At 52.7% G+C, this 43881-nt stretch carries 32 protein-coding genes, 1 tRNA gene, 1 pseudogene and 1 riboswitch; of the genes and pseudogenes, 20 read left to right on the forward strand and 14 right to left on the reverse strand.

Annotated features, from left to right (window positions below; translation table 11 throughout):
• Together G497_RS0108265 and G497_RS0108275 are read right to left on the reverse strand one after the other, a co-directional pair.
• Positions 1-878, reverse strand: a pseudogene (locus G497_RS0108265) (hypothetical protein); the annotation flags it as partial.
• A 271-nt stretch (positions 879-1149) separates the two neighbouring features.
• Positions 1150-2490: a TolC family outer membrane protein gene (locus tag G497_RS0108275; protein ID WP_027187798.1), complete on the reverse strand. Its 1341-nt coding sequence runs from the start codon at positions 2488-2490 to the stop codon at positions 1150-1152.
• Between the two features lie 716 nt (positions 2491-3206).
• Between G497_RS0108275 and G497_RS17365 the strand changes: the two genes are divergently transcribed.
• From G497_RS17365 to cobJ, 10 genes are all read left to right on the forward strand, one after another.
• Positions 3207-5330: a type I secretion system permease/ATPase gene (locus tag G497_RS17365; RefSeq protein WP_156908009.1), complete on the forward strand. Its 2124-nt coding sequence runs from the start codon at positions 3207-3209 to the stop codon at positions 5328-5330.
• An 82-nt stretch (positions 5331-5412) separates the two neighbouring features.
• On the forward strand, positions 5413-6714 hold the full coding sequence (locus tag G497_RS0108285) for an HlyD family type I secretion periplasmic adaptor subunit (protein ID WP_169726986.1): 1302 nt from the start codon (positions 5413-5415) through the stop codon (positions 6712-6714).
• 169 nt (positions 6715-6883) lie between these two features.
• Positions 6884-8215: an HlyD family type I secretion periplasmic adaptor subunit gene (locus tag G497_RS0108290; protein ID WP_027187800.1), complete on the forward strand. Its 1332-nt coding sequence runs from the start codon at positions 6884-6886 to the stop codon at positions 8213-8215.
• Positions 8216-8474: 259 nt separating this feature from the next.
• On the forward strand, positions 8475-9317 hold the full coding sequence (locus G497_RS17370) for a transglutaminase-like cysteine peptidase (protein WP_169726987.1): 843 nt from the start codon (positions 8475-8477) through the stop codon (positions 9315-9317).
• A 77-nt stretch (positions 9318-9394) separates the two neighbouring features.
• Positions 9395-11470 carry an HD domain-containing phosphohydrolase gene (locus tag G497_RS17375; RefSeq protein ID WP_051257971.1) on the forward strand — a complete coding sequence of 692 codons (2076 nt, stop codon included), beginning with the start codon at positions 9395-9397 and terminating at the stop codon, positions 11468-11470.
• Between the two features lie 173 nt (positions 11471-11643).
• Complete coding sequence (tpx, locus tag G497_RS0108305; protein WP_027187801.1) at positions 11644-12153, forward strand: thiol peroxidase; 510 nt, start codon at positions 11644-11646, stop codon at positions 12151-12153.
• 74 nt (positions 12154-12227) lie between these two features.
• Complete coding sequence (gene ahbB / locus G497_RS0108310; protein WP_027187802.1) at positions 12228-12713, forward strand: siroheme decarboxylase subunit beta; 486 nt, start codon at positions 12228-12230, stop codon at positions 12711-12713.
• Between the two features lie 144 nt (positions 12714-12857).
• Positions 12858-14126 carry a glutamate-1-semialdehyde 2,1-aminomutase gene (hemL, locus tag G497_RS0108315; RefSeq protein WP_027187803.1) on the forward strand — a complete coding sequence of 423 codons (1269 nt, stop codon included), beginning with the start codon at positions 12858-12860 and terminating at the stop codon, positions 14124-14126.
• 227 nt (positions 14127-14353) lie between these two features.
• Entirely contained in the window at positions 14354-15604 is a 1251-nt protein-coding gene (locus tag G497_RS17380) for a cobalt-precorrin 5A hydrolase (protein WP_084516135.1), read from the forward strand.
• Between the two features lie 109 nt (positions 15605-15713).
• Positions 15714-16541, forward strand: a complete 828-nt coding sequence (gene cobJ, locus G497_RS0108325) for a precorrin-3B C(17)-methyltransferase (RefSeq protein ID WP_034637254.1) — start codon at positions 15714-15716, stop codon at positions 16539-16541.
• 368 nt (positions 16542-16909) lie between these two features.
• On the opposite strand, the gene G497_RS0108330 is transcribed toward cobJ, so the two are convergent.
• Positions 16910-18067, reverse strand: a complete 1158-nt coding sequence (locus G497_RS0108330) for an OmpP1/FadL family transporter (protein WP_027187805.1) — start codon at positions 18065-18067, stop codon at positions 16910-16912.
• Between the two features lie 329 nt (positions 18068-18396).
• A complete protein-coding gene (locus G497_RS19155; protein ID WP_051257974.1) occupies positions 18397-19380 on the reverse strand; it encodes an ATP-binding protein in 984 nt (327 codons plus the stop codon).
• Positions 19381-19606: 226 nt separating this feature from the next.
• A riboswitch (cobalamin riboswitch) is annotated at positions 19607-19802 on the forward strand.
• Between the two features lie 146 nt (positions 19803-19948).
• Here G497_RS19155 and G497_RS17390 point away from each other — a divergent pair.
• The 5 genes from G497_RS17390 (at position 19949) to G497_RS17410 (ending at position 27080) form a co-directional block, all read left to right on the forward strand.
• On the forward strand, positions 19949-20869 hold the full coding sequence (locus G497_RS17390) for a sirohydrochlorin cobaltochelatase (RefSeq protein WP_051257975.1): 921 nt from the start codon (positions 19949-19951) through the stop codon (positions 20867-20869).
• A complete protein-coding gene (locus tag G497_RS20730; RefSeq protein WP_169726988.1) occupies positions 20869-22953 on the forward strand; it encodes an iron chelate uptake ABC transporter family permease subunit in 2085 nt (694 codons plus the stop codon). The genes G497_RS17390 and G497_RS20730 overlap by 1 nt, the downstream gene beginning before the upstream one ends.
• A gap of 16 nt (positions 22954-22969) precedes the next feature.
• On the forward strand, positions 22970-23965 hold the full coding sequence (locus G497_RS17400) for an ABC transporter substrate-binding protein (RefSeq protein WP_051257976.1): 996 nt from the start codon (positions 22970-22972) through the stop codon (positions 23963-23965).
• 389 nt (positions 23966-24354) lie between these two features.
• Positions 24355-25101: a precorrin-2 C(20)-methyltransferase gene (gene cobI, locus G497_RS17405; protein WP_034637257.1), complete on the forward strand. Its 747-nt coding sequence runs from the start codon at positions 24355-24357 to the stop codon at positions 25099-25101.
• A gap of 299 nt (positions 25102-25400) precedes the next feature.
• Positions 25401-27080, forward strand: coding sequence for a sensor histidine kinase (locus tag G497_RS17410; RefSeq protein WP_051257977.1), 1680 nt, complete (start codon positions 25401-25403; stop codon positions 27078-27080).
• 427 nt (positions 27081-27507) lie between these two features.
• On the opposite strand, the gene bamA is transcribed toward G497_RS17410, so the two are convergent.
• From bamA to lysS, 4 genes are all read right to left on the reverse strand, one after another.
• Positions 27508-30225: an outer membrane protein assembly factor BamA gene (bamA, locus tag G497_RS0108370; RefSeq protein ID WP_034637259.1), complete on the reverse strand. Its 2718-nt coding sequence runs from the start codon at positions 30223-30225 to the stop codon at positions 27508-27510.
• Positions 30209-30931 (reverse strand): ABC transporter ATP-binding protein, encoded by a 723-nt coding sequence (locus G497_RS0108375; protein WP_051257981.1) that lies wholly within the window; start codon positions 30929-30931, stop codon positions 30209-30211. The genes bamA and G497_RS0108375 overlap by 17 nt, the downstream gene beginning before the upstream one ends.
• Before the next feature lie 5 nt (positions 30932-30936).
• Positions 30937-32166 carry an ABC transporter permease gene (locus G497_RS0108380; RefSeq protein ID WP_027187808.1) on the reverse strand — a complete coding sequence of 410 codons (1230 nt, stop codon included), beginning with the start codon at positions 32164-32166 and terminating at the stop codon, positions 30937-30939.
• A 134-nt stretch (positions 32167-32300) separates the two neighbouring features.
• Positions 32301-33800, reverse strand: coding sequence for a lysine--tRNA ligase (gene lysS, locus G497_RS0108385; protein ID WP_034637275.1), 1500 nt, complete (start codon positions 33798-33800; stop codon positions 32301-32303).
• Positions 33801-34272: 472 nt separating this feature from the next.
• Between lysS and G497_RS0108395 the strand changes: the two genes are divergently transcribed.
• The 5 genes from G497_RS0108395 to G497_RS20125 all read left to right on the forward strand — a co-directional run bounded on the left by G497_RS0108395 (position 34273) and on the right by G497_RS20125 (position 36449).
• Positions 34273-34348, forward strand: a tRNA-Asn gene (locus tag G497_RS0108395).
• A 131-nt stretch (positions 34349-34479) separates the two neighbouring features.
• A complete protein-coding gene (locus tag G497_RS0108400; protein WP_027187810.1) occupies positions 34480-35484 on the forward strand; it encodes a tyrosine-type recombinase/integrase in 1005 nt (334 codons plus the stop codon).
• A gap of 26 nt (positions 35485-35510) precedes the next feature.
• Entirely contained in the window at positions 35511-35768 is a 258-nt protein-coding gene (locus tag G497_RS0108405) for a hypothetical protein (protein ID WP_027187811.1), read from the forward strand.
• Between the two features lie 184 nt (positions 35769-35952).
• The gene (locus tag G497_RS0108410; protein WP_027187812.1) at positions 35953-36135 is read left to right on the forward strand and encodes a hypothetical protein; all 183 of its coding nucleotides are present in this window, start codon (positions 35953-35955) and stop codon (positions 36133-36135) included.
• Positions 36136-36146: 11 nt separating this feature from the next.
• Positions 36147-36449, forward strand: a complete 303-nt coding sequence (locus G497_RS20125; RefSeq protein WP_156908007.1) for a hypothetical protein — start codon at positions 36147-36149, stop codon at positions 36447-36449.
• 21 nt (positions 36450-36470) lie between these two features.
• Here G497_RS20125 and G497_RS0108415 read toward each other — a convergent pair whose 3' ends face one another.
• The 6 genes from G497_RS0108415 to G497_RS17420 form a co-directional block, all read right to left on the reverse strand.
• Positions 36471-37235: an ImmA/IrrE family metallo-endopeptidase gene (locus tag G497_RS0108415; RefSeq protein ID WP_211228753.1), complete on the reverse strand. Its 765-nt coding sequence runs from the start codon at positions 37233-37235 to the stop codon at positions 36471-36473.
• 9 nt (positions 37236-37244) lie between these two features.
• Positions 37245-38903, reverse strand: a complete 1659-nt coding sequence (locus G497_RS19160; RefSeq protein WP_027187814.1) for a restriction endonuclease subunit S — start codon at positions 38901-38903, stop codon at positions 37245-37247.
• Positions 38903-40372, reverse strand: coding sequence for a type I restriction-modification system subunit M (locus G497_RS0108425; protein WP_027187815.1), 1470 nt, complete (start codon positions 40370-40372; stop codon positions 38903-38905). Before G497_RS0108425 ends, G497_RS19160 begins: the two co-directional genes overlap by 1 nt.
• A gap of 18 nt (positions 40373-40390) precedes the next feature.
• Complete coding sequence (gene hsdR, locus G497_RS0108430; RefSeq protein WP_027187816.1) at positions 40391-42742, reverse strand: EcoAI/FtnUII family type I restriction enzme subunit R; 2352 nt, start codon at positions 42740-42742, stop codon at positions 40391-40393.
• Positions 42743-42918: 176 nt separating this feature from the next.
• The gene (locus G497_RS0108435; protein ID WP_027187817.1) at positions 42919-43272 is read right to left on the reverse strand and encodes a hypothetical protein; all 354 of its coding nucleotides are present in this window, start codon (positions 43270-43272) and stop codon (positions 42919-42921) included.
• A 3-nt stretch (positions 43273-43275) separates the two neighbouring features.
• The gene (locus G497_RS17420; protein ID WP_051257978.1) at positions 43276-43815 is read right to left on the reverse strand and encodes a hypothetical protein; all 540 of its coding nucleotides are present in this window, start codon (positions 43813-43815) and stop codon (positions 43276-43278) included.
• Positions 43816-43881: the final 66 nt, after the last annotated feature.

Genomic DNA, 43881 nt, shown 5'->3' on the forward strand with positions numbered 1-43881 from the left:
TCGGCCTGGGCTGCTTGCGCTGCCTGGGCGGCGGCAGCTTCTGCCACGGCCTTTTCCAGCTCGGCTATGCGCTCGGCCTGGGCAGTAGATTGCTCTTGCAACTGCACCAAAGCCGCAACCTCAGGGCCAGCCACAGGAGCCAGTTCTGGCGCTTGTTGTGTGGGTGCCGCAAGAGCAGCCGGGGCCACTGGTGCCACAGATGGAGGTGTGGGGGGAGCGTCTGCCAACATGGTATCCAACATGGCATCAAGCTTGCGTATATGGTCATCGTCCATAGCGTCAGAGCCAAAATCCGGTGCGGCTTCTTCGGCAATGGACAGGGCTGCACCATCGTGCGCATCCGCAGCCACAGAAGAAGCAGGCGATGCCGAAACGGCCATTTCACCCAGCAGGCTCTCAAATTCATCATCCAGAGGAACCGCCGGGGCACTCGACTCCACAGGAGCACCCTTAGCAGTGGCTGTTTTTGCCGCAGGGGCAGGCCCACCGCCCAGCAGTTCGTTAAGCAAGGAATCGGCATCCAAGGCATCAGAGTCGGCTGATTCTACCGGGCCAGCATCAAGGCGTACCCCAAGCGTATCAGCATCCACATCCGCTTCTGCCACCTGTGCGGCCTGGGCCTTGGCCCCGGCTCCAGCCTTGGGCGGGGCATTATTCTCTGCCCCCAAGGACTTCAGCAGGCTGTCGAGGTCATCCATCCCAGGCATTTGCAATTCTTCGTGCGGGTCCACCACATGGTCTTCCGGAGTGGGGTCAGGAAAAGGGGCAAACTCTGGGTCATCAGCATTTGCCTGCAACTGCGCCTCACCTTTACCAGGTGCCACTACGTCAAGCAGGTCAATGACATCCTCGTCATCAAAAGTATCAGTATTAGACATATCCATAACCTTTACCATGCAGTGTGCCTGCACGTGTGGAATGTATGAAAGATGCAACAAGACCGTGAGGGGAAATGGTATATGACTATATCCCGGCATTCCCACTTCTGGCAAGTGCGCAGCGTACCTTGCAAAATAAACACGCCAGCCTACAAAACCCCTGAACTGGAAAGAAAAAGTCGCCCCTGGCACAGCCAAGGGCGACTTTTTCTACCAAACAAACACACTGTGCCGGTGCTGTATGGTTAATACTCTCATAGCCGCTTAAAACCTATTTTGTTTTAATGGCCAGGGCGGAACGGTTCAGGCCGAAAGATTCCAGGAACGCTCCACCAAGTGTCATCAGGCGCAGCTTGGCAGCGGTTACGTTCTGCTGGGCAGTAACGAACTGGATAGAGGAGCTGAACAATTCGTTTTCAGAGTCAAGCACGTCCAACAAGGAGCGCTGCCCAACGTTGAACTGTTCCAGGTACATATCGCGGGTTTTGGTGCTGTACTGCACAGCATTGGCAAAGTGGCGAGCTTGTTCCTGGGCGGAAAGCATTTGGCTCCAGGTGCTGGCAACTTCATTGCTCAGGCTGTCGCGCAGGGCAGCAAGTTCCTGCTTGGACTGACGGGCACGGGCTTTGCTGCCGCGAACGTTGTACCAGTCATAACCACCGTTAAACAGGTTCCAGTTGGCACGAAGCATCACAGCAGTACCCCATGCATCGTCGGTGGAACTTTCCACACGCCAGCGGTAGCTTGGGCCAGCTTCAAGGAAAATTTGCGGATAGAAAGACGCTTTATCCAGTTCGGCCTGTGAATCGGCAGAGCTTACGTCGGACTGTAATGCCTTGATTTTCAGGTTGCCAGCCATGGAACGGGCAAGAGCAGATTCAAGGCTGGGCAATGCTTCGCCAGGGGCAGTAGGTTCTGCCACTTCAGCAGGGGCTTTGCCGGTAAGGCGCTGGTAATTGGCCATGGCCACTTCCAGGGCAGAACGGCTTTCAGCCAGAGAGGCCTGCGTTCTGGCAAGGCGGCTTTCAATTTGTGTTACATCTGCCATGGTGGAAGCACCGGAAACCTGGCGCTCTTTCTGGGAACCAAGAATACGCTGGTGGTTGCGCACGTTCAGTTCGGCAAGGGCTACAATGCGGCGCTGGCGATACACTTCAATGTGTGCCAGGGCAGCATCAAGGCCCAAAGCTTCTGCGTTGTCATAAAGACGCTGCTTGGCAGATTCAAGACGGCTTTCCCCAATGTTTACCCGGTTCCAGGTAGCCATGCCATCCCAAATGGTCTGGCTTATGGTCAGGCCAGCTTCACTACGACCGTAGAAAGTGCCGGCGCGGCCATCCGTGCGGGAAGAACGGTCATGCCAGTCATCTACACCGTACCCACCACGTGCATCCACACGGGGGAACCAGCCACTTCTGGCACGCTTCAGGTCATGCTCAGCAGCTTGCCGGTATTCCTGAAAAGCCTTGATGTTTGGGTTATACCCCAAAGTTGAAGAAATAGTGTCTTTGAGGGTAATGGCAGAACCCGCAGCAAAAGAAACAGAAGGCTCAAAAGCTGTCACAGCAAAAAGTGCAAGTGCAGCAGCCCAGTGCAAAGAAAGTGACTTCATAGGAAACTCCTCATAATCGAGCATCTCGACATTTTATTGGCGCAAAAGCGTCGTGCTTTCACTTTTGCAAAATGCTTGCCAAAGTGCATTGCTCAACAACTTTTAATTCAATTCTTGAGGAATATAAACAAGTATGCGTACAAATGCAACATAAATACTTGCTTCACTCTGAAGCTTCTTGCCAAAAATGTAACCACGACCTACTATAATGATAGAAATTTTGCTAAACTTCAAACAAATGACAGAATAAACACTTGGCTAAGTTTTTGAAGTGCGGTACAAGAAGAGGTCTAAATAGGAATGTCCATACTATTATTTCCCTACAATTGACTGTTCAGCCACATATAGCATAGGGCGTCAATAAACTGCCGCATCCCGAGGATAACACGGTGACAACCTCTTCCCACAACACCGAAGCAACCACCCCGGAAACTTCCCCCACAAATGAAGCTGCCAGCACACAGGCCGCGCCTGCTCCTTCTGCCCAAACAGCCACGCAAGCTCCTGCACAGCCACCTGTGCAAAGCCCTTATGCTGCCCTTGGCGCACCCAGTAGCCCCAACGCTACCAGTGCCCCCGGCGGGCAAGGTGCCCCAGCAGCCCAGGGGCCCAGCCCCCTTTCCCAGGCGGAAATAGAACAGCTTAAGCGTCAAAACTCTGCCACACCCGACCCTTCGGATGTGGACTACGACCCACCGCTTATCCAGTGCCTTTCCATGCTGTTTACCCTGCACGGCACGCCTGTTTCCACGCGGTTGCTTAGTGCGGGGCTCCCCAAGTCTTCTGGCCCCCTGCACCCCTCGGCCTGCATTCGGGCTGCAAAAGCAGCGGGCATGCGGGCAAGAACAGTGTACCGCCCGTCTTTCAGCCAAATTTCTACCCTTACCCTGCCGTGTATATTATTGTTGCAAGGCGACAAAGCATGCGTGCTGACCAAGCTGGAAGAAGAAACCGCTGAGGTGCTTTTTCCTGAAACAGGCATGGAACGGCGCACTGTTTCGCGTGAATCGCTGGAACAGGAATACCTTGGGTATGCCATTTATGCCAAGCCAGAGCCAAAGCTGGACAAACGGGCCAGCGAAATTCGTCTGCTGGACCACAAGCGCTGGTTTTGGGGCACCCTTGCCCACTTTCTGCCCATTTACTCCCACGTTTTCGGGGCAAGTATTCTGGTAAACTTGCTGGCCATTGCCGGCCCGCTGTTCACCATGAACGTTTACGACAGGGTTGTGCCCAACAGTGCCACAGACACGCTGTGGATGCTGGCCATTGGCGTGTGCATTGCCTATATTTTTGACTTTATACTGAAAAACCTGCGCAGCTACTTTGTGGACGTGGCAGGCCGCAACGCCGACATTATTCTGGCCAGCCGACTGATGCAGCAACTGCTTTCTATGCGCCTGGATGTGAAGCCAGACTCCACAGGGTCACTGGCCAACAACCTGCGTGAATTTGAATCGTTACGGGACTTTTTCGGTTCAACAACCCTTATGGCCATTGTGGACTTGCCCTTCCTGTTCCTGTTCATCGGGCTGGTCTTTCTTATTGGTGGCCCCATAGGCTTTATTCCCCTGCTTGCAGTACCCATAGTGGTCCTTACCGGTGTCTTTTTGCAGTTTCCGCTGCAAGCGGTTACCGAAAAGGGCTTCAAAGAGAACATGCAGAAAAACGCCCTGCTGGTGGAAATTATTAACGGCCTTGAAACCATTAAAACCACCATGGCCGAAGGGCGCATTCAACACGCATGGGAGCGGGTTGTGGGCATGAGCGCAAGCTCCAACAGCCAGTCCAAGCGCGTATCCAACTTTACCATTACCCTGACCATAGCCGTTACCCAACTGGTAAGCGTGTTTATTATTGTCTGGGGTGTGTACCTTATTTCTGAAAACAAGCTTTCCATGGGTGGCCTGATTGCTTGTAACATGCTGGCAGGCCGCGCCATGGCCCCCCTTTCCCAAATTGCCTCCATGCTTTCACGCCTGCAGCAGTCACGCATGGCGCTAAAATCGCTTGACCTGCTCATGAACCTGGAAACAGAGAAGCCGGAAAGCGGAAACTTTGTGGACTTTGGCTACCTGGAGCACTCCATTACCTTTGAGGACGTGTCCTTCAAGTACCCAGGTTCTGAACGCTTTGCCATGGAAAAGGTCAGCATCCATATTCGCCCCGGCGAAAAGGTGGGCATTATCGGCCGCATGGGCTCTGGCAAAAGTACCTTTGGCCGCCTTTGCCTGGGGCTGTTCCAGCCTGCGGATGGAGCCGTTAAAGTGGGCGGCGTTGATATTCGCCAACTGGATATGGTCGATGTGCGCTCACGCTGCGGGTATGTTTCCCAAGACAACTACCTGTTCTACGGCACAGTGCGGGAAAATATTTCCTTTGGCGCCATCAATGCAGACGACCGCATGATTCTGCGGGCAGCCAACATAGCCGGTGTTACCGACTTCATTCGCGCCCACCCGGCAGGCTTTGGTATGCCGGTGGGTGAACGCGGCATGTCCCTTTCTGGCGGGCAGCGGCAGTCTGTTGCCATTTCCCGTGCACTGTTGAATGACCCGGACATTCTTATTCTGGACGAACCCAGCAGTAACATGGATAACAGCTCTGAACTGGCACTGAAGCAGCGCCTTGCAGCCACCATGGGGAACAAAACACTGCTGCTGGTAACCCACCGCCTGAGCATGCTTGACCTTGTGGACCGCCTGGTGGTTATGGACGCGGGACGCATTGTGGCAGATGGCCCGAAAAATGCTGTACTGAACGCCCTGCGCAATGAGCAGTTGCGCACCGCCGCAGCCGCAAAAACAGGCGGGCAACCAGCCGTGGGCCAGAAAGCATAGGCAAACCATTATGAACGCAATCAAGAAGTTCCTTCATATTTTTAGCAAGGAAAACAACAGAGATCTGCAAGACATGGAATTCATGTCTACAGTTGATGCGGCGCGTACCTACAAAGGCTCGCCCGTTGCCTATTTCCTTTCCGTGGGGTTGGTGCTCTTATTTATTGCCGTTCTGATAGCGTCAATGTTCAGCACCCGCGACGAAGTAACCCAGGGGCAAGGGCAAATCATTCCCTCCCAGGGTGTGCAGCCTGTACAAAGCGAAGATGGCGGCATCATCAAAGAAATTCTGGTAAGCGAAAACGAACTGGTGGAAAAAGGCACGTTGCTGGCCACCATTTCCAACATACGGGCTGTGGGCGAGTTCCAGGAACTGACCCAGAAAAAAGTGGAATACGAGTTCGCCTTGCAGCGCCTTCGGGCAGAGCAAGACGGCAAAGACCTTGAGTTTACAGAAGAACAGCGTGCCCAGTTCCCTGATGTTGTGTACGACCAGGAAATGCTGTTTAAAACCCGCAGGGCCCAGTTTGACGGGGAAGGCAAGCAACTTGCCTCTGCCCTGGAACAGCGCAAGCTGGAACTGGCTGAAAGTTACCAGCGCAGGGAACAGTATGAAAAAAAGTTACTTCTGCTGAAAAAACAGGAAGCCAGCATTTTGCCCCTGGTGCAAAGTAAAAGCTATTCCCAGGTGGAATACCTGACTTTGAAGCAGCGTATTGTCACCATGGAAAGCGATTTAAAAAGCTTGGCCGTGAATATTGCCCGCACCATCAGCGCTGTGGATGAAGCCCAAAATGCGCTGAACAACCGCGAATCTGAGCGGCTTGCCTCCATAGCCAAAGACATTAACGACTTTCACCAGGAACTGAACAGCATTACTGAACGCCTGAAGGCTGGCACAGACATTGTGCAGCGTTCGGAGCTGCGTTCCGTAGTGCACGGCGTGGTGAAACGTATTCTTTTGAAAGAAGAAGCCGTGGTTCGGCCAGCAGAACTGCTTATGGAAATTGTGCCCACTGACGACACCCTGGAGGTGGAAGCCAAATTCCGCCCTGCCCACCGTGGCTTTCTTGCAGTGGGGCAAAACGCCACCGTCAAAGTTTCAGCCTACGATTCCGCCGTGTATGGCACCCTTTCCGCTACCGTGGCTTCCATCAGCCCGGATACCATTGAAGACAACAAAGGTGAGGCCTGGTATGTTGTGCGCCTGCGCACCAGCAGCACCCGCCTGCCCCACCTGGATAAAAACCTGGACATAAAAGTAGGCATGACAGTGACTGTTGATGTCCTTTCTGGCGAAAAAAGCATCTTTTCTTACCTTGTGAAGCCGTTGTTCAAGTCCCGCCAGCAAGGCAAGGCCATTGGCTCCAAGACCACCGAATAAATGGTTTCCAGGAGTTAAGTACACGCCTGCTTTGGCGCTTAACAGCGCAAGTGAATTGCGCTTACGCCTGCACAGTGGGTAAATGCGTATGCATTTACCAGAGCATTTTCAAAATAAAATGCTCTCAAGCCAGAACACATACCTCTTTTTGAAGGGAACAGGATACCGCATGAGCGTTTTTTGGGAAAAATCAAGCGACCCACTGAACATGACATTCATGGGAGATGTTGACGCTGCCATGCACCGGCGCGGGCACCCCTTGGCGTTTACATTGAGCATTGTGGTTGTTATGTTTTTTGTGTTAACCTATATTTGGGCCAACTTTACCATGATTGAAGATGTGGTGCGCGGCAACGGCAAGGTCATTCCTGCGGCTGGCGTGCGCGACATTCAAAGCGATAAGGGCGGCACTATTTCTGAACTGCGTGTGCATGAAGGCGATATGGTAGAAGCCAACCAGGTGGTAGCTGTGGTGGCAAACGTGGGTGACGTAAGCGCCCTGCGTGAACTGCAACAGCGCGTATCAGAACTGGAATTTGCCTTGTTGCGCCTGAAGGCTGAAGCCGAAGGCATTCCACTGGAATTTCCTGCGGAAAGAATGGCAGAATTCCCCCAGGTAGCGCAAAACCAATTGCATATTTTCACCAGTAACGAGCAGCGCTTCCAAGGGGAAGATAACCAATTACGGGCTCAAATTGAGCAGCGCCGCCAGGAAGTGGCAGCCGCACTGCAAGACAAGGTGCGTTTTCAGGGCAGCCTGGAAATTCTGCGTAGCGAAGAAGCAACAGTGCGCCCACTGGTGGGGCGTTCTTACTCACAAATTCAGTACCTCGATTTACAAGAACGCATTGTTTCCATTGAAGGGGAACTGGCCGGAGCAGAACAAACCATTGCCAGGGCGCAAAGTGCCGCCGTTGCAGCGGAAGACCGCCTGAACACCCGGGAAGCTGAACGCCAGGCCGCTATTGCCCTGGAACGCAACAAAAGCCGCATGGAACTGGATGCTTTGAAACTGCGGGTACACACCTGGACAGAACAAGTGAGCCGGGCAGAATTACGCTCTCCTGTGAATGGTTCAGTGAAAGCCATTAATGTAAAAGAAGGCAGCGTTGCCCGCCCGGCCGATATTTTGATGCAAATCATTGCCTCAGATGACGTGCTGGAAATTGAGGCCAAATTTGCCCCGGCAGACAGAGGCTTTCTGTATATTTCCCAAAAGGGCATGGCCAAGTTTTCCAGCTATGATGCCAACATTTATGGTGGCTTGCCTGCCAAGGTTACTCGCATTTCAGACGACACAATTCCAGACAAACGCGGCGACCCATGGTATGAAGTGCGTCTTGTAACATCGCGCAAAAGTATTAAGTACCAAGGCAAGGAATTGCCCATTATGCCCGGCATGACAGTAAGCATTGACCTGTTAACGGACAAACGCTCTGTACTGGACAGGATACTTGGCCCATTGCGCCGCGCCCAGGACAATGCCATGACAGAACACTAGTGCGTGTTTACATGAGGCCTGCCTTAAAGATAACTGGCACTTGTAAAAACACGTACCACGGTCCCCTTCAATAACCCTTGCCCGGCTGCGGCTGTGAAGAATTTTTTACAGAAGCGTCAGGCGCATACCCTCCATTTTCTTGCCTGGTACCCTTGCCACCACCGCACGTATGAAAACAGCCGCGCCTGCAAACATCCCAGCACACGCCATTTGCGAGCTCCCTTGTCCTGTGAAAGGGCTTTTGCTGCATGCATGCCTGTTGTTATTCTTCTCCGTGCTGGGCATGGCCCCTGGCAATGTATGGGCTGCCAACTTGAGCCTGGAAAACCACCAGGACATTCTGGGCCTGGACCAAGAAACTCCGGATACCCCCGTAGCCAAAAAGCCCCGTACTCCGGCTTCTGCCGTGGGCGACAAAGCGGGTGAAGGTATGGTCCCCCCCCAGGTGGAAGAAGAAGTTGAAGAAACTACACCTGCCTCAGAGCCAGACCCGAAAGCCGAAGCACCTGCCGACAAGCCAAAGCCAATACACCTTTTTGGGCATGTGGAATTTCGTGGGCCACTCAAGAACATTCCTAAATGGGAACGGGTGCTGAAAGAAGAGCAAAAGGCCCCTTCCTACGGCGCAGGCAACAGCACAGGTATGCCGGAAGAAGTGCGCAAGCGCTGGTTGCCCATGCGGGAAAAGCTTATGGGCCAACCCTTAATGGATCAACTCAAAGCCGTTAACAACTTTTTTAACCAATGGCCTTACAAAAATGACATCGCCAATTGGGGGCTTGAAGACTATTGGGCTACGCCCAAAGAGTTTTTCAAGAAGTCTGGTGACTGTGAAGATTATGCCATTGCCAAATACTATGCATTGCGCGACCTTGGCGTTCCAACCCACAAAATGCGTATTGTGGCGGTTATGGAAACCATCAGGGGCATAGGCCATGCTGTGCTAGTTGTTTTTGTTGATGATAAAGCGTATGTTCTGGATAGCCTTTCCAACTTGCTTTTGCAGCATAGCAGACTTACCAACTACGCGCCAAAATTTTCAGTCAATGAAGAGTTTCGCTGGGTGCATGTAAAACCAGTGCAGCAACCAAAGAAAAAGTAGCGGGGAAGTGGGAAGCCAGCCATGCACGCAACGCCACAAGCCGTACCAAAAAGAATACCAACAGTTTGGAGAAACACATGAGCGGGTTAACAAAACTCAAGGCCATGGAAGCACGGTCTGCCACAGGAAGGGGAAAGCAACTGCTGCTTTTTGGTGTGTTTATTACTCTGGTACTTATAGGCGTTGTCTTTTTTGCCGCCTTCCAGAATGCACGCTCCACGCGCATTGCCCTTGAAGAAGATGTGCGAAGCCGCCAGCAAAGCCAGGTGGAAAGCCGCACCTTTGCCATGAACAGCTGGATTAACCAGACAGTGGACCAAGCCAAACACTTTGCCAATTCAGAGCTTATTCAGTTGTTTGCCTCTGAAGTGGACAAAATGGACAACATTCCGCTGCTGTTCGACACCAGCAAAAGCGACTCGGCGGATGACGACGACCAGCCCTCTTCCCGCCTGCCGCTTATGCGCACCCAGCTTGTGGAATTTGCCTCTTACCGCAACTTCGAATCTGGGCGCATTGTGAACAGCAAGGGCGAGGTATACTTAAGTACGGAAACAGGCCTGCCCCCACTGAATGAAACCCAAATGGCCCTGGTAAAAAAAGTGGTCAGCACGGGCAAGGTCACATTTGGGCCGATAACCAAAAACAGAAACGGTCTTTCCCTGGAAATGTACCTGCCTGTGTTCCCGCCCATGTATGAAGAACAAGGCGGAAAGCCAGCTTCTATCATCATTTTTTCCCAAATTATCGGCCCGGTGCTGAACAGCTTCCTGCAACAGGACATGACAGAAAAAGACCGCTGGTTCAGCCTTGTGCAGCGCTCAGGCAATGGCTACCAAACCATAATGCTGGAAGGGCTGCAAATTAAGCCGGTGACCAACCTTGGCGAATTGGACGCAAACCTTGTGTTTACCATGCGCCAGAGCAGCATTTCAGAGGAACTTGTCTATTCTTCCGGCATGCGCCTTTCCTCCATTGACTGGTGGGTAGTGGCTGAAGAAAAAGCCAGCCGCATAACCCATGCCTCACAGGAACATGCGCGCACTGTCTATATACTGGCAGGCCTCGTTTCCCTGGCCCTGGTACTCATGATAAGCGCTACATGGTGGTGGCTTATCGGGCGGGAACAAGGCAACATTAACGCCCAGTTTAAAGAGCTGCTGGTAGTTATTGAAAACCAGAAAAAGCTCCTTGACGGCATTAACAACACCATGGACGACCCCATTTCCTTTACGGATTCCAAAGGGGTGTACCGTTATGTAAACAAGGCCTTCGCCCAGGTGGTGGGGCGTGAAGAAGACGATGTGAACGGGCTGGATACCGCAGCAGTGCTTGGCTTTGATACTGCAAAACGCCTGAACCTTTCAGACCAGCACGTGCTTATGACCGGCGAGCCAACACAGGTACAAGACGTGCTGTGGCTGCAATCCAAGCGCTATATCTTCCAAATTACCAAAAGCCCCATGCGCGACTCACAAACACGCACACCGCAAGGGGTGGTTTCCGTTTACCGCGACATAACCCAGCTTGTGGAAACACAGGAAAAAAGCCGCCGCGTAGTGCAGCAAACCATTGACGCGCTGGTAGGCACCATTGAACAGGCAGACCCCTTCCTTGGTGGGCACTCACGTATTATGGGCAGCATAGCCAGCCTGATGGCCCGCCAGTTGCGCCTGCCAGACCCCAACGTTGCCACCATTGAAGCAGCCGCCAACCTTTCCCAAATCGGAAAAATGTTTGTCCCGCGGGAAATTTTGCTGAAGCCGGGCATGCTGACCCCAGAAGAAAAAGCAGAAATGGAACTGCATGTGGAACATTCCCGCCAGGTATTGAAAAACATTGAATTTGAGTTGCCTGTGGTGGATGCCATTTACCAGCTCAATGAACGCCTTGATGGAAAAGGCTACCCTCAAAAATTGCAGGCTGACCAAATTTCCATTGATGCACGGGTACTGGCAGTGGCCAACGCCTTTGCCGCCATGGCCCGCCCGCGTGCCTACCGCCCTGCCCTGCCAGTGCATGAAGTACTGGGCATTCTTGAAAGCCAGAAAGGAGCCTACGACCAGGAAGTTGTGGCGGCTCTTACCGCTGTGCTGGAAACCCCGGCAGGCCAAAAGGTTGTGGAACAGGCTGCTTTGACCAAGGCCGTTTAAGATGTAAGGGAAACGCTTCCTGCTTCAAAAAATGGTCATACACAGAACCTGTGTCCCAGGCCTTTCCAAACTTCATAACTGAGCGTTTCCAAATTGACATTTATGCAGGCCTCGTTTAATATTGAGAATCATTCTTAATACTAACGGCTTCTGCCCGAAAATACGGAGAAATTATGAGCAACACTACTGTTACCTTTCTTGGCAACCCTTTGCACCTGTGCGGCACGCCGCTGAAAAAAGGGGACAAGGCTCCCAACTTTACCGTGCTCAGCAACGACTTGGCCCCTAAAACCCTTGAAGACTACAAGGGCAAGGTTGTGCTCATTTCTGTTGTGCCTTCCCTGGACACCGGCGTGTGCGACACCCAAACCCGCCGCTTTAACCAGGAAGCTTCTGCCCTGGGTGAAAACGTAGCCATTCTCACTATTTCCTGCGACCTGCCCTTTGCCCAGAAACGCTGGTGCGGGGCTGCCGGGGTAGACCGCGTGGCAACCCTTTCCGACCACAAAGACCTGAGCTTTGGCAAAGCCTATGGCGTAGCCATTAACGAATTGCGCCTCCTTAGCCGCTCTATTTTTGTAGTTGATAAAAATGGCGTCATTGTGCATGCTGAAGTTGTGCCCGAGGTGACCCATGAGGTGAATTTTGACGCAGCCCTGGCTGCCGCAAAAGCCGCCCTGTAATCCTTGTTTGTGTGCATTCACTCCCCCCTTTACCCAAGTGGTGGAGGGGGTTTTTTATATCCCAAGGAGGCCCCATGCAAGCAGCAGAACGCCAGTGGACAAACAAAGAACGCGCCATTTTACGTATTGTGCAGAAAAATATTCCTGAATCACTCACCCCGTTTGCAGATATTGCCGCCCAAACCGGCGCAACGGAAGAAGAAGTGCTGCACCTTTTGCGTTCAATGCAGCAGGAAGGGTCCATCCGCCGTTTCGGGGCCAGCATCAAACACCAAAAGGCGGGCTTTACCCACAATGCCATGGTGGCCTGGAAAGTGCCCCACGATATAGTGGACGCCATTGGAGCGGAGGCAGCCAAGCACCCCCTCATTTCCCACTGCTATTTTCGCCCCTCTTCCGCACAAGACTGGCCCTATGAATTTTTTACCATGATACACGGCCGCACCCCGGAAGAGTATTTACAAGTAGTGGAAGAACTGCGCGCCAGCACCCCGTTAAAGGAATATGCTGTGCTGGAAAGTTTGAAGGAGATGAAAAAAACCTCCATGGTCTACTTTTAAGGAAACGCTGAACATTTCCCAAAAACTATGTAAGCCATTGTTCGTTTTGAAACACCGTGGTTTTCATAATAACAGCAATGGCCTTACCTAGTCGCCTTATCCATAGTTGCCCCCGCCCAACGAAGCCAAATCGAAGGAACACACATGAGCCACTCATCTACCTTGTTTGCAGAAGCTTCCACCATTATCCCTGGCGGCGTTAACAGCCCTGTGCGGGCTTGCGCCAGCGTTCACTGCGAGCCCCTGTTCATTGCCAAAGGGCAAGGGGCCTACGTTACCTGTGCAGATGGCAACACATATATTGATTACGTACAGTCCTGGGGCCCCATGATTTTAGGCCACGCCCACCCCAAAGTAAGCGCAGCCTTGCACCATGCGGTAGATAACGGCACAAGCTTTGGTGCCCCTTGTGAAGCGGAAGTGACCCTGGCCAAAGCCGTGCTTGCTGCCATGCCCGGTATGGACATGGTGCGCATGGTAAACTCCGGCACGGAAGCCACCATGAGCGCCCTGCGTCTGGCCCGTGGTGTCACCAAACGCAACAAGTTTGTAAAATTTGAAGGCTGCTACCACGGCCATGCCGATTCCTTCCTGGCAGCGGCAGGTTCCGGCGTTGCTACCCTTTCTATTCCCGGCACACCGGGTGTGCCGGACAACGTGGTGGCAGACACCCTGCTGGCCCCTTACAACGACCTTGAGGCCGTTAAAGCCCTGTTTGCCGCCCATGGCAAAGACATTGCCGCAGTTTTTGTAGAACCAGCCGCAGCCAATATGGGCCTTGTGCTGCCTCTGCCCGGCTTCCTGGAAGGGCTGCGTGCCCTATGCGACACCCACGGCAGTTTGCTTGTGTTTGATGAAGTCATTACAGGGTTCCGGGCTGCCCTTGGTGGCGCCCAGCAGCGTTTTGGTATTACCCCAGACCTGACCACCATGGGCAAAATAATTGGCGGCGGCCTGCCCGTGGGGGCCTATGCCGGTAAACGCCAGTACATGAGCCACATAGCCCCCAGCGGTGGTGTCTATCAAGCAGGCACACTTTCCGGTAACCCCCTGGCCATGGCTGCGGGCATTGCCACCCTGCAAGAATTGAATAAGGCAGATTACACTGCCCTGGAACACAAGGTAGAAGGCCTGTGCCAAGAGCTGGAAAACATATTTGCCAGCAAAAACATGCCCGTTACCATTACCCGCCTCGCCAGCATGTTCACCATTTTCTTTGGGCAAGGCCCCATCCACAACTTTGGCGATGCCAAAAAATGCAGCACTGAACGCTACGCCCGCTTCTTCAAGCACATGCGGGCACAGGGCATTTACCTGGCTCCCTCCGCCTTTGAAACGGCCATGGTTTCCTTTGTGCACAGCGATGACGATTTCAAAAAAACCCTCGTCGCCGCAGCTTCTTTTACTGAATAGAGACTATTGCAACGTTGAACTTGCTCTCGTTACCAGGGGAGGCTCTGCCTCCCCTGCCCCCTCCGCCAAGGGCATAATGCCCTTGGCTCCCTACATACACGTTTCGCGAAAAGCTCAACGTAAATGGGGGTCAAGGGGCGTCACGTCCCTTGCAGGGGGTATGGGGGACAGCGTCCCCCAAGTAACTTTCATAATTTCTCCAATCGCTCAAAGTTCTCAACTATTATATGCCCAAGCACACTCCCCCAACACACGCGCCAGCCCCTACGGCAAGCAGCATTCCCTTTCCGCGTAGCGCTGTGTATGCCCTTACGCCCCAGGGAGCACTGTTGGCCCTACGCATTGCCCGCATTACCGGGGCCACGCCGTATTTGGCAGAAAGCCTGAAACCTGTGGCCCAAGCGGCTTCTGTTGGGACAGGGACAGCAAGTAGAAACACAATACCCCCCTTCCTTCATGCCCTGCCGGGGGAACAGCCCGCCCCACCCCATTATTTTTCTGCCTTCAAGGCGTGTTTGCAGGAAACGTTCAGCCAGTTTCGCTGCCATATTATTATTGGGGCCACGGGCATTGCCGTGCGCTGCCTTGCACCCCTTATCCAGTCAAAAACTAAAGACCCTGCTGTACTGGTGCTGGACCAAAACGCCCGCCATGTTATCAGCCTGCTTTCAGGCCATCTGGGCCGGGCAAACCAGTATGCCTGCCAACTGGCAAGCCACCTGGGGGCAGAGCCGGTTATTACCACCGCCACAGATGTGGCCGGGGTGCCTGCCATTGACGTACTGGCAGACATGGCAGGTATGTTTATTCCTCACACGGAGCGCCTGCGCTACCCCAATGCCGCTCTGGTAGCGGGCACCCCTGTGGGCCTGTTCGACCCGCACAGCCTGCTCCTTTCCCCGGAAAGCGATAACAACCACCATTTTTCGCCCCTGTGGCACAACACACTGCCATTTCCCTTATGCCCCGCCAGGGAAGAAGCCCACATGCTGCACCAATGGGCCAGCATGACCACTCACACCTGTGTGGCAGTAACCCCGGCCCGCACACCCCTGCCTGCCCCACACCTTGTGTTATGCCCGCGCATGATTTATGCCGGGGTGGGGTGCACGCGGGGCACTTCCATGCAGCGCATTGTGGGTGCCATTGCCCTGGCCTGCCACAAGGCAGGTATTTTGCCGCAAAGCCTTGCAGGCCTCGCCAGCCTTACAGCAAAGCACGACGAACAAGGCCTTTTGCAAGCGGCCAAAGCCTTGGGCCTGCCCCTGCAATTTTTTGATGCCCCCACCCTGGCCAACCGCCCTGGGCCTTCCTTTTCCCCCAAGGCACAGGAACGCTTTGGCGTGCCAGGGGTAAGCGAGGCCGCAGCCCTGGCAGCCGCAGGGGAACACAGCCTGCTGGTGCTGCCCAAAACCGTCTTTTTTGGCGTTACTGTTGCTCTGGCAGCCCCGGCCACAGGGCAATGCAGGGAACGCTGAGGAGAGGTCTTTGCGCATTGAATTTTCTTAGGGGACGCTGTCCCCCAATACATATCCATACCATAGTAAAGAGCCATGCCCACGGGCGAATGAACACCATAAGGTTATTATGAATACACACACTCCCGCCGCACAACGGCCAGCCCACCTAACTGTTATTGGCCTTGGCCCCGGCAGCCCGGCCCTGCTTACCCCGCAAGCCCTGCATGCCCTTACCCAGTGCCAGGTGCTGGTGGGCTACAATGCCTATGTTGCCCTGGTTGACCCTGCCGTGCAGGCAGGCAAAGAAATTATTGCCACAGGCATGATGGGTGAGGTGGAACGGGCCAAGGCCGCCATTGCCGCAGCTTACAGTGGCAGAGATACCGTGGTGGTGTGTTCCGGCGACCCCGGCATTTACGCCCTTGCCGGGCTGGTGCTGGAACTGCTGGAAGCGGAAGCCCCTGCCAAAACAAACATAGAGTTCAACGTGGTGCCTGGGGTACCTGCGGTGTGCGCTGCCGCAGCCCTGCTGGGTGCCCCCCTTATGCACGACTTTGCCTGCATCAGCCTTTCCGACCTGCTCACCCCCATTGCTACCATTGAAAAACGCTTACATGCCGCCTTTGCTGCGGATTTTGTCACGGTGCTGTATAACCCGCGTTCCAAGCGCCGGCAGTCGCACCTGCCCACAGCCCTTGCCATTGCAGGGCAACACCTGCCCACCAGCACACCGGTAGGCATAGCCCGCATGGTGGCCCGGCCGGAACAGGAAGTGCGCATTGAGCCATTGGGCGCTGTGGACATTGAAGCCATTGATATGTTCAGCCTGCTCATTGTTGGCAACAGCCAAACACGCATTGTGCCAGGCACCGGGGCCACCCCCCTGGCCTGGGGCAACGGGGCACGCATGCTTACTCCGCGAGGGTATAAGGAAAAGTACGCCGCAAAAATGTAACGGAAAGACTCAGTCGACTTCTTTCGCTCATGCGGCAGGGAATATGCTTCGGTGGCGTAGCCACCTTCGCCCCGCCTTGTCGCTCCACGGCTCGCTACGCTCGCGACTGCCGTCGGCTTTAGGGTACGGGTGGCAGAACAAGAAAAAGGGAGCAAAGCCATGACGGCCTTGCTCCCTTTTTTCATTAATAGCTCTAAAAGCATTCTATAAATAGTAGGGAAACACTAATTACGTGTTTCTTTAAGGAAACGCTCAGTTTTTCGTTTGGCAAGGCACGAGCTTTTTTTGAAGTAGGAGTGGACTCTTCCGTCCTCGACTACTTCAAAAAAAGTGATGTAACGCAGCCAAACGGAAAAATCAGCGTTTCCTTAAAATTTGATGCTATACATAAGCTGGGAAGTCGTCTGCGAATGGGAAACAGTGCCCGTGAAAGGTGCACCGTTGCTTACTTCCACTTTGGGGGCATACCCAAAGCTGGCATCCACAGAATGATTTTCATTAAAGCGGTAGCCAAAACCAGTGGTGTAGTGGTTGCGGATAATGGCCGGGAACAGGGGCACAACGTTATCTTGAATTGGGTTGTTGGCAAAGTTTACCCCCCCGCGCAAGGTGAGCTGGGGAAGAATATCCCAAGCCACCCCAAGGGCCAACACGTCCTGGTCTTTCCAGTTCTGCTTCAAGGGCATGGCTATGTTGCCTTGGCTTACGTGCAGTGTTTTCATGGCATCAGACCAGAAAATGCGGGTATAGTCGGCTGTGAGCATCACATTTTCAAAGGGTTTCACAGCAAAACCAGCACTCCAGGAGGCAGGCATGTTCAGGTTTTTCACTCGTGCGCCATCGCCTGTCAGGTCGCTCAGTTCCCCTTTGAACTGGTAGGCGGAACCAAAGGTAACGCGCTCATGCAGCTTGTAGGTAATGCCCAGCTTGCCGGAAACACCCCAGCCGGAAGTGGCCCCGGTAAAGTCGGAACCATCACGAAAATCAAAAATACGCATACCGTACTGGGGGTCTGTCATGACCAAATCCATGTCGGCCTTAATATATTCCAGGGTACCACCCACGGTAAGCTTGTCGGAAATGTTATAGGCAATGGGTAATAATACTTTACCCACCACCAACTGGGAATACATGCCTGCATCGGGATAATCTGTTCCCATACCACCAAGGGCATAGGCCCCAATGCCATAGGCCCAGTCGCCCTGGCGGCGCACATAGCCAACAGCAGGCATCACAAAGCTCCGGGAGTCTGAACGCTCGCTCATGCCTTGGCCCATGTCCCAGCGTACATTGGGCCGCAACATGCCCACGGCAATATCAATGCGGTTGCCTTCCGGTGCAAGGCCAAGGGTGGCGGGGTTGTTGGTCATGGCTGCGGCCCCGTTATCAAAGGCCATGGAAGTACCACCCATGGCATGGCTTACCGGGCCATACCCTTCAAGCAACAAACCATTGGTGGCAAAAGCCGTGCCGGCAGCGCCGCACACCAGCAGTGCAGAAAGAACAATACTTTTTATAACTCGCATAGTAAGCCCCTTTACGTACAAAATTTGCGATACACAAAAAAACATGCCTGTGGCCCTGCCCACACCCCAAGGCAAAAGCAGAAAATACCATGTAAAAATGTGCACAGCACAACACCATGCCATACTTTTTGCTCATGTCAATAGCATTCCCCCTGGAAATGGGTGGTATTGCCACATACAACATACATACAATAGTATACATCAACAATACGCCAATGTGCACACCAAAAAACACAAAACCACCCATAGCAAGGGGTTTCCTTACTTGAGTGGTTTTGCGGTACATAAATGCAGAGAATACTTCCGCACGTATTTTTATAATCAAATACCTATTCAGGAATAGTAACCACTTCCAGGATATTCGCCTGCACGGCAATGCCGCTGTCTTCAAGCGCCTCGGTGCAGGCATGCACCAGCGCCTGGCAGCAGGGTACTTCCATACGGGCCACAGCCACACTACGGGGGCGAGCAGTACGGAACAGCTCAGTCAGCGCTTCATGCAGGGCATCTTTCCCTTCCAGTTTGGGGCAACCAATAAGCAGTACTTCCCCTTGTTTTTGCCGCTCATGCAGCCACGGGGCCACAGCCATGGCGCAGTCTGCCGCCACCAGCACAGCAGCTCCTTGCAGCCAGGAAGCTTCCGCAGGAGCAAGGCGCACCTTAACAGGCCAGCGGTTAAAGGCAGGGCGTTTGCCCGGCATGGCAGCCGCAAGCCCCGGGCGCACGGCCATGGACTGCGGGAACTTGCTTACCAATACCTTGCCAATGCCGCCGCAACACTCGGAACCATCTGCATGTTTGTGGTGCTTGTCTTTGCCGCCGCAGCATTCATGGTGCCCGTGCTTGCCTTTATGTTTATCATGATGTTCTTCGTGGTGCTTGTCCTTGCCACCGCAACACTCAGAACCGTCGGCATGCTTATGGTGCTTGTCCTTGCCACCGCAACACTCGGAACCGTCGGCATGCTTATGATGCTTGTCAACAGGTAGGTCATGGTGACCATATTGTTTATGCGTAGCACGCGCATAGTCCTGCCCAACGTCTTCACCCACGCGAGTTTGCATAATAGCCTGCTTATTTTCACGCGCGGCTACTGCATCATAGTCTTCCACTTTCCGCTGGGAAAGCGTCAACGCCCCAGTGGGGCACCTGCCAATGCATTTGCCAAGGCCGTCGCAAAAAATATCAGAAACAACATGGGCTTTGCCATTAGCAATAGCCAAGGCACCGCCAGGGCATTTCAACACGCACTTGCCACAACCAATGCACAGCTCTTTATTCACAGAAATTACAGTTCTCAGCTTCTTTTCCATATAAATTCCTTATATACAGTGCCGTAGCACAGGTTAATTACAAAATGAATAGCCGTGAGCATAAAGGAGAAAGTGCCTTGTGCGGCACTGTGGGCTATACCACTATTGTACAAGTAAGCCTTGCCTGTAAAAAAGCAACACCCCCTCATACAGGGTTTTCCCGCTGGGGAGCAGTGTTTTCCTTGACGCACCCTACCCCTGCCGCTATACTCCCCCTTGAATTCAGGAGTCCTCTGCCACCAGAGGTTCACCAGGCTCTTGCCGGGTGAAAGGGAATCTCGTGAAAAACGAGAGCGGACCCGCCGCCGTAATCTTTTTGGCCATGCAAGCCAAGCGCATTTCACACATGCCACTGGGTAACCGGGAAGGCGGAATGCGTGTATAAAGAAAGCCGGAAGACCTGCCTGAACTGGACACCACCGCGTGCAACGGGGCCTTTTGCCACGCGGAACCAGAAAAAGGAATAATACGGGAACCTTTTTACGTTTTGGCGTAGAAAGGTTCTTTTCTTTTTTCTTCACCGGCCCCGCACGCCGGGCGCAGCGCCGCCCGCAACCGGGAGTTGTTTATGCACCGTTTTCACACCATGGGCAGAAAGTTTTTCCTGTTCACTGTTGTGTCTTTTTTCATTCTTTTTTGCCTGCCCCTTATGGCACCCAAGGCAGGGCAAGCCACCCCACCCAAAGCCCCCAAAACAGCGCTGGTACTGGCCTATTTTGGCTCTACCATGACAGAAGAGGCAAACCCCGTGGCCCTTATCCAGGAAAGCATTGCCAGAAAGCATCCTGAAGTGCCTGTGCTGGTTGCCTTTACTTCTGCCCATGTGACCAGAGTACTGCAACAGCGCGGGCAAGACGCAAAAATGCTGCCAGAAGTGCTGGCTGCCCTCTCCACCCAGGGGGTTACCCATGTGGCAGTGCAGTCGCTGCACATTACCCCTGGCCTGGAATTTGAAAGCATGGGCACCATTGCCCAGCGTTTTGCCAACTTGCCCAAGGGCATACAGCGCATAAGCATTGGTGCCCCCCTGCTGGGTGCGGAAGAAGATGTAGCCCCGGTAGCCGCCGCCCTGCTTGCCAGCCTGCCCCCCCAACGCACCCCGCAAGAAGCGGCTGTATTTGTGGGCCATGGGGCCGCCGGGCCTGGGGGGCTGGCCTACCCTGCCCTGCAAGCAGCACTTTGGACAGAATCCCCTCTTACTTTTGTGGGCACTCTTGAAGGGGCCTCCACTTCTTCCCCAAAAACCATTATTGCGGCACTGAAGGCCAAAAAAGTGACCACTGTGTGGCTGGCCCCCCTGCTGGGCACCGTGGGTGACCATGCCCGCAACGACATTTTCGGCTCCGGGGCTGAAAGCTGGGCAACGCAACTAACGGCTGCCGGGTTTACCGTGCGGCCCCACACCGTGGGCCTGTTTGCCCTGCCGCAAGTTGCCACGCGCTTTACCAGCCATGCCACTGCCGCGTTACAGGCGCTGGAAAATCAGTAATGCCCCAGCCTGAAGCCCACAACACTTCGTGCCCCGGCCTGCACCTTATAACCAACCGCCTGTTTATTTGGGGGGGCCTTGCCGCCCTTGTGCTGTTTTCCCTTATGGCTGCCCCGGCCTTTGGCCCTTTGCACCTGCCCTTGCACGCTGTGGGGAATGCACTGTGGCATGGCTTGGGGGAAGCGTTGGGGCACACCCTTGCTTTAGGCAGCCTTGCCAGCATAGGCACCATGCCCGACGGTACCCAAGTAGCCCTGCCCCCGGAAGCTGTCATGCAAGTGGTGTGGCAATTGCGCCTGCCACGGGTACTGCTGGCCTTTGCCGCCGGGGCTGGGCTGGCCCTTGCTGGCACGGCATTTCAAGGCATATTGCGTAACCCCCTGGCAGACCCCTTTACCCTTGGGGTTTCCAGCGGGGCGGCATTTGGGGCAGCCCTGGCCATCAGCCTGGGGCTGGCAGCCTTTGCCGGGGGGTTTGGCATTGCCCTGTTTGCCCTGGCCGGGGCAGGTGCGGCCCTGGCCACAGTGCTTGGGGTAAGCCGTCAGGCCGGGGGCCTTACGCGTGAAACCCTGGTGCTGGCCGGGGTTGTGGTTTCCGCTTTTCTTGCCGCCCTTATTTCCCTGGTAAAGGCCCTGGACGAATCTTCCGTAACAGGCATTGTATTTTGGATTATGGGCAGCTTTCAGGGCCGGGGCTGGGGGGAACTGCACCTGGCCCTGCCCCTTGTCACGTTGGGGGGGCTTTGCCTGCTGGCCCTGTACCGTGAACTGGACCTGCTTTCCCTGGGGGACACAGCCGCCGCCACCCTGGGCCTGGCCCCTGTGCCCACCCGCCTTGCCTTGCTGTTGGCGGCAAGCACCGTGGCTGCGGCGTGTGTAGCTGTTTCCGGCATTATCGGCTTTGTAGGGCTGGTAGTGCCCCACATGGCCCGTAGCATTACCGGGGCCGGGCACCGCGCCCTGCTCCCCTTAAGTGCCGGGCTGGGGGGCGTTCTGCTTGTGTGGTCAGACGTGCTGGCCCGCACCGTGCTGCCCGGTGGGGTTGAACTGCCCGTGGGGGTAGTAACTGCCATGCTAGGGGGGCCTTTTTTTTGCTACCTGCTGGCCCGCAAAAACAAAAACGCAGCCCGCCCCTTACTGCCACAGGCCCAGCCCACGCAACCCCCTGCCCTATCCCCTGGCCTGCTCCCTGCTTCAAAGGATTCTGCCACACCCACAGCTCCTTCTACCCGTGAAACAAGACGTAACAGCACTTCACCCCCTCTGCTTCAGGCAAGCAACCTCACCGTCTACTACAAGAGTACCGCGCAGCACATAAATAGCCCCCCTGCCGTGCAAGAGCTCAGCCTAGCTATCTTTCCCGGTGAGTTCGTGGGGGTACTTGGTCCCAATGGCAGTGGCAAAAGCACTCTGCTTGGCTGCTGCACCGGGCTGGTGCCTGCCCGGCAGGGCACGGTGTGCCTTGGGAAAACGCCCGTACACGCCCTTTCGGCCCGCAGCCGGGCACAGCGTGTGGCCTTTATGCCCCAACGGGTGGCAAGCCTGCCCATGCTAACGGCCTTCGCCTTTGCCCGCATGGGGCGCTATGCCCACACCCCATTTTTAGGGGGTTACACCAGCCGCGACAACCACGTGGTGTGGCGCAGCCTTGCCGCAGCAGGGGCCCAGCACCTTGGGCAGCGCTTTATCAGCCACCTTTCCGGCGGCGAATTACAAAGGGTACTGCTTGCCCGCGCCCTGGCCCAAGAAGCTCCCTTGCTGTTGCTGGATGAAGTAACCGCAGGCCTGGACCCTGCCTGCCAGGTAACCATGATGCACATGCTGGCCCAGCGTGTGCACCAACACCAGTTGGGGGTAGTGGCAGCCCTGCACGACATTAACCTTGCCGCCAGCTATTGCACCCGCCTCATTTTTTTACAAAAGGGCCATATAGTAGCACAAGGCACCGTGCAGGAAGTGTTTACCCAGGCTGTGCTGGAACAGGTGTACGAAACCCCCATAACCCTTATCACCCACCCGGCAACCGGGGCACCCCAAGCCTTGCTTACTGCCCCCACCCATACGCCAAAACTACCGCATGAATAACGATTATTTTCCATCCATGCCCAAAATCACTCCCTGGAATAGCCAGTGCAAACTCAGGTTTGGCAACGCTATAGCCCTTATCTTTACCCTGCTTCTGGCCTGTGGTGGAACCATACTCCCAGCCAGTGCCGCAGAAGAAATCACACCGCCACCTCCAGTGCTGCCCGTGTCCCCCTATACCATTCAGGACGACGCCGGAAATACAGTAACCCTGGCAGCCCCGGCCACCCGCATTGTACCCATGTACGCGGCGTTCAGCCAAATGCTTGTGCACATAGGGAAAGGGGCCACCATTGCCGCCCGCACCAATAACGACGATGCCGCCCCGCAAAGCGCCCCGGTTATTGGCACCCACATGCGCCCCAACCTTGAGGTTGCCGTGGCCCTGGCCCCAGACATGGTACTTATTCCCCTGGGCAGGGAAGAAGCAGACCAGGCTGCCCTGCACATGGAGCGCCTTGGCTTTGCCGTGGCGCGCTTCCGGCTGGATTCCTTTGAGGCCATGTTTTCCTGCATACAGCGCCTTGGGATTCTTACCGGGGCCCAAGCAGAAGCACAACAGCGCATTGCCGCCCTGCGCCAGCGCCTTGATGCAGTGGCAGCCCGCTGGCAAGAGGCAGGCCACAAGCCCAGCGTTTTTTTTGAAATACGCTACCCCAACCTGCTGGGGGCCGGGGCCGGGGGCATGCTGCATGATGTGCTTACCCATGCCGGGGGACGCAATGTGCTGGAAGCCCATACCCAAGCCATGGCCCGGGTGAATGAAGAAACCCTGCCCGCCCTTGACCCGGATGTGTATGTAATGCAGCAAGGCCCCATGAACAAGGCCGCCCTGCCCCCCACCCAGCGCCCGCACTTCCAAACGCTGCGGGCTGTGGCCACCGGACGCTGGCTTGCTGTGCCGGAACACCTTTTTTCTCGCCCCAGTCCCCAAAGTGTGGACGCCGTGGAAGCCCTGCACCAGTTTTTATACCCACAACTGCCCCCCCTGCCTGGCAGGGTTACACCCTAATACAACGCTGATTTATTTCGTTTGGCGGCGTTACTTCACTTTTTTAAGCAGAAGAAACTCTTCCTTTCAGGGCTGTTCCCCTAAAGCCGACGGCAGTCGCGAGCGTAGCGAGCCGTGGAGCGATGCGGCGGGGCGAAGGTGGCTATGCCGCCAAAGCATCCAACCCGCCGTAAGAGCGGAAGAAAATAGACGGCAGTCGCGAGCGTAGCGAGCCGTGGAGCGATGCGGCGGGGCGAAGGCGGCTATGCCGCCAAAGCATCCAACCCGCCGTAAGAGCGAAAATAGGAATATTTGCACTGTAGCACACTCTCATGTACAAATGCGTTCGGCGTGCCCTGGCACCCACTCAACCCCGCCGCAACACGGCATAACCGTAAGGCTTTTTCCCCATGAATCATGCTTCCCCCGCCCCTGGCGTACTCTATGGCATTGGCGTTGGCCCGGGCGACCCAGACCTTATTACCCTGCGGGCAATACGTGCCCTGCAACGAGCTGATATTATTCTTGCTGCGGCCTCTTCACGCAATGAACATTCCATTGCCCATGGCATTGCCGCCCAGCACCTTTCCCCCCATGCACAAGTACTGCGCCTGAACTTTCCCATGACACGCAACCAAACCGAGCTGGAACAAGCCTGGGAAGAAAACGCCGCCATAACCGCCACCCATTTGCGCCAAGGCAAAAACGCTGTGTTCCTGACCCTTGGCGACCCCCTGATATACAGCACCTTTGGCTACCTGCTGCGCACCCTGCAAGCCACTGCCCCAGAATTGCAGGTGGAAGTGATTCCCGGCATTACCTCCTACCAGGCAGCCGCAGCAAAAAGCCTGACGGTGCTGTGTGAAGGCAGCGAAACACTGCTGCTGGCCCCTGGCATTAACGATGGAGCTGCCCTGGAAAACGCCCTGCACCATGCTGATAGCGCCGTGATTCTTAAAACCTACCGCAACGCACAGGCCATTTATACGGCCCTGAGAAACACAGGCCGTGCGGAAACGGCTGTGTTTGCCTCGCGCCTTGGGCTGGAGGGCGAACACATTGCGGTGGGGCTGGATAACGCCCCGGCAACGCCCACCTACCTTTCCCTTATGCTCAGCCCGGCAATACGCCCACATGCCGGAGAGCCGGAAGACTAAAGCCAACCTGTATGCTTTGTGTTGAGTTTTTAGAAAGGTTGACCAACACGGGATGTTATCTCCATAGCACAAGGAAAGGCGATATTTTTTGTGTTTGACTAGACCTGTCTACAAGGTACTCAGCGTACTTTTATTGGCAAGGCCTGTTGCTTGTAGAACTTCCATTTGCCATGTATAGGAAAACCACGAGCGATGGTTCCTTTATGAGCGTCCATTGCCAAAGGGGACATGCTCTCAAAGACATTTGAGGCACACCGTGTTCATAAAGGGACCCACCTTTCACATGAAACAGGGGAACCATGACCAGTAGTCAAAACTATCGGCGCTTGCGTGCCAGCATTCTTGGCATGACCTTATGCTTTGCCCTGGTACCCATGCTACTGGTGGGCATACTCATTCCCAATCAATTTACCAGTTTATACCACGAAAAAACCATTCGCGAGGTTGAAAACGTTGCCCAGGCCAAGGCCCGCAGCATTGATGTTTTTTTTGAAGAGCGCATTGCCCAGCTCAATTACCTGGCAAGCTTCTATAACTATGAAGAACTCACCAGGGAAGGCAAACTGGCTGAAGTGCTGCGGGTGTTGCAGCACTATTCCCAGTCTTACGTTGACCTTGGTGTGATAGACATGGACGGCACCCATGTGGCCTATGCCGGGGCCTATGCTGTGCGCCATGCGAACTACAAAAACGAATTGTGGTTTCAGGCTGTGCAGCGACACGGTGTGTATGTAAGCGATGTCTTCATGGGTTTTCGCCAGTTTCCGCACATTAGTATTGCCATAATGCGCCATGAAGGGGACCGCTCCTGGATTCTGCGCGCCACCATCGATTCTGAAGTGTTCAATTCCATTGTGCAGGCAAGCAAGCTAAGTGCTCAGGGCGATGCCTTTGTTATTAATGCCGACAACATTCTGCAAACCAATTCCCGCATGGCAGGTGCCCTAATGACCAAGGCAAACCTTGGTATGCCTGCCCACAAGGAGCTTTCTTTCCGCGGCACACTGGGTAACAAAGAAATGCTGTTTGCCAAAATCCCCCTGGTGCATGCCCAATGGTCCCTTGTAGTGGCGGAAGACCCTTCAGAACACCTAACCCTGTTGTGGCGCACCCGCTTTTTTGCTGCCATTGGCATTCTTCTTGGCATGCTGGCCCTGGGCTTTAGCACATGGTTCATTACCCGCATGCTGGTGAGCAGGCTGGAGGCGGCTGACAAGGAAAAAGCCACCCTCAATGCCTCGCTCCTGCAAACCGGCAAAATGGCGGCCCTGGGGAAAATGGCTGCCGGGGTTGCCCATGAAATTAACAACCCCCTTATGCTGATTCGTGAAACAGCCGGGTGGATTAAAGACCTGATGGAAGACGAAAAGCCGGAAAACATGGTGCATTACAACGACATCACCACTTCCGCAGGGAAAATTGAACAGCATGTGGACAGGGCCAAGGACGTTACCCACAGGCTGCTTGGCTTTGCCCGCAGCGTAAACCCCAACCCGGAAAGCATGCTGCTGAACCCCATGGTGGAACAGGCTATTGGCTTTTTGCAGAATGAGGCCAGCCATAGAAGCATTCTCATTCAACAGGTGCTGGCAAGCCCTAGCCCGCGCGTGCTGGTGGATGTGGGACAACTGCAACAGGTGGTGTTGAACCTGGTGGACAATGCCCTTGATGCCATTGGACACGACGGCACAGTGACGGTGGTTACGGCAATTGAAGACAATAATGCCGTCATCCGCGTACAAGATACAGGCCCTGGCCTGCCAGAAGGCCGGGTGGAACACCTGTTTGACCCCTTCTTCACCACAAAAGCACCGGGTGAAGGCACTGGGCTTGGCCTTTCCATTTGCTTCTCCATTATGGAAAAACTGGGGGGCAGCATAACCTGCCACAACAGGCCGGAGGGCGGGGCAGAATTTATTCTCCAATTACCAATCCACGGGCAGGCTGGCCCCATGGCCGGGCCATGTAACCACCAATAGGTGCCCCAGCAAGCCTAGTACTGATTCCCTTTGAAAGTATACATTAGAGCATTTTACCTTTGAAAAGTTGTCTTCATTTTCCGTAATACACATGGGCAACTCAACATAACTCAAGGTGATAATAGAATAAAACAACATGCTTCGCGAGTGTCCGCTACGCGTCCACAGAACATTTCAAATGTACTGCGGTAGCATGTTCTTAGGGAAGTTCTGCCTCCCAAGCCCACTACCCCATAGGAATGATTCCGCTTACCCCCACAGAGCGTGTACTTTTCCACAAAGCAGGAAAGTAAACGCTCTGTGGTTCCCTTTCTGCAATGCTTTCAATTGGCCATAGGGTTAGCATTCCAACCGCAACCCATTCCATACAAAACGGGGTGGAAGCCAATGGCTTCCACCCCGTTGTTATGCTAAGCGGGATGATGGTCTAGAAGAAACGGCCCATGGAGAATTCAAAGCGACCGCTGTCGCGTTTGCCGTTACGGTTGTCATCCATAGGAATACCGTAGGCAAAGCGCAGGTCACCCATAGGGGAGCGCCAACGAAGTTCAGCACCGTATGACCGTTTGATTTCGTCAGACCAGTTGTAGTCGTGGTCCTTATCAACGTTAAAGCCCACGTCAAAGAACGGTACCAAGTTCAGGCCGAATTCATTGCTGAATGTCCAGATGTATTCAAAGTTGGCAAAGGCCATTCTGGTACCACCAATGCGGTCGCCTGTTTCTGGGTCACGCGGAACGATGGAACGGCTGTCGTAACCACGAACAGATTCCATGCCACCCATCCAGAAGCGTTCAAACACAGGTACTTCGTCGGAGCCGTTGGTGAATATGGCAGAGCCCTTCACGCGGCCATGCAGCACGTGGTTACGCATCAGTTCGTAGTAGGTTTGGTGTTCGGCAGTAACGGTAATGAAGTCGTCATCGCCTGCAATAATGCCACCGCCGTATTCCACACCAAGCTTGTCAATGTTCCCGGTAGTGGGGCGCAACTGGTCTGTGGTGTCGCGCACCACACGGGTAAACAGTACGCTGCTTATGCGGTCGCCAGTGGCGTAGTCGCGGATAAGCTTGGAAGCATCATCTTCTACATCGTACAGCTTGTAGAAGTCTGCGCGGTAGCCCCAACCAAGAGAGGTGTATTCACCCAGGGGGTAAGCGAAGCGCAAAACGCCACCAGTGGTACGCTTGCGGTAATCAATATAGTCGTCACGCCAGTGGTAAATGTCGGTACCCACAGAAAGGGGTGTGTCGTTCCAGCGCGGGTTGGTGAAGGAGAAGGTCAGCGCATCGCGGCGGCCAGAAGTGGCAGCCTGCAAAGAAACCTGATAGCCTTTGCCCCACAGGTTGTTTTCCATGATTGTACCGGTTACGCCAACTTTAGAGAAGGTGGAGTAGCCAATACCAGCCATGAGTGCGCCAGTGGGACGCTCTTTCACTTTTACTTTCAAATCGGCTTCGTCAGGAGATTCAGTAGCCACAAGCTCTGTTTCCACAGTTTCGAAGTAGCCCAGTTTATTCAGGCGCTCAGTACTGCGGCGAAGCTTTCTGGCATCAAACTGCTGGCCGTCTGTCACGCGCATTTCACGCAGAATAACGTTGTCACGTGTTTTAGTGTTGCCTTCAACGGTAACACGGCGCACATGAATTTTTTGCTTCTTCAAAACGTTGTAGGCAATGTCAACCGTGTTCCCCTGTTTGGTGGGGGTTGGGTTCACTTCAGCATAGGCATAGCCGTAATCGCCGTAATAATCGGAGATTTTACGGGCATCTTCCTGCATAACAGCCAGGTTGAAGTAATCGCCTTTGGCTGCCAGTTTGTGCAGCTCGGTCATAGACTTCAACTGGTCTTCCGGGGCAATGAGGTCGCCATCAAAGGTAACTTTGCCCAAAGTGTAGCGCTGGCCTTCCGTAACGGGGAAGGTAATGTAAATGCCGTCTGTTTTATATTCAATATTCGGGGCACCTACAGTTACGTCCATAAAGCCACGGTTCATGTAGTAGTTGGCAATGGCAGAGGTGTCGCGCTCAATAAGTTCTTCTTTCAGCACGCCAGTGCCTGTAATCCAGGAAATCATGCCGCGTTCGCTCAGCAGCATTTCGTCGCGTACATCGCTTTCTTTCAGTTGGGAAACGCCCGTAAGCTTCACACCCCGAATGTACATTTCTTTGCCTTCATTGACCTGGAAGACAACTGCGGCACTTTCACCGCTGGCGCGGGTGTGGGTTTGTGAAGTAACGCTGGCCTGGAAAAAGCCTTTTTTGCGGTACATTTCCATTATTTTCTGGATGTCTTCAGCAATGAGCTTGTCGTTGACAATGGCACCGGCTTTGGACCCCAGCGCAGCAAGAATATCTTCTTCGCTGACTTCGCTGGAACCTTCAACGCTTACGCTGTCAATGCGGGGTTTTTCCACCACAGTGTACACAAGCACAGGGCCTTGGGGGCGGTTTTCAATTTCAACGCGTACGTCGCTGAAGTACCCCAGCTCCCACACGCGCTTCACTTCTGCGTCAATGGCAGAAGAATCAATGGCGTCGCCTTTTTTGGTGTTAATGCGCATCAGCACCACTTCGGGGTCAAGCACACGGGTACCGCGCACTTCAACACCAGCAAGGGAACCTTTGCGGGCAAACACGTTGGAAAGGCGGGAAGAAAGTTCGTCGGCCGCAGGGTTCAGGCTTGTGCTGATGCCGTGCTTTTCCACATAAACGGGCCGGGGCTTTTCATTCCCGGTGGCGCTTACAAGGCGGGCATCCACGCTTAATGTGTCGCCCAATTGGCTAATGTTGCCGTAAACACCATGGGTTGCTCCGGCAGCACGGGCAAGCTTACGCACGGTTTCCGTATCCAGCGTGGTCACCTTGTGCTCTTGCAGAAGACGCATCATGGTAGCTGGGGAAACAGTTTGTATGCCGCGGCTGTTCAGTTGCTCGGCAAGGGTTACAGGCAGCTCATCAGCGGCCTTGGTCAGGGATGAACCCTCGTTAATCTGGAAAGGAAGCACCAGAAAAACAGGAGCCCCGCCACCCTGTGCGGTTCTTTCTGCGGCAATTACCACAGAAGACAACAGGAACACCCCGCAAAACGCCAGTAGCGCCAGCAGGGGCATGAGGCTGTGTAACCGGTCAGCGCGTTTGATCATACAAGTCTCCGGACTTAAGTTCTAAACATCTACCCATTTGTGCAGCAAGCTCCATGTTGTGGGTTACCACAACCATAGCCATTTTGTGCCGCTGGTTCAATTCCAGCAAAAGATCAATTATCTTTTGGCCTGTAGTCGCATCAAGATTACCTGTGGGTTCATCCGCAAGCAACACCTTGGGCCCATTCAAAACTGCGCGGGCAATAGCAGCACGCTGCCGTTCCCCGCCGGAAAGCAAGGTAACATTATAGTTTGCCCGGTGGGTAAGCCCCACCTGTTCAAGCAATGCACCCGCTTTTTCATACGCCTGGCGGCGTGGCACGCCCCCAACAAGGGCAGGCATTGCTACGTTTTCAAGCGTGGTAAACTCTGGCAGCATATAATGGTACTGAAAAACAAAACCGATGTCCCTGTTTCGCAGCAGAGCTTTTTCCCCTGCGGAAAGGGCGGCAATGTCTATACCCTCAAAATATATCGTGCCCTGATTAGCATTAGCAAGAGTTCCCAGCAGATGCAAGAGGGAAGATTTGCCTGAGCCGGAAGCCCCCACGATGGCAAGGGTTTCCTGCTGCTCAATTTGCATGGTAATGTCTTGTAATACTTGTATTCTTTCACCAGCGGTTTCATAACTGTGGGTCAAAGAAATAATTTTATACAGCGGGGCCTGCCCGCCTTCTTGTGGGCCTTGGCATGGTTGTTGTGGCATTTCCATTATTCGCCCCTCAATGCGCTGACAGGTTCAAGGGAGGCGGCCTGGCGTGCCGGGTAAATGGTTGCCAGGAAGCTCAGCAAAAAGCCCCCAACCCCTGTGGCCACCAGGTCTGGCCATTGCAACAGCACAGGCACATAGTCTAGCGAATACACGCCAGGGGGCAATTTAATAAACTGATACTTGGTAATAAGGAAGCAGGTGAACAGCCCCAATACAAACCCCAGCACCGTGCCCATGGCCCCAATAACAGAGCCTTGCAGCATAAAAATGCGGCGGATGTTTTTGGGTGTTGCCCCCATGGAAAGCAAAATGGCAATATCCTTTGTTTTTTCCATAACCAGCATTACCAGCGAGGTTACAATGGAAAAACAGCCCACCACAATAAGCAGGTTCAGAACAATGGCCATGGCAGTTTTTTCAAGCTTCAGGGCGGCAAACAGGTTGCCGTTCATGCTCATCCATGTTTGATACCGAAACTCAGGCCCAAGGGCGGCAATGGAGCGCCCCCCCACATTTTCAGCATCATAAATATCGGCCACCGCCATTTCCACGCCGCTGATATAGGCAGGAGGTAGCCCCAAAAGGCCACGGGCCGCATCCAGGGAAACATAGGCCACAGAAGTATCGTATTCCCCAAAACCGATGCGGAAAATACCCACCACCCGGAAGGGCTTTATGCTTGGGGAAAATCCCGTCATGGACTGCTGCCCCGTGGGGGAAAGCAAGTTCACCCGGCTGCCTATGTCCAGGTCAAGGTGGCTTGCCAGGGCAGCCCCCACAATAATGCCGGGAAGGCCTTCCTTGCTCCCCAGTTCAGCCACGGAACCAGCCGTGAGCTTGTTCAGGGCAGCCAGCACCTGGGGGCCAGTAGTCGGGTCAATGCCCCGCACCATAACGCCCTTTACCCCGCGGGAGTTGGAAAGCATCAGTTCCGAATAAATAAACGGCGTAACGGCGGTAACACCGGGTACATTGCGCAAGGTTTCGTACAGCTTTGGGGTATCTTCAGTGGGGCCAAAGCTATTGGAAACAACAACCTGGGCTGTAACGCTTATAAGCTTGTCGCGCAGGTCTGTGGTAAAACCGGTCATTATTCCCATAACCACAATAAGCGCCGCAACGCCAAGGGCCACCCCCAAAACGGAAATAACCGACGTGATGGAAATGAATTTTTGGCCACCCTTACGTGCAAACAGGTAGCGCAGGGCAATGAACAGTTCGAAGTTCATGTGAGCCTCTGGGGCGTTTTACGGTGCAATACCATTGCTGCGTAAATTGCTTTTAACTGGGCGCGGGTGCGCCAAGGCAAGCACCCCTGCCTGGTGCAAACCTGACAGGGGTGTGGTGTTTATAAAGCCAACAATTAGTTGACGGGCTTTAAAAGCGGAAACAGTATCACTTCGCGAATGGAAGGCGAATCCGTAAGCAGCATAATCAGCCGGTCTATGCCAATGCCTTCCCCGGCGGCAGGGGGCATACCATATTCCAGCGCACGCAAATATTCTTCATCCATACTGTGGGCTTCGTCGTCGCCTGCTTCTTTTTCAGCCACTTGGGCTTCAAAGCGCATACGTTGGTCCACCGGGTCGTTGAGTTCTGAAAACGCGTTGGCAATTTCCCGGCCCGTAATAAACAGTTCAAACCTGTCTGTTACGTTGGGGTTGTCGTCATTGCGCCGTGAAAGGGGCGAAATGTCTGTGGGGTAGTGGTAAATAAAGTGCGGCTGAATAAGCTTTGGCTCCACGTCCAGGTCGAACAGCTTTGCCTGAAGCTTTGCCAGCTTTTCCCCTTCAATCACTTTTTCCCCACGCTGGCGAATGTATTTTTGCACCGCAGTGTAGTCATTATAAAAATCAGGCGTATGCCCACCTATTTTTTCCAGTGAATCATAGAAGGAAACCCGGTGCCATGCGCCCATGGCCAGGTTAATTTCCTGCCCCTGGTAGGTAATGGTGGTGCTGCCGCACACGCTTTGGGCAAGGTGGGCAAACAGGCGCTCCGTAATGTCCATAAGGTCGGTATACGTTGCATAGGCCCAGTAAAATTCACACATGGTGAATTCCGGATTATGCTGGGTGGAAATACCTTCGTTACGGAAGTTACGGTTAATTTCAAACACCTTTTCAAACCCGCCCACCAGCAGGCGCTTCAAATACAGCTCTGGGGCAATGCGCATATACAGCTTCATGTCCAGGGCATTGTGGTGGGTGGAAAAAGGCTTGGCTGTGGCACCGCCTGCCACGGGTTGCAGCATGGGGGTTTCCACTTCAAGGAAGCCTTCGGCCTCCATAAATTTTCTGAACTCGCTCACCACCTTGATGCGCTTGCGGAATATTTCCTTGGTGCGCGGGGTAACCAGCAGGTCCACATAACGCTGGCGGTAGCGAATTTCCACATCTTTCAGGCCGTGGTATTTGTCCGGCAGAATGCGGATAGATTTGGTCAACAGCATAACGCTGTGGCATTCCAGGGTAAGTTCGTTGGTTTTGGTGCGGAACATGTGCCCAACAACACCAACAATGTCGCCTATGTCCAGCTTCCTGAATGTGGAATAGGCCTCGTCGCCAATCACTTCTTTGGCGGCATAACACTGCAACCTGCCGGAAGCGTCCATTATATGGAAAAAAGTGGCCTTACCAAAGGAACGCAGGGCCATAATACGCCCTGCAACGGAATAGACTTGCCCGCCAAGGGCTTCGCCTTCCTTAAGTTCATTTTCTGCCAGTACGCCGGCAGCATCGTGCAGGCGTTCAAAGGTATTGCTGTACAGGCGCAAACCTGCATCCAGCAATTCACACGATTTAACAACCCGCGTTTTCACCACCTCGTTCAGTTCGTCCCGCGCAGCGAAACTTTCAAGCATGGGCATGAAATAGGGAACGTGTTGTGACTTGCTGGGCAGCTTTACGGCTGCCTTGGTCTTTTTCGGTGGCATGGGGGGCTTTGGGGGCTGTTGCGCGTTCAAGGCTTTTACTCCATAAAGGTGTCAACTGAGGGAATCCAAAGAAATATGCCATATGGGTTCTCTCGTCAAGCTGTTAGCGCAGTGGCAGCGCAAGAAGAACGCACCGCCTTGCCATTGCCCTGCTGCCGAATGTATTATTTCATGTAAGTATCTTCCATATAACGTACTGTGCCACCATGTTTTCACTGAAAATTCACAGCGCATATCTTGCCCCACGTAGCCACCTGAAACCAACACCCCCTGCATACCCCTTTTTTATGCGGCGAAAATGCCCGGCAAAAGAAAATGAAAAAAAATAACATTTATTCAAAAAATGCTTGACGATGGCCCCGGAACCGGGTAGTTACCTCCTCTGCGCATCACTGCACATTCCCCGGTAGCTCAGCTGGCAGAGCGGGTGACTGTTAATCACTAGGTCGGCGGTTCAATCCCGTCCCGGGGAGCCAGTAAATTCAAGCACTTACGAGAAATCGTAAGTGCTTTTTTTGTATTTAATTGATTTATTGCTCCAAGTATGCTCCATTTGCCCCACAGGCTGCTCCAAATAGGATGGAGCAAACACCAAAATGGGGGGCATATGGCAACTATCCGCAAACGGGGCAACCTACAATGGGAAGCCCGCATTCGCCGTAAAGGCTGGCCTGTTACCTGCAAGACTTTTGAAACCAGAGTGGATGCAGAAACCTGGGCACGGCAGATTGAAGGCGAAATGGACAGGGGCGTGTTTGTTTCGCGCACAGAAGCTGAGAATACTACCCTTACTCAGGCCTTAGACCGTTACCGCGATGAATATATTCCCCGCCTTGCTCAGCAGCAGCGGGAAAAAAATCGCGTAGCCTTTTTACAGAAGCGCCTTTTGGCAAGCCGTTTTCTGGCCAGCATACGCGGCAAAGATATTGCCGACTTCATTAAAGAGCGTGAAGCCGATGGTGTTGGCCCCAACACCATACGCCTTGACCTTGCCCTTATTTCCCGCCTGTTTGAAGTAGCTGCCAGCGATTGGGGCATGGAAAGCCTAAGCAACCCCGTGCGCAAGGTGAACAAGCCCAAGCTGCCCGGTGGGCGTACCCGCCGCCTGGAAGGGCGGGAAGAACAGAAACTTTTGGAAGTCTGCCCACTCCCCTTTGCCCGTGTGGTGCGCTTTGCCCTGGAAACAGCCATGCGCCGTGAAGAGATTGCCCGCCTTTCCTGGGATTATGTAGACCTGAACAGACGCAGTGCCCACTTGCCCAAAACAAAAAATGGCGAAGCCAGAAGCGTACCGCTTTCCCCTGCTGCCTTGGCTGTGTTGCAGGAAGTACTGGCAGAAGATGGCAACAATGGCTGGGTATTCTGTATGTCTGCCGATGCCATAACCCAGGCCATGGAACGGGCACGGAAACTGGCAGGCATAGAAAATTTGACCTTCCATGACCTGCGCCATGAAGCCATTTCCCGCTTGTTTGAGAATACCGACCTTGATGTGATGGAAATTAAGACTATCTCCGGGCACCGCTCCATGCAAATGCTGGCCCGCTATAGCCACTTGCGGGCGCATAAGCTGGCGGACAGGTTGGCAGGGAAAAAACGTGGAGAACAATAACCTATTCTTGTAGTGAGGGGGCAGCTATGATGGATTTTGACACCATGATTGACCACATTGAACAATTACAGGCTGAAAATGACGCTGAAGATGCCTTGGATGAACAACGTCTACAGGCCCTTGTGGCGCAATATGGTGAAGAGCAGGGCCAAGCTTTGTTTGGGGAGAAGTACGGCTCTTACTCGCAAGCGCAGGTGAGGCTATCTGAAGAGGAACAACAACGCTACAGGGCGCAAGGCATGGATGGGGTAGATATGGTGCGCTTGTTTGGGGTGAGGGCGTGATGAGTCTATGCAACTAATTGTACTAAGTGTTGTATATTTTTAATGATTATTAACGCCATAGGCAGTTAGAAATACCTTGCACTACAATTATCTGCTGCTTCACTGTGTTTTGCTATATAGAAACATTAGCATGAACCATTGACATGTTCATGTTCATGCTTATTCTTATAAAAAAGGAGTACATATGGCCAAGAACACAGGCAATGGCTTTCGGAAGGGTTCCGTGAATGATCGGACTCAGTCACAAAACCCTAAAACTGGCAATTGGACAAAAAGAGACACCGAAACTGGACAGTTCATTGATTCTAAGCAGGGAGGGGCTCCATTTAAAGGAGTTGCCAAAGAAGAAGACGGGCGGCGTTCATAAAGGAGGTTACTATGAGCTTACCCATTAGCGAATGGAAGCATAAAGGTGGCACATCGGATCGCAAATGTACTTGCGGCACATGGAAAGAACATTGGCTGAATTTTAGTAAAAAATCTTGGCCAAGCTTTTGTTCTGTAGCTTTTTGCTCTAATGCAGCAGAAGTTGGGGCACACGTAACAAATCAAAATTCTGACAAAGAGTGGATTGTCCCGACTTGTAAGGTTTGCAACGCAAAATCGACGCAAGAAACGTTTGATCTTTCTGGAAGCGTAACTCTCGTACCAGCGAATCAAGCGGAAACGTGTGCAAAATAGCAGCCAAAAATCATAACAGACTTACCATCGCAAAATGGTCATGGCAACTTCGCGCATGAAATTGCCACGAGTCCACTCATATACGACGCAACCTGGAACAGAACGGGTTAGCCATTTTTCTGGCTCACAGGCTGCAAAGCTCTCTTGATTGCGCTTGTTCACTATCGTGTTATGGGCAGCAGTACCCTGAGGTATATGCGTTATGGTACGCAGAAAGCCTAGTGCTGCCCTTGAGCTTTTATGGGTCGTAATGGTATTGCGGTTGGAAAGAATGACAGCGTATGGTTCCCGCACAAAGTCCAAAGCACGATTTGCGCAGGCATGTTTGGAAACTTGAAATTCCCTGGCGAGGCTATTGATAAGGGTAAAGTCCAGCACAGAACCCGCCATGAGTGGGCGGAAAAGGTGTTCCGGCATAAGCAACGCTACAGCGAAACGATTGGCTTCGGCTTCTTGCTTTTTGTAATTGTGTTTTATGTCATCCGTGGAACACCAGAAGCCAGTGTTGCCGTCTTTGGTAAAACTTGGGGTATGTTCTAAAAAGTAGTGCCCCAATTCATGAGCGAAGGTAAAAGCATGCTTGCCGGGATTGCCGTTATGCGTGTTAACAATAATGCCTTTTTTGTCCCCTTTAAAGAGAAGTTGTCCACTCAAGCCTGGGTCATTAGGCAAATTACGGTAGAGGTAGCGAATGCCTTCATGGTCGGCAATGGCATGCAGCGCAGTGGTGGGTGGGCCTGAAACGCCTAGCGTTTCCAAAACCCATAATGCCTTTGCCGTTGCCATGTCCATTCCTTATTCTCCGAACAGATCTTCCTGAGCTTGTTTCAGCTCCTCTGAATCTTGTTGGCCTACCTGTCCTCTGGCAGCCATAAGGAGTTCCGGCTCTTCATAAGGTATTTGCTGCAAAGAAGCTGGTGCAAGCTTTATGGGCTGTATTTCAGGTAAATCAGGTGCAGTGTGAAGTTGTTTGCACAACGCCATGAGTTCATCTGTTTTGGAGGCAATACGTTGCTGTTCTGCAAGGGGGGGGAGGGGGACAAGCGCTCTCCTACCATCTTCTGTGCCAAGGCGGGGCATTTTAACTCCATATGAACAAGTGTTAGTATATTCAACAAAAATAGGGTTTCGCAAAAACCACAACATATAATCGTGGTTAATTATACCAAAGTCTAAAGGCAAAATTTCAGAAGTACAGTATCCATCCTCTGGCGCAATAATCACTTTATTTAAGTAAGGGCGCAATTTGCTGTATAAAATATTACCTTTTGTGAAAACATGTTTCGTACTTTTGCTAGCACGAGAGGAAAAAGTCACTCGCTGTAACAGTCTCCCACTATCTCTTTCAAGATCTTCAAGCTCTAGAAGCCACGAGTCTTGAGAAATGTGTGAGGGAGAGGCATTATTAGCAGCACCGTAGTTACAAAGTTCCCCTAATCTACACCACTCCCAACCTTCTGGTAAGTCATAGGGCATTTCCTCTTCCGTGATGGACGGTAACGGTTCTTCCTTCTTTACCTTACCCTCTTTGACAAGCTGTGCTTTTTCTGCCCGGATATGTTCCAGCAATGCGGATGCCGGTTCATCATGAATATTCTGCGGCACCAGTTTACCCTGTACTGCTGCCTGCAAAATAGATTTTGGCAGGTATTCAGCAAAATTCGCTTCCAGTGCATCCAGCTTTTTTTCTGCTGCCTCAAGCTCATCACACATGGTCATGAGTTCATTTACTTTGGCGACTATTCGTTGCTGTTCGGCAAGGGGAGGGAGCGGGATTAATAAACTTCTCAAGCCAACGAGTGGAACTGTTTTTTGTGCCGTACCCGTGGCAATGCGCGAGCACTGATTATATATCAATGACGACCTTAGGGAAATAAAGGAATAGTTAATATCTATGTTCGGAAGCGCACGGAACAAAGCAATATGACGTTGAAAACAAAATTGCTGTTTACCAGAAACAAGAATAGGTATTCCATATGACCCTGTAACCGTGAAAAGAATATCCCCTGATTTAGCTACTTTGTCTGAAGAAAGAGCTTTAAAATAGCTCTCAGAGACAAATCGAGTGTTTGAGAAGTCCAAGTATCCTGAGGAAATATTTGAAATAACAAGAAAAGGTATGCCATTCTCTTGTTTTGGCGGAGGCTGATGATCCCCATCAGTTATAGCGCTTGAGATATCTCTTAACCGACACCACACCCAACCTTCCGGCAAGTCATAGGGGATTTCATCTTCCATAATGAGAGGTAGCGGCTTTTCCTTCTTTATCTTGCCTTCTTTGACCAATTGTGCCTTTTCGGCTTTAATACGCTCCAGCAGCACAGAAGCAGGCTCATCATGCAGGTTTTGCGGCACCAGTTTACCCTGCACGGCAGCTTGCAGAATAGATTGCCGTAACTGTGCAGCCTTGAATTGCGCACGGTTGGCATGTCCGGATTTAGGACGACCAGCCATTATACCTCTCCCCGATCCGCTGTTTGGGCTTCTGACACGTCCATGGCGGCGCTGATGCGATTGAGAATACTTTCAATGTGGGTGGAAATGGTATTCTTTTCATACAGGTAATTGGCAATGAATTCTTCTGGGGGCAATATCTCCACAGTTTCATGGGGAAAGCCACACAAATCAATATTGTAGCCATTGGCTGCGATATCTTCCACTGGCACATATTGGGAAATTTCACTTTCTTGCCTGTTGCCCCACCATTCCTTTACGGGCTCAAAGTGTGCATCCACCATAGGTTTAGTTTTGGAAAAGTGCTTGTAGCCTTGCGGCATTTCCAGCCGATAGAACCAGACGCCTTTTGTAGGCTTCCCCTTGGTGAAAAAGAGTAAATTCGTATTGATAGAGGTATACGGGGCAAACACACTTTTAGGCAGGCGCACTATGGTGTGCAGGTTACATTCTTCCAGCAGTTTCTTTTTTATAGCTGCTTTGGTGCCATCGCCAAACATGAAGCCATCGGGCAAAACCAGTCCACACCGCCCCCCATCTTTGAGTAAAGCCATCATATGCACCAGAAAGAGATCTGCGGTTTCCGTAGTGCGCAGGTCAACAGGCACAGACTGGGCAACAACTTTTTCTTCCGCACCGCCAAAGGGCGGGTTGGTGACAATGACATCCACCTTATCTTTCAGGCCATACTCTGACACATGCTTTTGCAACGTATTGCCATGCCGCACATCCGGTACATCAATGCCATGGGCAATCAGGTTGGTTACGCACAACAAGTAGGGGAAAGGCTTTTTTTCAAAACCTTTGATGGTTTTTTGCAGCAGAGCATACTGCTCCGGGGTCTCAACACCCTCTGAAAAACCGTCTATAACGCTGGTAAGGAAGCCGCCCGTACCGCAGGCCGGGTCTAGTATGCTTTCCCCCAGTTTTGGCGCTACTCTGTCTACTATGAAGCGTGTAACGGGGCGTGGGGTGTAAAATTCCCCGGCTTTGCCCGCGCTTTGCAGGTCTTTCAGCATACCTTCATAAAGACCATTGAACAGATGCGTTCCTTTGACCTCATCAAAATTGATGTCCTCATTGATTTTGTTGACGACTTGACGCAACAGTGTGCCAGACTTCATGAAGTTGTTGACGCCTTCCATCATGTCCCGGATGAGCCATTTTCGCTTTTTGGGGTCTTCACTGGTGTCCAGATTGCGAAGAGCTGCAAACATGCTTTCCACATGGGTGAGCAAAGTGTCACCTGTAATGCTCTCGGCATTGTCAGCCCAGGTGTTCCAGCGATATTCTTGGGGTATGACGGGGTAGTAATCGTCTTCCGTCAGTTCCCACTCCTGTTCTTTGTGGTCAAAGGCTTTCAGAAAAAGCATCCAGGTGATTTGTTCAATGTATTGCGCATCGCCGTTAATACCGGCGTCAATGCGCATAATGTCCTTAAGGGCTTTAGTGGTGTTGCCGACAGCCATTCGTAATTTCCTTGTATGTTATGCAGCGTACAATTCTTGCGCCAGTTCATGAAGTGCGCTTTCAAAGTTGGCCTTCCCTTTGAAAATGCCGTTCACAATGTGCAGAGGAGAGCCAAAGTTACGGATGGGGTTTACCTTGAGTATGTCCATACTCTCTAGGCTCAGGATGCCTGAATCCGCGTACTTTTCCAGCAAAGCGTCCAGAATGACGGCAGCTTGCTCTCCGTACTTGGCAAAGTAATTGCGTTTTTTTACATTGTTCGCCCTTTCCTGACGGGTTAGGGGCGGCTTGTCATACGCGATATGGCAAAGTAGGTCAAAGGGGTCAAACTCGTGCCCGATTTGCTCTTGCAACTCCTCTATGAGAACCCCTTGGCTTGCCAGCTCATCCAGCACAGCCTGCTTACGTTTGGCTGTGTTCCAGGCGGCAAGAAAGGCTTCAAGGGTAACGAACTGATCGCGCAGGTTGCGCCGGGTATAATCGGTGAGCGACTCTGTAATCAGCTTGCCGTCTTTATCAATATACTGCACACGCTGTTTTAGCACAGTGACTTCAACGTCATGCACATAATACTTCATGCGCCCTTCGGGCCTGGGGCCGTCGCTTCCTGTTCCCGGTGGCTCTGGGTTTTCCCCCTCGCCCGGCTCATCTACAGGCGGCTCTGGCGGGGAAGGAAGTTCACCATCCGGGCTGGGGGTAAAGGCATCATCCTGTTCACAGGGGCCGTCAAAGTCTGGGTCGGCAAAAAGCCTGGTTGCATCCCGAAAATCAAAAATCGTAAAAAACATTTTTCCAAGGTCTTCGCGTACTCGTGTGCCCCGACCAATAATCTGTTTAAACTCTGTCATGCTGTTGATATGGGCATCCAGCACAATATTTTTCACCATTTGAACGTCAACACCAGTGGTAAGCAATTTGGAGGTTGTCACCAGCACAGGATATTTACTGGAAACATCTCTAAAATTGTCCAGTTGTTTTTTCCCAATATCATCATCACCAGTAATGCGCATAACATAGCGTTCATCGGCTGTGACAAGGTCGCTATTTTCATTTATGAGCGCTTGGCGCATTCGATCCGCATGGTCTGTATCAACACAAAAAAATATGGTTTTATCGTAACGAGTATCATGCTTTTTTAGGTAGTTGGAAACAACCTTCGCAACCATTTTAGTTCGTTGCTCCAGTACAAGCTCCCGGTCATAGTCACGAGTGTTATATTCTCTGTCTACAATTTCTTTGCCAAAACGGTCAGTTTGGCCCACATATGGGCGAAACCCTTCTGCATCTTTATCAAGTAGAACACGAATGACCCTATATGGAGCAAGAAAACCATCATCAATACCCTGCTTGAGGGAATAAACGTATATGGGGTCGCCAAAATAATCGATGTTGGAAACGTCCTTATCTTCCTTAGGCGTTGCCGTAAGACCTATTTGTGCCGCTGCGCCGAAATATTGCAATATTTCGCGCCATTCGCTGTCCGCCTTGGCACTTCCTCGGTGGCACTCATCAACAACAATGAGGTCAAAAAAGCCGGAGCTGAATTGTTTGAAAATTTCTTTATCACCTTCACCGGTCAACCCCTGATAGAGAGCAAGGTACACTTCATAAGATTTATCTACCTTCCGGTTTCGCACAATAGTCATTTTATCTTTAAAAGGCGCGAAATCATTTATGTACGTCTGGTCTATCAAGGCATTGCGGTCGGCAAGAAACAAAATGCGTTTTTTAACGCCCGACTTCCACAGTCGCCAGATAATTTGGAACGCTGTGTATGTTTTTCCGGTTCCTGTTGCCATAACCAGAAGGGCGCGATTCTGTCCTTTAGCAATCGCGTTGACCGTCATATTAATGGCATTCAGTTGGTAGTAGCGGGCTTCTTTCTCTTCCCGTTCCATATGGTAGGGCTGCACTGCAATTTTTTCTTGTTGTTCATCAAGGTTTGCCGCGCTTTTGTACATTTCCCACAAAGTTTCAGGAGATGGAAATTTATCCAGGTGCAGAATAATTTCTTTAGTGTCAGAGGAGGAAAGGCGGTTATGGAAAACAAAACAGTCCCCGTTGGATGTAAAAACAAAAGGAACCATGAGGCGCTGTGCATAATCCAGAGCTTGCTGCATGCCATCGCCATGCGTATGATTGTTATCCTTAGCCTCTACTATGGCAAGGGGGATATGGGGTTTGTAAAATAAAACGTAATCTGCAAATTTAGCTTTGTCTCTTTTATATGTACCACCCCGTGCGATGATACGGCCTTTAGTAATAGCGTATTCTTCCCGAAGCTGGATTGTAGACCAACCTGAACTTTTTATTGCAGGGGTAATAAAACGAGTACGTACTTCTTGTTCTGTTAATTGTTTTTTATCCACCCCGCTGCCTCCAGGTAAATTTTAAACGATTTAATAGTATACACAAACAGTTATGCAAATGCAATTGCATCCATTTTGTTAGAATCCTTGCAAATGTCTCTTACACACTTACCTCCCCAACCCCATGCCCCTGCATGGTGTTTGTAGCTGTTCCCGCTCCGGCTCCTGCTTTTTATCTACCTGCCTTGTAACAAGCTGTTCAATTTTGCCAACAAGCCTTCCAAGTTCGTGTACAAGCCGCTCAAGTGTAGTAAGTGCTGTGCGTGTTCTTGTTGCTCTGCTGCTAGGCTGGTGGTTTGTTGTTCCAGCCTGTGCAGGGTGGTGGCCTGGTTGTTCAGGTGTATGGACTGTTGGGTTAAGGTATTCTGCTGGGCTTCTATGGTTGTATTGTGCGCTGCCAGAGTTTTCTGGCAATCCTGCAAGGTTGTTTGCTGATTTTCCAGCATGGTGCCTTGCCGGATTTGTGTTTCCCGCAATTCCTGTTCTATTGTCGTAAGGGATTGGGTGAGCAGACGTTCCAGTTCTGTCATGACTTATTTCCTCACTATGCTCCAGGCTTCCCGTTTTTCTATGTTGCCAGCGTAAGTCAGTGTCCAGCCCTCCGGCGTGAGCAGGTATCGTTTGTTGTCTTTGTCCTGAAAGGGCTCCAGTCCTTTGAAGGTGCTCCAGAGTTGGGCTGTTTGCGCTTCCAGTGTCTCTTTCCGCTCCGAGAGGGCCGTTATTTCGTTGTGCAGTGAGGTTATTTTCCCCTCTGCCAAAGCCATCAGCCCCCAGCCACTCAGGCCCGCGCCCAACAGAATGCTCACGGTTATGAGCAGGGCTTGCAGATTCTTCCACAGGAAGGCCCGGCTCAGGGTGCGGCACTGGCAGGTCAAGGTCTGTTCGAGCTTCCCAAGCTGGTGCAGGATAGCGGCCTCGGTTGTACTCAGCGCGTTTTGCGATGATTGCCGCAAGCTCTCGCTCAAGGCGCTGAATTGTTGCTGGGTCAGGATCTCCATCTCTTGTCGTTCCTGCTCGGTCTTGGCCTTCAACCGTTCTGCCAGTGAGGTGAGTGAAGTTCCAGTGTTCGGCATACATGCCTCCTTTCAGGCGGAGCTTGATTGTGTTGGTATTTTCTTCAGTGTCAGAATTATTTTTTG

The sequence above is a fragment of the Desulfovibrio cuneatus DSM 11391 genome (genome assembly GCF_000430005.1).
Lineage (GTDB): Bacteria > Desulfobacterota > Desulfovibrionia > Desulfovibrionales > Desulfovibrionaceae > Frigididesulfovibrio > Frigididesulfovibrio cuneatus.

Bases quoted from the DNA above. Each gene is read 5' to 3' on its own strand.
- G497_RS0108275 (WP_027187798.1), bottom strand. From the start codon at position 2,490: ATGAAGTCACTTTCTTTGCACTGGGCTGCTGCACTTGCACTTTTTGCT.
- G497_RS17365 (WP_156908009.1), top strand. From the start codon at position 3,207: ATGCTGTTTACCCTGCACGGCACGCCTGTTTCCACGCGGTTGCTTAGT.
- G497_RS0108285 (WP_169726986.1), top strand. From the start codon at position 5,413: ATGTCTACAGTTGATGCGGCGCGTACCTACAAAGGCTCGCCCGTTGCC.
- G497_RS0108290 (WP_027187800.1), top strand. From the start codon at position 6,884: ATGAGCGTTTTTTGGGAAAAATCAAGCGACCCACTGAACATGACATTC.
- G497_RS17375 (WP_051257971.1), top strand. From the start codon at position 9,395: ATGAGCGGGTTAACAAAACTCAAGGCCATGGAAGCACGGTCTGCCACA.
- tpx (WP_027187801.1), top strand. From the start codon at position 11,644: ATGAGCAACACTACTGTTACCTTTCTTGGCAACCCTTTGCACCTGTGC.
- ahbB (WP_027187802.1), top strand. From the start codon at position 12,228: ATGCAAGCAGCAGAACGCCAGTGGACAAACAAAGAACGCGCCATTTTA.
- hemL (WP_027187803.1), top strand. From the start codon at position 12,858: ATGAGCCACTCATCTACCTTGTTTGCAGAAGCTTCCACCATTATCCCT.
- G497_RS17380 (WP_084516135.1), top strand. From the start codon at position 14,354: ATGCCCAAGCACACTCCCCCAACACACGCGCCAGCCCCTACGGCAAGC.
- cobJ (WP_034637254.1), top strand. From the start codon at position 15,714: ATGAATACACACACTCCCGCCGCACAACGGCCAGCCCACCTAACTGTT.
- G497_RS0108330 (WP_027187805.1), bottom strand. From the start codon at position 18,067: ATGCGAGTTATAAAAAGTATTGTTCTTTCTGCACTGCTGGTGTGCGGC.
- G497_RS19155 (WP_051257974.1), bottom strand. From the start codon at position 19,380: ATGGAAAAGAAGCTGAGAACTGTAATTTCTGTGAATAAAGAGCTGTGC.
- G497_RS17390 (WP_051257975.1), top strand. From the start codon at position 19,949: ATGCACCGTTTTCACACCATGGGCAGAAAGTTTTTCCTGTTCACTGTT.
- G497_RS20730 (WP_169726988.1), top strand. From the start codon at position 20,869: ATGCCCCAGCCTGAAGCCCACAACACTTCGTGCCCCGGCCTGCACCTT.
- G497_RS17400 (WP_051257976.1), top strand. From the start codon at position 22,970: ATGCCCAAAATCACTCCCTGGAATAGCCAGTGCAAACTCAGGTTTGGC.
- cobI (WP_034637257.1), top strand. From the start codon at position 24,355: ATGAATCATGCTTCCCCCGCCCCTGGCGTACTCTATGGCATTGGCGTT.
- G497_RS17410 (WP_051257977.1), top strand. From the start codon at position 25,401: ATGACCAGTAGTCAAAACTATCGGCGCTTGCGTGCCAGCATTCTTGGC.
- bamA (WP_034637259.1), bottom strand. From the start codon at position 30,225: ATGATCAAACGCGCTGACCGGTTACACAGCCTCATGCCCCTGCTGGCG.
- G497_RS0108375 (WP_051257981.1), bottom strand. From the start codon at position 30,931: ATGCCACAACAACCATGCCAAGGCCCACAAGAAGGCGGGCAGGCCCCG.
- G497_RS0108380 (WP_027187808.1), bottom strand. From the start codon at position 32,166: ATGAACTTCGAACTGTTCATTGCCCTGCGCTACCTGTTTGCACGTAAG.
- lysS (WP_034637275.1), bottom strand. From the start codon at position 33,800: ATGCTTGAAAGTTTCGCTGCGCGGGACGAACTGAACGAGGTGGTGAAA.
- G497_RS0108400 (WP_027187810.1), top strand. From the start codon at position 34,480: ATGGCAACTATCCGCAAACGGGGCAACCTACAATGGGAAGCCCGCATT.
- G497_RS0108405 (WP_027187811.1), top strand. From the start codon at position 35,511: ATGATGGATTTTGACACCATGATTGACCACATTGAACAATTACAGGCT.
- G497_RS0108410 (WP_027187812.1), top strand. From the start codon at position 35,953: ATGGCCAAGAACACAGGCAATGGCTTTCGGAAGGGTTCCGTGAATGAT.
- G497_RS20125 (WP_156908007.1), top strand. From the start codon at position 36,147: ATGAGCTTACCCATTAGCGAATGGAAGCATAAAGGTGGCACATCGGAT.
- G497_RS0108415 (WP_211228753.1), bottom strand. From the start codon at position 37,235: ATGGCAACGGCAAAGGCATTATGGGTTTTGGAAACGCTAGGCGTTTCA.
- G497_RS19160 (WP_027187814.1), bottom strand. From the start codon at position 38,903: ATGGCTGGTCGTCCTAAATCCGGACATGCCAACCGTGCGCAATTCAAG.
- G497_RS0108425 (WP_027187815.1), bottom strand. From the start codon at position 40,372: ATGGCTGTCGGCAACACCACTAAAGCCCTTAAGGACATTATGCGCATT.
- G497_RS0108435 (WP_027187817.1), bottom strand. From the start codon at position 43,272: ATGACAGAACTGGAACGTCTGCTCACCCAATCCCTTACGACAATAGAA.
- G497_RS17420 (WP_051257978.1), bottom strand. From the start codon at position 43,815: ATGCCGAACACTGGAACTTCACTCACCTCACTGGCAGAACGGTTGAAG.